The organism is Peptococcaceae bacterium (genome assembly GCA_024655825.1).
Taxonomy (GTDB): Bacteria; Bacillota; Peptococcia; order DRI-13; family PHAD01; genus JANLFJ01.
This window is the reverse complement of the sequence record JANLFJ010000017.1, coordinates 1-57,671: the sequence shown is the minus strand read 5'-3', so window position 1 is coordinate 57,671 and position 57,671 is coordinate 1. Positions and strand designations below refer to the sequence as shown.

Below are 57,671 nucleotides of genomic sequence, written 5' to 3'. Positions count from 1 at the left end.
TCATATAGCCGTTTGAACAAGGTGCTGAGTTCCGTGTCCCTCCGTCGCATTAATTCCAGTTCTCTTTGGAGCCTTTCAATCTCACGTCGGGTTTCGGCATTATTTTTTCGATTGATGTACTGGATGAATAACGCCTCCTGCTGCCGTGCGAAGTGGGTTACTCTCAGTAAATCATCGAGAACGATCGCCGCCAGATGGACTTCCCGAAGATAGTGTGCGCTACACTTTTCCTTGCCGCGTTTCCTATAGGTGGAACACATAAAATTGTTTTTCACAGCGGCCATGGTGTGCGCCCGATGGAGAATCATCTTTTCTCCGCAATCGATGCAGCGAACCAGCCCTGAGAACATATCCTGCTCAGCCATGTTTGCCCTGCGCCTTTTTCGCTTTCGGATATCCTGAACGATATCCCATGTTTCCTTCGTCACCAGCGGTTCGTGAGTGTTTTCAAACCGAAGCTGATCGGATTCGGGACGCTTGATCCGTTTCTTATTCTTGTAGGATACCGTGGTGTACTTTAGGCTGATAGTGTGCCCGAGATAGACTTCATCCTCTAAAATGTCGGCGACAGATCTGCTGTTCCAGTCATAAGGTCTGGTTACATCAACGTTGGTCAGAAGGACGCCGGTCTTGCTGTAGTAATAATAACCGGGTGTGAACACCTGCTCACTTTTTAGCTGCTTGGCAATCTGAGTAGGGCCCTTCCCTCCGACGCAGAGGCTGAATATCCTCTGAACAACCGGTGCGGCATCCTCATCGGGAACGATTCTACTTTTGGGATTGTTCTCATCCTTCTTGTAGCCATAGGGCGCTCTGGTCGCCACACGTTCGCCCCGTTCGGCCTGCGCTTTCTTGACCGCCCGGATTTTCCGGCTGGTGTCCTTGGCATAGAAATCGTTGAACAGGTTCACAAAAGGGGTGAAATCGTTATCGCCGCCGTAGAGACTGTCCACATTGTTGTTGACGGCGATGAAACGGACTCCGTAACTGGGGAATATCATCTCGGTGTACTGCCCGACCAGCAAATAATCTCTGCCGAGACGGGACATGTCCTTGACGATAATCGTCGCCACTTGATCATTTTCCACCATCTTCATCAGCTGTTTCCACGCAGGGCGGTTGAAGTTTGTGCCGCTGCAGCCATCGTCAGAAAGGAAGAGAATGTTTTCAAAGCCGTTATCGGCAGCGTATTTCTCCAGCATCAGCCTTTGATTCTGAATGCTGTTTGATTCTCCTTCCCGGTCGTCCTCCTGGCTGAGCCTGGCATATAAAATAGTGTATTTTTGGTTTGCCTGTTTCATAAATACCTCCTTTTCGTTTGGCAAACCGATACGGAATGTTGGGACTGCGGATTGCTCCGCAATCCCAAGCATACCGAAGAGTTTGCCGGAAGTCTACTGAATTTTGAGAAAGAATTTCGCTCATTTTTCCTGTTCCTTATCGATCAAGGAGAGGAGCTTTTCTGTGGGTAATGCTGCGGCTGCCCTGGGGAACACCGAGCGTACGGCGAACTTTTTCCCGCTAACAATCATGTTCCGTTCAAGGCAGATGCTGTCGGTCTGCTCCTTTAATTCCGTATCCTCGAACAGCGGAATCGGTTTCCCGTTGAAAATTTTGTCCCTGATTCCCGCCGTTTCATAGCTGCCCCAGATGCCGGTTTCGATGTAGTGCTGAAATTCCTTTTTGGTTTTTCTTCCCCATAACCGATGCTTCCGTATGCCCTTATTTTTAAACAGTTCCTCGATTTTTGGCCTGCTTGGATGTCCATCCGGGAGCAGAAAAATGTATTTCGGAAAGACGTAAGCGGTTATACAATTCTGCTGTGGCTTCATGACTTCATTATTCCTTTCTTGATAATATTTTGAATTTTCGTCTATAAATGTGTCGCATTCTCAACAGGCAATAACAGGAGAAAAACATACAACTCCGGCTGTGACCCCGCTTTGGACTTCCTTTTTCTGCGGTAAATGCGGCATTTTTTCGTTGCACGACTCCGAAGCCGACCCCAAGGGGCAATTTCTGACCCCGATGAAAAATGCCCTCCGACCCGCATTGCGGGGCGATGTTCGCCGGAGTGGGGGCGCTCTGCGACCCCGCTCCTTTAACCTGCTTCATTTTCGGCAGTATGGTTCACCTCCGAATCAGCGCTATAATACCTCTGTCTAAAAATCGGCTTCACCCTTTTTTTAGCCCCTTCACAAAGCCTCGACATGGGCGGTATCATGTCCGCAGGTGTTACGATGCCATACCCATCACCAAAATGCGACACAAGGGCACACAGGCGGCAGAAACGGGCGATTGCCGCTCGGTATCCCTTAGCTGATTTGCAGAATGGATTTTTGTTGTTTTTGCTCATACTTCCATGACTTTGCGGAAGTTGAGCCATCTTGGTTTAAGTCTCATTTATTCAAATTTTGAAAGCGCCAAAGGTGAGCCATGTTGGTGCAAGTTCCGCCTGCCGCAAACTGCGTGAAAGTTAGCCAACATGGTATACTTTCCGCCGATCCCTAACCCCGCCATGCCGCAAAGTTAGCCCACTTGGTTACACTTCGCTCCGCAAAGCTTCGGGAAGGTTGCAAGGATGCAAATCACTCTTCATGAACTAGGCAGACCCGATTAAAAAGACAGGCGTTGCATCGTTTGGCGCTTCCTGTCTTTTTAATCCGCTATTTTCAATTTTAGATTGACTCTTGTATATTTCTTTTATTTGCAATATGCAAATAAAAGTAGTATATTGATTGTATAATTACGGGATGAAGGAGATGGGCGTTATGCTTTATTTGACCGTGAAGGAGGCCGCGGAGAAATGGGGGCTGGGCACCCGGATTGTAACCCTGTATTGCGCAGAAAACAAAATCGAGGGCGCTGTCAAAAGGGGCAATCTGTGGCTGATACCGGAGTACGCCGGGCGGCCTGCCGACAAACGGCGCCGTGAGCAGCCGGCTCCCCGGCACTCGCTTTCGGACGAGCTTGCCCGCCTTCTGGAGGCCACCACCGTTCCGATGCCCAAACATAACCCTGACGCCATTTTGGACGCGGTGCGCGGGGAAAGGCTGTCGCTTCAATACGAGGCGGAGCTTTCTTATCTGCGGGGCGATTTTGCGCGGACGATGCGCTGTTATCAACGGACTGGCGGGGACGACGCGGCGCGGCTTCGCGCCTGCCCGGTAACGATTGCGGCGGCCATCAGCCTGGGGGATTACCGCGCATACACGGAGATCGACGCTTATCTTAAAAAATGCGCGGAAGTCCACAAGGGCAGCGGTGCGGCGGCTTTCGCGGAGCAGGCTCTTGCCACCGCCGCTGTGAGCATCATTGCACCGAACATGGCCCCAGACTGGCTGAAGGAAGGGGATTTCAGCGCCCTCGCTCCACAGGCGAAGCCGAATGCCCTCTATTTGCGCGCGAAGTATTTTCACTGTTTAAATAAGTATGACGCCATGCTGGCCGTGGCGCAGACCGCCCTGACCCTGTCCGCACAGCCGCAGGGATTCACGACAACCGATATTTATCTGCGGGTGACCTGCGCCGTCGCCTGCCATTGTCTCGGACGCGACGACGAGGCCCGGCGCTGGCTGCTGGAAGCCATGCGCCTCGCCCTGCCCCACGGCTTTATCACGCCCTTTGCGGAGGTCGTTACCGCGCTGGGAGGTCTGATCGAGCAGTGTCTGGAACGGGAGTTTCCCGCCTGCCGTGACGCGGTTCTTGGGCAATGGGAGCGCACCTGGAAAAACTGGATCGCTTTTCACAACCAATTCACGAAGGATAACATCACGCTTATGCTGACCCTGCGGGAATATCACCTCGCCCTGCTTGTGGCGCAGCGCGTCCCTTACGCCGAAATTGCCAGGCAGCACTGCATTTCCGTGGGCAGGCTCAAGAACATCATGCTGGAGATTTACGAAAAGCTATATTTATCCGGCCGGGAGGAGCTTGCAAAATGCATTATGTGAGTAAAAAAACGTGACTTTTTGAGGGTGAAAAGTCACTCCCTAAAAAATGGATTTTCCCCTATGATAGTAACGAAAAGCTGTCATAGGGGTTTTTTTTATATCCCCGTCCCGGAAAGGAGCGTGAAAGAATGCGCCCTGAGCAAAAGGAACCGTATAAGGTGTACCGGACGGGAGGCCGGGACTTTCCCGTTTACCTTGAGTACGACGAGCAGCTTGACGAGAGCTACCCGGCCTACCCCGACTTTGAGGAACACCCGGAGTATACCGGCGAGGGCCGCCCCTTTGCCACGGCGGAGCAGGAGAGCTGCTCCAATTGCAAGCCCGGCGTTCCAGGGGAACCGCCCCCCAGCGACTGCGGCGGCTGCGGCTGGTTTTACCGGGAGCAGACGCCCTGCGATCCTATCGGCGTCTGCATGTGCGACGCTCGGCGGCGCAAACCTAAATCAGGTGAGGAGCAAAGAGAATGATATGGAAACAAAGGATGATTGTTTTATCATAGTCCAATACAAGGTGGTCATGAGAATATGAAGACGGCGCAAAAACGTGTCTTTAGCCTGCTGCTGTGCGTTATGCTTGCAATCACCATGCTGCCGGTGAATGTGTTGGCGGGCAGCGGTTCAGCCGTACCCGCACAGCTTTCCGCTGCGACTGCAGGCGGTACTGCCGGCAATCCGGCCGGGCAGTCTTCCACCAATGCAAACGGCGGCACAATTGAGTTTGACAACCTGTTTGGGGACGTGAAGCCCGGCGACTGGTTCTTTGATGATGTGGGCTTCGTTTACACCAGCGGCCTGATGACCGGTACCGGAACGGAATCGCCGCTGTTCAGTCCCGATATGCCCATGTCCCGGGCTATGCTGGTCACGGTCCTGTATCGTCTGGCGGGAAGCCCGGATGCCTCCGGTCTGCCCAACGCTTTCACCGATGTGCCGGAAGACTCGTGGTACGGCAGAGCTGTAGCGTGGGCGGCGGCGAACGGTATAACCGGCGGCGTGGGCGGCAACCGTTTTGCGCCGGACGATAAAGTCACACGCGAACAGGCGGCGGTGTTTCTTCTTAGATATGCGCGGCTGATCGGAAAGGGACCCGCCGGCGAAGCAATAGGCGGCTCTGACTTTGCCGACAAGGACAAAATCCCGTATTGGGCTTTGGAAGGCGCCATGTGGTGCAGCATGACCGGCGTCATCACAGGCAAACCGGGGGATAACGGCATGCTCTTTGACCCGCAGGGAAACGCCACACGCGCGGAGCTTGCGGCGATGCTGCACAGGTTTTCGGATAATGTGGTCAACAGCCCTGCCGATGAACAGCCTGCCATGCCTGCCACCGGCTCTTCCTCCGGCTCGGGCTCAGGCTCAGGCTCGGATGATTCTCTGACAGTCTCCTTTGAAACCAACGGCGGCACCGCAATAGCTCCCGTTTCTGTGCCCCGGGGAGGCAAGCTTCCGGATGTGTCAATCCCCCTCAAGGACGACTACACCTTCACGGGCTGGTGTACCGACAGCAGTCTGACCCAACCCTTCTATTCCGATGCCCCCATCACGAAGAGCATGACTCTTTACGCATCTTATGCCGACAAGGACTATAACTATAAGGAATACGTCGATTCGGTCAAGTTTCTGCCGGACTGCGAAGATGATATAACATTCGAAATTTTGTCTCCGGAAACCATCGACAACGGCAATCTGGATAAGTACATAACAATTAAAGATAAGGTTAACGGAGATGAAATCCCTGACGTTACCGTAATGAGTCAGGGCGGAAACGTTTATGCCGTTTCACCCAAGGCGCCCTACACTTACACTCCCGGCGACACCTACGAGCTTTCCCTGAAAGACGAAAGCTTAAGCTTCAACAATGAAAAAGAAGAAGTCCGCACCATGGCCTTCAGCATTAAAAAGCCCGAAACCTATGACGTTCAATTCGTGGATGGCATAGTCTATCTTCTCTGGGACCAGGTCAACGTTATTGACGACGGCGTCTACAGTCTGCCGAAGGCTCTGGCCGACGACAAAGGGATCGCGGCCGGAACAACTATATGCTTAACTGACGAGCTTGATTCAAACGGCCAGGGAATTCTCAACGAAAACTCCAAGATCCGCAATGTGCTGAGCATTGTAAACACGGATTCAACAGACCCGCAGCGCGTCATGCTGTTTACCGAAGCCAGCAGCGTGGAGGACATTTATAAGCAGCTTGACGTTTATTTGCAGCAAAGCGTAGATCCGGAGAACATAGCCAGCTCCATTGATTTAAAGAAGCTTGAGCGGGACGTGAAAAACAGCGAGGGCACGCTGAGATTCACCAGGCTTCTGGCGCTTGCGCTCAATGACAGCCAGACGCTGGCGGCTATGCTTTCGTCGGCGGACGTGACCAGTTCGGCGGCGACACTCATGTCCGGTTCCTCCTCGCCATTTGCCGAGCCCACAGAAAACAATGATAAGCTTTCCATTACCGCCAATGCCCTGGTTTCCGGATTAACCGTCACCGCATCAATCGGCACGGCCAGAAATACCAATTTCCCCGGCGCGGTCGACAACAATTGGGTCGTGCTGACCATAAAATTCAACTACAATGCGACAATCAAGAAAGTCCAGGTGAAGGCCGACTTTACCTTCAAGGAGTTCATTACTCTTTCGACGGGAGCGAAGACCGGCCTGAATGCCAAACAGGGGATCTATTTTGATGCCTGGATCGACGCTTACTCGCAGACGGATGTGGAATTCAACGTCCTTGTCAAGACAGTGGACGTAGACGAGGAGTACTTAGATATCACCGCTGAAATCCAGAAGCTTATCGACGGCTTTACGAAGGACAATTCCGATGTCCCCGAAATCATCAGGGAGGTTTTGGGCTCGAAGGGCGACTACATAGACCTTGTGGAGGTCAATATTTTCGAGCAGTCGCAGGATGTCAAGATGCCGGCGCCCGTTTTGCAGTTTAAAGAGAAGGGCGACTTTGTCGTCCGGCTGAATCTTGCGGTTGGGCTGTCGGCCCAAAGCACCATCTTATCCGCCAGCCGCATAGGCATCAGAGGCGGCACGAGCCAGGACCTGGAAACGTACAGGTACGGGCTTGAAGGCGACGGCAGGCAAAGCTTCGACCTGTACTGCGCGGGCTATCTGGGAGTCAAGGCCGGCGTAAGGCTTACCGTAAGCGTCAATTTCTACGGCCTTGAATCCCTGGGCAGAGTCGGCTTTACGGGAGAAGTAGGCGCATATATGGACCTTTACGGCTTTTTGCAGCTTCACCTAGTCAAGGCCGGCGGCGCCCCCGACATCAACATGAACGGCGGCGTCTACATGGAAGTAGGCATCTACCTGGAGCTGAAAGTCTTTGCCGAGTCGGAGCTGTTCAGCGTAAAGGCGGAGCTTTCCGTGCTGGATGAAAAATTTCCTTTCTATACTCTGGGCAACCGGTATGTTCTGTACAGATTCAAGAACGCCGGCAAAACAGTGATTATCAACCAGAACGACTACTATATCAGCAACAGCGGCCTGCTGGACTGCGAAATGCTCGACCTCACCACCGGAGAGTTGGTCGAGGGCGACTATTCCAAGCTCAGTAAATTCTATTTCAAAATATCCAACCCGTGGATGATCGATTGGAATGATGAGAATCACCTCCAGGTCCAGCCGCAATATTTCGGGAAAACATATTACGGCGTGAGTGTTCCGAAAGGCACCCAGCGGCTGGACGCAAAGGTGCAGGTGTATTACGGCGGAGACAACCTCTGCTTCAGCAGCCGGGAAAAGGGCTACACCTATAATGAGATCAAGCTCATATGGATCGATCCCGGCATCGACCCCAAAACTGTCAACCTGAACCCCGTTACGGCAACCTATGTGGTCAATATGAACGGGGAGAAGGTTGGGGAGACGGAAAAGCTCGTGCTTGCGGGTACTGTCCCGGGCGCCATCGACCTGTCTGCCTGGTCCAACCCCATAGAAGGTCTGCTCGGATATCAGGAAGCTGAAGTAACCGGTTATGTAGGCGACTGGAATGAAGCCATCTGGAAGGATGCTACCTATGTGGTGAATATGACGAAGAAGCAGGTGCTGATATCCTATATATACCTCCACGACGGGCAGTGGCACTATGAGGTATATGCCGCCGAAAACGGCGATACGCCGCCTGTTCCCTCAAACTATCAGTCGCCGGGTCCGGGACGCACGTTTAAGGACTGGATGAGAAGGGATTACACGTACATTGATTACAGCTACCCAGCAACGAGCAACAAGCCGCTGACAAACTTAGATATCTATAGTGCCTGGGCATGTAACCTGACCTTTACAGGTTACGACAAAACGCAGCCGGTCTATACATTTACCGGCACACTGGATGAGTGCAACGAAAAATTTAATGAAAATCAGAAAACAAGGCCCGTCATGTTCCACAACGTGGCAGAGTATGACACTGTCCGGGAATACATTACGTTCAACTATCCCAGGATGCAGTACACGGCTTATGGGCAGAATTTCGATGTAATGTATGAAAGTGAATCCTTCTTATTCGATTACGGCAAGACTCCTCTGCCCCCGCGCCAAAAGAGCTATCCCGGGTGTACGATTTTAGGATGGAGCCACAGATACGTCGACGAGGCGGATTACGCTTATGACGGGCTGCCCCCGGCTACACAGGATACCTATTACAATCTTATTGTCGAATTCACGCAGCGCCGGATCATATTCAAAACGGATATGGGAACCTTTGCTGACGGCAGCGCCACAGCCGACTCCGGTATGATTCCATATCCGGATTATCTGAAGTATGTGGAGGACTTCCAGAACGCCAACAACGCCCTCACGATCCAACCGGTGCAAAAGGACGGCGTACTCTACAAATTCCATCACTGGGACGTGGACTACTCTCAAGACAAGCAGGGCATCCAGACCTGGAACGCGGTGTGGGTCGCCGCTTCCGGCCAGGAGTTCACCGCCACCTTCAACGCCGGAGAGGGAGCCGCGTTCCCCGGCGGAAGCACAAGCGTTTCCCTCCGGGTCACTTGTGGTACGCGCCTGAATTTGGCCTCGTACGCCCCTGTTAAGGCCGCGGATAACCAGTACACCTATACGCTGACAGGCTGGAAGGATCAGGACGGAAATACCTACGGCCTGACCGATACCGTCACCGTTCAAAAGGATATGACCTATACGGCGGTCTACACGCCGGCCGAGAGGATGTATACCGTAACGGTCAGCGCCGGAAACGGAAAGTTCTCCGACGGCACCAATACAAAAACCTTTACCGGCAAATACGGAGAGGATACGAATATTTCGGAAAGCATAAGCGACCCCATACCTCCATCGGGCAATTCCAACTATCATTATGAGTTCGACGGCTGGTCGGAAGCTTTCCCGAAGACATTCACACAGGACATGACCATTACCGCGAAGTACAGACAGGTCGAAAACGAGTACACCATCACCTTTGACGCCGGCAGCGGTTCCTTTGCGGGCGGCTCGACTACCATAACACAGACCTATCATTACGGCGATGTAATCGTTCCTCCCGATGATCCGACCAAAGCGGAGAACGAATACTTCCGGTATGAGTTTACAGGCTGGTTCCCGACGCTGACTGAGGGAGACACCGTTACCGGCAACCGCACATATACGGCAAACTACCGTTCCGTTCCAAAAGGTGCGACGCTGCCGGAGAGCGGAATTACCGTAACAAACGGCGAAGTAACCGAGGATATCAGCGTGGGCAGCATCTCCGGCTATACCTACGAAATGGTCGAAACGTTTGACGGAACTACCGTTCCCGTCCTTACGATTACGGGAGACGGGCTGACCTTCAGCGGAACAGGCAGCAACGTATACGTGAACATTGACGGCGCGACAAACTCCGTTACCTTCGATAATCTGAACATCTCGTTCAGCAAAAAATATTTTGACAGCATAAATATTGGGGAAAGCGGCAGTCCGTTGACCGTCAACATTGTGGGGAACTGCGCTTTCGAAATTACATTGTCGTCAGATGAAGCTCAGAATGTCATGCGCATTGAGCGTCCCACCCGATTTGCCGGTACGGACAAAACCGAAGACTCGCTGCGTATCGGCACTTCAGGAGGTAAGGCGATTTACGCCTCGAACAGCCTGACATTTGATACCCTGGATTTGGCAATAGACGCGGCAGGAGGCGAAGGCATCGATATGGGTTCAATATACGCGCTGAGCGCGGATGTGGGCGAAGGGGAGCAGTCCGTGTGCCGCTTCGTGTATTCCGATGTTGCCATTGCCTCAGACGGCGGCGGATTCATGTTGGGGTCGATTGGCATAGAAATCCAAAACAGCGTTTTGGGCATGAATTGTGACGGCCCGGCAGGAATTCTTGGCGGATTTGCGGTCGATGCTTCCAATGTGACCATTGCAGCCGGGCAAGGGCTTTGGATTGACGGAGACGCCGCATTCTCCGGAGCTTCGCAAATCAAGCTGACGGCAGACGGGGGCGCGGCCATAAGCGCCGCAAGCGGTATAACCGTGCCGGATGACTACGATTTGGGCGGCGCGTCAATCCGACTTTTGACAGACAGCTCAACAGGCGACTATTATACCTTTGCCATTGAAACAGAAGGCGTCTGGATTCCGGCGGCAAATGTGGAGATACACTCTCCTTGAGGCGCTGCGCAACCTGCTTGGGAAAACAGAGTTAAGAATTAAGCAAATATATTGGGATGCAAACGAGGCGCTTCGTATGAAACGCCTCGTTTGTTCACCTTCCGTATCGGTTTGGGGTATGGTTCAATAAGTTTCCCTATTGAACCGTGCCTTAGGCGGGTTCCTTTTTGTTTTTTTATTGAACCATGGGTAAAAGTAAATATGGTATCTATAATTATCTGCTCTGCATTTAATGTAAATATGCGCAAAAGAGCTTAGCTTCAAACGAGGCCAAGCCCTATTAATGATAAAAACCTTTTATCTGCGGTATTTTACTCCATTTCCATCTTCGAAAGCTGTTTTAGCTGTTCACGCTTGCCGTAAATAACGGCGGTAACCTGCACTTTACTATTTTCTTCGTCAATCCAGAAAAAAATAAGAAAGTTTTTCACAGGCATTTTGCGAACGCCGCAGGTGCGCCACGGTTCTTCCTCTGTCAACGCAACCCGCTGCGGAAACTGTGAAAGCGACGAAATCGAGCGTTCCATTTCATTGAGCAGACGCAAAGCGGCTTTCGGCGCTTTTAGCTCGGAAGCGACGTAATCTACGATTTCCTGCAGTTGTTCCTCCGCCTGTGTAGTGATTTTAACCGTATACGTATTGTCTGCCATAAGCTATAATCCTCGTCTTAAATCAGCGAACACCTCAGAAACTGGACGAGAATGGTCGGCTTTTGCTTCATCCAAACCATTCTGCATGATTGTATTGAACGTATCGGCATCCATTTCATCCCGTGCCATTGGAGCGGCGGGAAGCGACAGGGAAAACGGGATGCTTTTGGTCATAACAATTTGCTTGTAGAGCATATTGATAACAACGGAAGCCGGAATCCCCAGTTTTGACATGATCGCTTCCGCTTTTTCCTTTATTTCTGGCTCGACACGAGCAAGGACATTTGCTGTTTTAGCAGCCATAATAACACCACCTTTCCTTTTAAATATTATATTCTATTGTATAACGTTTAGCAATACATTATTCAAGTTTTTATTTCTGGCTCCGAATTTCAACGTTTCGAATCTTCTATCATTAAGTATTGAAACTTTAATTGATATGCATTAAGTAATAAATGGTTTAGAACTTCGCAAATAATAAACATTAATAAAGCCTTGACAATGGTATATACTTAAATATATACTATAAGTGAGGTGATTAGAAATGGAAACTGCAAAATTATTTGTCAATGGTCAGAGCCAGGCTGTTCGGTTGCCTAAAGAATACCGTTTTTCAGGTAACGAAGTATATATTCAAAAAGTGGGTAATACTGTTATGTTGTTTCCAAAAGAGCGTGCATGGGAAACCTTTCTTAACGGTCTTAACAGCTTTACCGATGATTTCTTGGCAGACGGACGTAATCAGGGTGTTCAAGCGCCGAGGGAGACGTTATGAAATACATGCTTGATACAAATATTTGTGTGTATCTCATAAAGAAAAAACCAGAAAATGTGCTCATGAATCTCCATTCGAACATGGGCGACGGCGTTGCCATTTCTGCAATTACTCTTGCAGAACTCATAAATGGCGTTGAAGCAAGCGCTTACCCGGGAAAAAATGCGCTTGCGCTAAATCAATTTCTGTCCATTGTGGACATCTTGCCATTTGATGATGAAGCGGCCGCAGAATACGGGAAAATTTGCGCAACGTTACGGCGGCAAGGAACTCCGATTGGAGTTATGGATATGCTGATTGCAGCGCACGCAAAGGCCAAAGGACTTATCATTGTCACTAATAATGGCCGTGAATTTGAGCGAATTGAGGGTCTTGGACTAGAAAATTGGGTTAGTGCATGAAAGCCCGTCGGCATTGCTTAGCTGATCAAGAGTGACTCAAGCGAGGCACTTCATTGTGAAGATAAACCCTATACATAAAAAGTGAAGGGCATAAAACCTATGGCGATGAAAAAGAATATCAAAATCACAATACGCTCCAATACAGCTGAATACCCGACATTTTTGTGGAAGCTCATCAGGAGGAATTATGACAGGTACAAATAAAGAAATTGTTGTTATAATACTGCATGACGGCTTCCGCCTTGACTGGCAGGAGACGCAGGAACCCTTGGAGGATGTACAGTACTCTATTCAAAATCAACTATTTGAACAATGGAGGGAGAATCCGTATAAGGCTCTTTTCAGCCTTGGTTTCAGGCAAATTCCGGCTCCGGTATCCGATTCGTTGCAATTTCTTAAAAACATATCCGATGCATTTATAAGATCCCTCTCAAGGCAGCCTGATATAGAATTTTTAAGGGAAAAGACCACCGTCGAACCCGAAGAAGAAAATCAAAATATTATAAATGCGGCACCATTTATGAACGGGCTGAAATACCTTGACAGTCAATGGATCGATAATATCTGGGAAAAGCTGCTTGAAGTGTTCAGAGAAGAGATACGCGATTACCGGGGGAGCGTGGCTGAGTATTTTGCTTCCCTGAATCCCATCGTGCATGTGATGGGGCGGGTATTTTTCCATCTCGTTGAGAACAAAAAGGACGATTACCCTTTTGCTTTTATGGCTACCTATTCATCTAAGGTTTCATCCGATGGAAGGTCAAAGCACCTGCCGCTAAAAAATGCCCTTATTGAATACAGGGATGACCATAAAAAATTACTGGAGCTTTTATCCACAGTAAGCAAAGCCGCTGCAAAAAGCACATTCGTCCGCGAGCTGCAAGACTCCGGAGATATATTTCATCCCATCGGACTTACCTCCGATGAAGCATATACATTTCTTAAGGAAATACCCTTGTATGAAGAGTCGGGTATACTTTGCAGGATTCCCAACTGGTGGAAGAACAAATCGAATTCCATAAAGCTGACCGTAAATATTGGCACAAAGCCTCCTTCCCTCCTAGGATTTGACGCCCTTTTGGATTTTGACGCACAGATTTCGGTCGGAGACGAGAAATTAACCATAGACGAGTTAAAAAAATTATTGGCAGAGACAGAAGGATTGGCTTTTATTAAAGGCAAATGGGTGGAAATAAATCACGAAAAACTCAAAGAAGCCCTTCTGGCCTATGAACAGGCCCGGAAGCTTATCGGCAGGAATGATATGACCTTGCTTGAAGCCATGAGACTACAACTGAATCCGGCTGAAATGCTAGGTCTTGAAAATAAAGCCCAGGCTGTTGAGGTTACAAATGGGCAATGGCTTAACACTGTTATTTCAAGGCTGACTCAGCCAGAAAACCTGGAAACCGTGACTTCGGGAGAGAATTTCAACGCCATTCTCAGGCCATATCAGGAAAAAGGGCTTGCATGGCTCCATTACATGAAAACGCTGGGCCTGGGAGCCTGTCTTGCGGACGACATGGGCCTTGGCAAGACCATTCAGGTAATCGCTCTTTTGAATTACATAAGGTCCCGGAAAAAAGAGAAAACGCTTCTTGTAATTCCTGCTTCACTGATTGGCAATTGGACTGATGAAATAAATAAATTTGCGCCATCGCTTAAATATTATATCCTGCATCCTTCTGAAAATGACGACCGAAGCGTTGATGAAATACAGTCAACCGATGAATATGAATTGTTCATTACAACATACGGTATGCTTTCAAGGTACGAGCGGCTAAAGAAAATAACCTGGGACACAGTGATACTTGATGAAGCTCAGGCCATAAAAAACCCCGGCACCAAACAGTCAAAAGCGGTAAAGCAATTGAAGGCAGTCTTTAAAATTGCAATGACAGGCACTCCGGTAGAAAACCGGCTTTCAGACCTCTGGTCAGTGTTTGATTTTCTTAACAGCGGATTGCTGGGCACCGCAAAGGAATTTACCGATTTCGCCAAGAAACTAAAAGAAGACCAGGTTGGTTATGCACGTCTCAGAAAGGTCGTCGGCCCGTTTATATTGAGAAGGTTGAAAACAGATAAAAGCATCATCTCAGACTTGCCCGACAAGATAGAGATGAAGACTTATTCATCGCTAACGAAGAAACAGGCCGCCCTTTATGATTCACTGGTAGAAGACATTAAAGTCAAATTAGAGGCCGCGGAGGAAGGAATTGAACGAAAAGGGCTCATACTTTCATCTATAATGAAATTCAAGCAAATTTGCAATCATCCTGACCAGTATCTTGGACAGGCTTTTTATTCCGAGGATGAAAGCGGTAAGTACGCAAGGCTTAGGGAGATTTGTGAGACAATTTATGAAAAGCGTGAAAGTGTGCTTGTATTCACACAATTCAAGGAAATCACCCGTCCGTTGAAGGATTTCCTGGAAACCGTATTCTTCCATGAAGGCCTTGTTTTGCACGGAGAGACGCCGGTTGCCAAAAGGCGGGAAATCGTTGAAAAATTCCAGAGCAGCGGTGAATATGTCCCTTTTCTTGTGCTTTCGATCAAAGCCGGGGGCGTAGGCTTGAACCTGACCAATGCAAATCATGTGATCCATTTTGACAGGTGGTGGAATCCGGCAGTGGAAAATCAGGCGACAGACAGGGCTTTCAGGATAGGACAAAAGAAAAATGTCATAGTGCATAAGTTTATAACAAAAGGTACAATTGAAGAGAAGATTGATATAATGATAGAGGATAAGGTAAAGCTTGCCAGAGATATAATTCCTGATGTTCAGGAAAACTGGATCACAGAAATGGATAACAGGCAGCTTATGGAACTGTTCAGGCTGGAAAGGTAGGTATTATGTCACGTTTTGGTCATTATGGCTTTTATGAGCGTGTCTCTGTAGATGAAGAAAAGGAACGGAACAAAAAAGCAGTTGAAAAGTTGATGAAGAAGAATCCCGGCATAGCGCCAATAGTTGTGAGCGGAAGGAAGCTTGCATCCACCTGGTGGGGAAAGTCCTGGAATGACAATCTTGAAAGCTACTCCGACTATTCAAACCGCATTGGCCGGGGACGCAGCTATGTTCTGCACGGAGCGGTACTCGACCTTCAGATTGCCCCGGGAAAGGTATCAGCGCTTGTACAGGGCAGCAGAAGAGCCCCTTATGAGGTTGTAATTGATATCAAGCCGCTGGATAAAGCCGCATGGGACAAGCTGGTAAAAGCTTGTGAAGGGAAAATTGAGTCGCTTCAGGAATTGCTGGAGGGAAGATTCCCAAAGGCTCTTGATGAGTTGTTCACTGCGAAAGGCAAAGGCTTATTTCCAACCCCGAAAGAAATAAGGTTTGATTGCAGCTGCCCCGATTATGCCACAATGTGCAAGCATGTTGCGGCAGCACTTTATGGGGTCGGTACAAGGCTTGACGAGAATCCTTCACTTTTTTTCGTCCTGCGCAATGTAAACGTGGATGAACTGGTATCGAAAGCCATAGTACAAAAGTCAGAGATGCTTCTGAGCAAGTCCGGGAGAAAGAGCGGCAGGATTATTGAAGGGAACGGTCTCTCTGCCATGTTCGGGATTGAGATGGATGAAATACAGGCATCAGAAAAGGAACAGAAATATCAGCCGGATATTGCAGCAGAGGAGCCTGCTGCAAAGGAGAAAAAAATTCCCGGGAAAGAAAAAGATAATAAGGTGCCCGGAAAAAGGGGACGAAAGCCGAAAAAACCAATTGTTTGAAATGGACTATGAAATTAACACAATGTGCAGTGAGAGGCGCTATCCCTTATATGGGATAACACCTCTCTCCTGTTTTTCCGTATCGGTTTGGGGTATGGTTCAACAAGTTTCCCTATTAAACCGTGCCTTTGGAACCGCGCCTGTTTTCATGTGCCTAGCAGTGTCTTATATTATGTATATGTACGTGGCTTATACATTGGCGGCCATAGATTGCAAGCATTCCTTGCACACGAGTTTACCGCGAAAATGCTGGACTTGATCTGCGCTGCCACAGAAAACGCAGGCCGGCTCATATTTTTTGAGAATGATCTTCTCCTGATCGACGTAAATTTCCAGTGCATCTTTCTCATCGATGCCCAGAGTTCTTCGCAGCTCGATCGGGATGACCACACGACCCAGTTCGTCCACCTTTCTGACAATTCCCGTGGATTTCATACATACATCTCCTTTCTTCAGCAAAATTCGACAAAATATTTACGACTAAATGATAACAATAATTCCAGTTTAAGTCAATACAGAACCTGCATATTCTTCATAATTTTTGTATTTTATTTTGCACCCCGGACAAGCGCGGGTTGGCCTTGACAATACCGTATTATCTTTTTTATACTTTATAGAAAGCTGTGATACCAGAAGAACGAAATGACGGAATGAGTAAGCCAAAATTTTCCTCAAGAGAGCGGATTATGGTGGAAACCCGCGGAAATATTGGCTGAAGATGGTTCCTGATCGGTATTCGGACGGCGCCCGTTAAAACGCCGAAAAGTCGTGCAGACTTGCCGAGGGCTGGCAACAGCTGAAGCAGGGTGGTACCACGGTGGGCTTTCGCCTCTCGTCCCTGATGTGGATGAGGGTTTTTTTATTATTAAAATTATTAAAGCCTGATGGAGGTTTTGAACATGGAGAAAAAGACTTTCTACATCACCACGCCTATCTATTACCCCAGCGCAAAACTGCATATCGGCCACGCGCTTACCACGGTGATGGCCGATGCGATGACCCGCTACAAAAGAATGCGGGGATACGACACGTATTTCCTAACCGGCACCGATGAGCACGGCCAAAAAATTGAAAGAGCGGCCAAGGCGGCCGGAGTAGAACCCCAGGAGTATGTCGATGAAATAGTTAAAGGGATAAAACACCTCTGGAAGGCCCTGCTGATCACGAATGACGATTTTATCAGGACCACGGAATCCAGGCACCGGCGAGTTGTACAGGCGATTTTCAAAAAAATCTACGAACAAGGCGATATTTACCGTTCGGAATATGAGGGCTGGTACTGCACGCCTTGCGAGGCGTTTTTCACCGAGCGCCAGGTCGGGGAAGAAAGACTGTGCCCGGACTGCCAGAGGCCGGTTGAACTGCTCAAGGAAGAGAGTTACTTCTTCCGCATGTCCAGGTACCAGGACCGTCTTTTGCAGCACATTGAAGAACACCCGGACTTTATACAGCCCGTATCTCGCCGCAATGAAATGATAAACTTTATTAAAAGCGGGCTTGAGGACCTGTGCGTTTCTCGAACCACTTTTAACTGGGGCATACCTGTGCCCATTAATGAAAAACACGTCATTTACGTTTGGTTCGACGCGTTGACAAACTATATTTCAGCCCTGGGCTATGGAACAGGGGATGACCGGCTGTACCGGAAATACTGGCCGGCAGACATTCACCTGGTGGGAAAGGATATTGTCAGGTTCCATACCGTTATCTGGCCCGCCATATTGATGGCAGCAGGCCTTCCCTTGCCGAAGCAGGTATACGGGCATGGCTGGCTTCTTTTGGAATCCGGAAAGATGTCCAAATCCAAGGGAAATGTGGTTGATCCGCTTGTTTTAATTGAAAAATACGGAGTTGACGCTTGCCGTTATTTCCTGTTGAGAGAGCTGCCTGCGGGCGCGGACGGTTACTACTCGGAAGAAGCACTCGTGCAGAGGATTAATACCGACTTGGCCAATGATTACGGAAACCTGGTTTCGCGTACGGTAGCAATGGTTGAGAAGTTTTTCGGCGGGACAATCCCTCGTCCCGGCGAAAAAGGAGAATTTGACCGGGAACTGCTGGCGATGGCTGAGGCTGTACCCTGCGAGGCAGCCGGTTATATGGACGGGCTCGATTTTTCCAGCGCCCTTGGCTCCGTCTGGCGCCTGGTTAACAGGGCCAACAAGTATATTGACGAAACAATGCCCTGGGCCCTGGCCAAAGACCCTGAAAAAAAAGACCGGCTGGCAGCAGTTCTCTATAACCTGGTGGAGGTTATTCGTATCGTCACGGTAATGATAACCCCTGTTATGCCGACTCTCCCGGAAAAAGTCTGGCCGCAAATCGGCGTGGATCCTGAAGATAACAGAAACTGGAAAGCTGTCGGCTGGGGAAGGACAAAGCCGGGACAAAAAGTCAGCAAGGCGGATTCGCTGTTTCCCCGGATAGAAATTGACAAGGCAGGGCCTGCCGTCAAGGCAAACCAAATCTCCGGGGAGCAATCCCCGCCTTTATTAAAAGAGCAAATCACAATCGATGATTTTGCCAGGATTGACTTAAGAGTTGCCGAGGTCCTTTCCTGTGAAAGGGTGGAAAAAGCCGACAAACTTGTCAGGCTTGAAGTGAGGGTCGGTGAGGAGACCCGTACCGTTGTGGCTGGGGTGGCTATGCACTACCAGCCGGAAGAGCTGGTGAGCAAAAAAGTTATTCTGGCTGCCAACCTGAAACCGGTCAAGATCAGGGGAATCACTTCCCAGGGCATGATCCTGGCGGCTTCTGACGGTAAAGACCTGGAAGTATTAACTGTAAGCAAAGACCTGCCTTCCGGAAGCAAAGTAAAATAAGGCGCGATGTAATGGGGGAATCTGCATGTTCTTTGATACTCATGCCCACCTGGACATAACAGATTTTTCGACTGACCGGGAGGCCGTTATAAACAGGGCCAGGAAAGCCGGGGTTGATTTGATTGTTAATGTGGGCTTCAACCTTCAAACGGCCAGGAGTACGGTTGAGCTGGCTAAAAGATATGATTTCATTTACGGTGCGGTGGGCATGCACCCGCATGACGCCAAGGATATGGATGAAAAGGCCTACGAAGAGCTTAAAAAGCTCTCCGGGCAATCCAAAATAGTCGCTGTGGGGGAAATAGGGCTTGATTATTACCGTGATCACTCGCCCCGCGATGTTCAAAAGTCGGTGTTCCGGCGAATGATTGCTCTGGCCAAAGAAATAAAAAAACCAGTTATCATTCACGACCGGGACGCCCACCAGGACGTATTCGACATAGTAAAAGAAGAAGGCGCCCGGGAGGTTGGCGGCGTATTTCACTGCTATTCGGGAAGCTGGCCGCTGGCCAGGGAGGCCCTTAAACTAGGATTCTACATTTCTCTGGCCGGCCCGCTCACCTTCCACAACGCCGGCAAACTGCAGGAAGTGGCTCAAATGGTCCCGCTCGATTACCTCTTAATTGAAACCGACTGCCCGTACTTGGCCCCAGCGCCTTACCGCGGCAAACGAAATGAGCCGGCCCATGTGGTGAAGGTGGCGGAAAGGCTGGCCCAGATTAAGAAACTGCCGGTGGAAGAAGTGGCGATGAGAACAAGAAAAAATGGGATAAAGGTGTTTAAGATCCCGGAGGATGCCTGAGGTGCAGAACAAGAAACCGCTTTCATGCCGTGAGGCGTGGGAGCGGTTTCTTTGCGCCTTAAAACCGGGCAAGAAAACACACCTTACAGCCAATTCCGAATAAAATAATAATAACTTTGGACATAATAATAGTGGTTTATTCACAAATTACTAAAAAGAGTGGAGGATAAAATGTATTCCAGGATTAAACAAATCCGGGAGACGGCTGTTTTATTACTTTTCCTGCTTTTGTTGCATGCTTTTGGCTGCTGCCTGCGGTATGAGGGGACCGGCACCAATAAATGCATTTCCCGTGGAATATCCGCGGTTGAAAACATATCAGAAACCGGGCGGTATTCCGGGGATAATGGCGGTATTAATGAAGAGTTTAAAACGACGGAACCGGCAGCGGGAACAGAAAAAACCGCCCCGGTTAAGGCAGCGGGAACGGCGGCGGGGAAGACCAGAGAGACGATAGTTCTGGCGGCCCGCGGCCTGGATAAACCTAAAAAGGAGATGCGCTTACAGGCGACCGCTTACACACATACGGGCAATCCAACTTTTACCGGGGTCTACCCGCAGGTGGGGACAATAGCTGTTGACCCCCAAGTGATTCCCCTGGGAACGAGGATGTGGGTGGAAGGCTACGGTTACGGAATTGCCCAGGATACGGGAGGACTTATCAAAGGAAACATCATCGATTTATTCATGGACACCGAAGCGGAATGCTGGCAGTGGGGCAGGCGTTTCGTAAAGGTGTATCTTTTCGAATGAGAAACTGGAGCGAGCTTGCCAGTAAAGAACGGTCATAGTATATTAAAGTAACGGAAGAAGCGGTTGGCAGTCTTTTTTGCAGGGAGTGAGTTTATTGACTGGTCCCGTGGATGTTAAAACCATGGATCTCCTGAAAAAACACGGCTTTCGTTTTAAAAAGAAATGGGGCCAAAATTTTTTGCTTGATAAAAATTTACTCAAAAAAATTGTTCAAACAGCCCAGATAACACCGGGCGACAGGGTGGTGGACATTGGCGCCGGGGCCGGCACTCTCACCAGGACGCTGGTTGAAGCAGGCGCCAGGGTTCTGGCCGTGGAAATCGATCCCTCCCTTATCCCGGTGCTCAGGGAATCGCTTGAGGGAACGGCCGTCCAAATAATCCAGGGAGACATACTGAAGATGGACCTGGACGAGCTGACTCGCCGGCACGGCCTAGCCTGGCCGTATAAGGTTGTGGCCAACCTGCCTTATTACATAACCACGCCGATTTTAATGAATCTTTTGGAAAACGAATATCACCTGGAGTTATTGGTTATCATGGTACAGTGGGAAGTTGCCGAAAGGCTCGCCGCCGAACCGGGAACAAAAGCTTACGGCGCGGTAACGCTGGCGATCCAGTATTATTGCGAGACAAAGGCCGTCTTTAAAGTTCCCCGCCGTCTTTTCACTCCCCCGCCTGAGGTGGATTCGGCAGTTATATGCTTAAAGCGGAGAACTCGCCGCCCCCTTGATGTCCTGGACGAAAAACTGATGTTTAAAATAATTAAAGCGGCTTTCGGGCAACGAAGAAAAACCCTTTCCAATTCACTGCTGAATGTCGAGCCGGGATTTGACAGGAAAAGGCTGCAGGAAATACTTGACGACAGCGGGATCAACCCGCAGCGGCGGGGAGAAACGCTGTCACTGCGCGAATTCGCCGTGCTGGCCAACTGCTGGCGGGAAAAAGGGGGCTGGCAACAAAATAAATAATAAACATGGGTGAAGATGGTTTTATTGGCAGTCTTTTAAACTATCAATCGACTTTGCTTTCGGTTATAATAAAACGGAACCGACAACTTATAACATGCATGATATTGCAGGTTGTGAGAAAGAAAGGGTGGTAACAATGAAAAAACCGGCTATCAAAACGGCGGCTGTTTTGATAATCTTCCTGTTTTCCTTTGCTGCTCCAGCCATAGCAGCTGCCAGGCATACGGTTAAGCCGGGGGAGTCCCTCTATATCATCAGCAAAAAATACAGAACCTCAATAACGGCTCTCAAGAATGAAAACGGCCTGACCGGCAGCACAATTTACCCGGGGCAGGTACTGCGGATACCCGCTTCAACTCCTTCCCGCAGCGCTGCTGTTGGAGTCAGCAAATCCGATATTGACTGGCTGGCCAGGGCCGTTTACGGAGAAGCAAGAGGAGAACCGTATACCGGCCAGGTAGCTGTTGCCGCCGTTATTCTAAATCGCGTGGAGAGCAGCCAGTTTCCCGATACTATCAAGGGGGTTATTTTTGAGCCGCTGGCTTTCACTGCCGTGGCTGACGGCCAGATTTACCTGACGCCGGATGCAAGCGCATACAGCGCGGCAAAAGCCGCCTTAAACGGCATGGACCCGAGCGGCGGCGCGCTGTACTACTGGAACCCCGCCAAGGCCACCAACAAATGGATCTGGTCAAGACCCATCATAAAAAGAATCGGGAACCATGTTTTCGCCAGGTAAAGCCAGGGCAAAAAAGTCCCGTACCGTGACGGTACGGGACTTTGCGCTTTACTGCGCATCGAGTTGTTGGAGGCCCTTCAAAAACAGGTCTAAAAGGTCGAAACGCCGCGCCGGCCTGTAACCTCCGCCCATATTTTTACCTGCCAGCACCTTTTCCAGGCTTTCTCCGTTTGCGTAGGAAAGGGCCTGCCGGCAGTCCTCGATGATGGTTTCGGCAATAAGCAAGGCATGCTCATCGTTTCGGATGAGAGAGCCTAAAAGCTGGTGGGGTATGGAAGTGGCTACCCCCACGGAGTACCTGTTGATGGCGGCAAAAGCCAAAGCCAGCGGAGGTACGGCGATGACTTCCGGAGGCAAAGCGTTAAGAAGGGGGGGCGAGAGGGCTTGGGGTCCGTGGCTGGGAGAGGCCAGGCCAAGCTCATAGAATAAACCCAGCCTGCGGTTCAAGCGTTCTCTTTCCTTTAGAACGGATCGTGCCAGGCAGGACTGCCGGCCGGCATGGGGATAACAGTTTGTAAGAGCCATATCCAGCCCGTCTTCAATCCCTCGCTTCAATTCGACCAGAACACGGGCGATGTCTCCTTTCATATCGCCGTCTACAAATAACGTGCCGCAGCTGGGCAGCCTTTTTACAAAAGCGGCTCCAACGGCCCGGGGAACATCAACACCCAGCGCATGGGGAAAATTGATCATTGTGACGGTCATTTTACCGGCTGGAATCATGGCCAGTTCGCATGTTCTGTCGGTACAGCCGTTCGCTACCACGACTGCATGGTCGATTCTGGCTTTAAGAAGGTTTTCCATCACCTGAGATATTGCCTCTTCTTCGTTGCTGGCGGGAACAACAGCTGTCCACATATTACCGTCTTCAACTCCTTATTGCCTACCAGGATAATTGATAGTTCATGATATGAGAGCACTAAGCGAACTGAACCATCAATTCAAAATGAACATAGAATAATTATTAACAAGATGCGAGGCGAGGGGATATGAAATGAGCAATAAAATAGAAGTGGGGGACATCGTGGGTCGCGTTTCCCACGGCGGAGATATACTGTTCAAAGTAAGGTCTATTGAAGAAGAGGGAGGAGAGAAAAAAGCCCTCTTGCGAGGGTTGGACGTGCGGCTTTTCGCCGATGCGCCGCTTGACGACCTGGTAAAGAAAACCCCTGCGGAGATCAGCAAGATGCGGCAGGAATATATAAAAAAAAACAGCGAGGCCATGCGGAGAATCTTTGAAAGAAGAGTGGAAGACAAGTGCCGGGTTTTTTTGAGAAGCGAAACGACGACGGCCGGTCTGATGCGTTCTGAAGAGCGTGAACACTTTGAGCTGCCCGGAACCGTTTTACACCTTGATGGCGATAAAGAATACCTTGACCTGTGTAAAGCAACCTATTCTCAATTGAATATTACGGTCTACGGCTTCAATGTGGAAGAGGAAAAGCAGCCCCAGGTGGTAGTGGAATACCTGAAGGAATATAGACCGGATATACTTGTCCTGACTGGACATGATGGGCTTTTAAAAAACAGGCCGGATTTCAGCAGCATTGACAGCTACAGGAATTCGCGTTATTTTGTGGAGGCGGTGCGCAAAGCAAGGGAATACGAACCAGGCCGCGACGATTTGATTATTTTTGCAGGTGCCTGCCAATCCCATTACGAAGCGCTGATTGCGGCTGGAGCGAATTTTGCAAGTTCCCCGCAGCGGGTCTTGATCCATGCTTTTGATCCCATATTTATTGTTGAAAAACTGGCCTACAGTTCAATTTACGATACCTTAACCGTTCAGGACATTATAAGCAACACCATTACGGGACTTGACGGGCTGGGTGGAATCGAAACCAGGGGCTGTTTGCGCCTGGGATACCCCAGGTCGCCTTACTAAAATTATTCATAATTCTCATTTATTATTGTTGACAGCGAGCGTTTGTCTCCTGTATAATTATAAATTTGCGTTTGACAACCTGGACAAACAATGATATAATAGGCTCGTTAGTGTTGAAAGAAGGTGATTAATTGTCCGGTAAACAGGTATTGAATGATATCAAGCGTGACCTCGAGCCATTCGTAGGAAATAAAATCCGGCTGCGCGCCAACCGCGGGCGTAAAAAGGTCATCGAAAAAGTTGGAGTCCTGGAAAGTACCTATCCCAACATTTTTGTGGTTCGCCTTGATGAAAAACAGGTTGAACGTCGGGTTTCCTTCAGTTATGCCGATATTTTGACCGATTCCGTTCAATTAACTGTTTTTTGTGGAGACGAAAATATAAAAATAAGGGCACGGGGCTGCTGATTAAACAGCAGCTTGATTTATTATTTTAGAGGTCCATGAAGGCCGGGCGTAACCGCCCGTCTTTTTTTTGGAAACAACAATTCAGGTCGTTCGTTTTCCTTGCTGCTACTCCTTTAAAATAGCGGCGGCAAGCATATTTTAGGCACATATTTAAAAAAAGCGCATATACTTAAGTGAATTAATATATGTACGAAGGGAGGATATGTAGATAATGTCGGGTATTAATGTTACCACCAGAAGATTGAAGGTGGAAAACGTTATCGGGGAAGCCATAAAACAGGTCAATGTGCAAAGAGAAATAACGCTGCCGGAAGGGATCCTGGCCAAGAAAATAGAGAGCGTGGATACCAAGATCAACAACATCGAGTTCACCGTCATCGAGAACAAAATAATTGTCGAAGCGACCCTGCGCAAGCAAATCTACTATGTGGAATGCGTGACCGGCGATGTCCAGGAATTTACGGCCCCTGACGAAAGGATCTCCGAATTTGTCCACCTGGAAGGAGCCAGCCCGGGGATGGATGCCAAGGTGGACGTGGAAATCGAATACTGTGACGTGGAAGCGGTGAAAACCGGCGCCCAGAATGAATGCTACCGCGTCTTCCAACAAACCTGCATCCTAAAAATAGAAGCAAAGGTCATAGAAGTCCTGGAAATCGACGTTGTTACCAGCGTATCGGGAGAAGGGCTCACCCCGACTTACCAGACCGTTGAAATCGACACCGTAATTGGTTACGGCTGTGAGCAGTTTAACATCAGCGATGAATTCATTCGCGTTCCTGCGGAAACAAGAAAAATTAAAAGTATTGATGCCGAGATAAAGGATGTAGAAAGAAAAATTCTACCCAACAAGGTCGTTATCAAAGGGAAACTGCACAAACAAATCTACTATGTCCTGGAGAACAGCGGCGAAGTCAGGGAACTGAGCGCCGATACTCCTTTCAGCGTTTTTGTTCCCGTGGAAGGCGCGGAAGAAGGATTAACAGTGACTTCCGATGTTCGTATTGAGTACCTGGACAGCGAGCTGGTAACCAGGAACAACGAGAAGTATGTAAAAGAAACAGCCGTACTGGAAGTATGCGCAAAGGTGCTTGACCATATCACTCTGAGCATCGTGACCGCAGTGGCCGGCGCCGAGGTTGAGACAAGAACCTTAAATATTGAAAGCATTGTCGGCGAAGGATTACGCCAGGTAAATGTCATGGCCAATGTCGTGACTCCCGAACTTGCCCGGAAGGTGGCTAAAGTTGATGCCAGGCTTGAGGACTTGGAGGGTGAGGCCATCCCCGACAAAGTTATCATCAAGGGCAGGCTGCACAAACAGATTTACTATGTTGTAGCGGAGAATGACCTGCTGCGGGAGATCACTCTTGATGAACCGTTTACCGAGTTCGTGCACGTGGAAGGAGTCCAGAAAGGCGATATTGTCGATGTTACCGGCAGGATAGAATATGTCAATGTGGAAGCTGCCGCCGCGACGCCGACGACCAGGTGGCGTCAGACCGCCGTGCTGGAAGTAAGGGCGGTGGTGACCGAAGCGCAGGAAATTACGGTCGTAACGGCCGTAAAAGGCGTCGCCATCGTTCCCTGCCTGCCGGGAACCACTTTCGATTACGTAATCCAAAAGGGAGACACGCTTTCCACCATTGCTCAGAAATTCAATGTGACGGTTCAAGCGATCCTGGCGGTTAACCCGCAGATCACCAATCCCAACATCATCTTTGCCGGGCGCACCATCAAAATTCCCTGCCCTCCGGGGATGGGTTAAAGACAAAAACACCATAAAGGACCGCCCCATACGGTGAGCGTGCGGGGCGGTCCTTTATGCGGTGCGCCCGGCATGGGCGCGCTTGGATGGGCTGCTGCAGAGAGGTCGCTACGCGGGACGGTTTTGAATTGCCTGATGATTAAAACCGCCTCATCCTGTCAATACTGGTAATGAAACACTCCAGGGAGGCTTACGGTAATTATGAACAAAAAGTACGCCTGTTTTCTTTTCCTCGTGATTCTTTTCTTGTCTCTCCTGGCGGCTGACGGCGCCGCGGGCGATACGCCCCCCCTGATACGGCTGCATATCCTGGCCAACAGCGACAGCGAACATGACCAGTACCTGAAATACAAGGTGAGAGACCGCATAGTACTGACAATGGCTGAAAAACTCAGCCAGTCCACGGGTCTTGACGAATCAAGAAACATCCTCAGGGCCAGTTTAAACAGCATGGAGGAAGAAGCCAGCAGTACACTGCGGGAACTGGGCAGCCGGGATAAGGTCAAGGCATACTATGGTTGTTTTGAATTTCCCACAAAATATTACGGAGCCCTCACTCTTCCCGCAGGCCGTTATGAGGCGGTAAAGCTGGTCATCGGGGAAGGCAAGGGAGCTAACTGGTGGTGTGTTCTTTTTCCGCCGCTTTGTTTTGTGAAAGTTAATTCTGGCGAAGGGCTTCCCGTTTCGTTACCCGGCAAGAAAACGGTTGAAATTAAACCGGTCCTGGCAGTAACAAAGATCTGGGCAGCGGTTATTGAAAAAATCACAAAAAAAAGATGAGCCAGATAGACGGAATACTGTGCGCTTCTCTTGTTTTACGGGTCGTTTATCTTTACAATAAAAATGAGTATGAAAAACAAACCCAGGGAGGAGAGCAGGTTTTGGATAGGGATGAAAAACGGCTTTTGCGGCAGCTTCCGGCCGTTCACGCCGTTGTTGATTCTGAGGACGGGAAAGCTTTAGTAGAAGAATACGGGCATGAACTGGTGGTGGAAGCCGCCAACCTGGTTTTAGACGTGTGGAGAAATAAGCTGCGGCAAACAGCGGGTGTTCAACCCCTGCCGGACCTGCACAAGATTCAAAGCGACATCAGGGAATATCTATCGGTCCTGAACCGGCCGCGCCTGAGAAGGGTGGTAAATGCCACCGGGATTATCCTTCATACCAATCTCGGCCGGGCCGTGTTGAGCCAAAGGGCGCAAGAAGCCTTAAGCGAAGCCGCAGCCCGTTATACTAATCTTGAATACAACCTGGAAAACGGAAAAAGGGGTTCCCGTTATGACCATGTGGAGGAACTGCTGGTGCGCCTCACAGGGGCGGAAAGTGCCATGGTCGTCAACAACAACGCCGGGGCGGTTTTACTGGCGGTGAATACGCTTGCCGCAGGGAAGGAAGTAATCGTATCCCGCGGTGAGCTGGTGGAAATAGGAGGTTCGTTTAGGATCCCGGAAGTTTTGAAATTGGGCGGTGTCACCTTAAGAGAGGTTGGCACCACCAACAGGACCCACTTTTCCGACTACCAAAAGGCTTTAAACCCTCAAACCGGACTTATTCTCAAAGTACATACAAGCAACTTCAGGATTACCGGGTTCACCAGGTCCGTAGAAAGGCGGGAACTGCTTGAGCTGGCCGTCGGGAACGGCATCCCCCTGGTTGAAGACCTGGGGAGCGGGAGCCTGCTGGACTTGAGCCCGTACGGCCTTAAAGACGAAACTCCTGTTCCCCGGGTTATTGCCGAGGGCGTGGACCTGGTGACCTTCAGCGGAGACAAACTGCTGGGAGGACCGCAGGCGGGGATTGCCGCCGGCAAAAGAAAATATATTGACCAAATGAAAGCGAACCAGCTGGCCAGGGCCCTGCGTGTAGACAAGTTCACCCTGGCAGCCCTGGAAGCGACGCTGCGCGAGTACCTGCAGCCGGCCAAAGTTTGGCGGAACATCCCCATTTACCGGATGCTGGCTGCCTCCCAGGATGAGTTAATGCGCAAAGCGGAAGAAATAATCGAAGAAACAATTAAAGGTCGGGATTTAACTGCTGGTGCTTTCGCCCTGCAGGGAATACCGACAAAATCCCAGATGGGAGGAGGAAGCCTTCCCGGGCAGGACATTGTTTCTTTTGGACTGGCCTTGAGTTCGGCAGAGAAAAGCCCGGCGGAAATTGAAAGATTCTTTCGAAGCTATACAGTTCCCATAATCGGTTACCTTGAACAGGATCGTTTCATTCTCGACATGCGTACCCTGCTGCCTGGTGACGAAGAAATAATCAAGCAGGCCATAAAGGAACTGGTTAAAACCACTAAAAGCGAAGGAGGGTCGACATGAAGGAAAAAAGCGTGACGGAAGTGTACCTGACGGCATACTCCACCAAGGCCGGCTGAGCGGCAAAGATTGGTCCGGGAGACCTCGCGAAAGCTTTATGCAGCCTGCCTGCTCAAACAGACCCTAACCTCCTGGTCGGCGTGGAGACCTCTGATGATGCCGGTGTATACAGGCTCAACGAGGAGACGGCCCTGATCCAGACCGTCGACTTCTTTACCCCGATTGTTGACGACCCGTATTTATTCGGGGCGATTGCTGCGGCCAATTCTTTCAGCGACATCTATGCCATGGGAGGGACCCCCCTGACGGCCCTCAACATAATTGCTTTTCCCATGGGCGTGCTGCCGCTGGAAGTATTAGCCGAAATCCTGCGCGGCGGGAGCAGCAAGATAAAAGAAGCGGGCGCCGTTCTTTTGGGTGGGCACAGCATCCAGGACAATGAGCCCAAGTACGGCCTGGCGGTTACCGGGACAGCGCGGCCCGGCGATATATGGACCAATGCCGGGGCAAAAGACGGCAACCTGCTTATCCTGACCAAACCTTTAGGGATAGGGATCATTACCTCTGCGCTTCGCAAGCGAAAGGACAGGGAAGGCAATGTGGAAATCGATCCTTCTCGCCTCCCCCCAGGTGTTGAGAAAAAGGCCGTGGATACCATGATGGAATTAAATGCGGCTGCTGCCGCCGCGGGAAGAGAGGTCGGCCTGACGGCCTGCACCGATATTACCGGCTTTGGCCTTCTGGGCCATGCCTGGGAGATGGCCAGGGGGAGCGGGGTTGAAATCGAGATCAGCCTGCGTGAAGTACCGGTTATCGAAGGAACACGCGAACTGGCAGTCAGCGGATATATCGCCGGGGGCAACTGGAAAAACCTCGATTACATGGAGGACAAGGCGGAATACTTTAAGGGGATGGAGGAAGCGGATAAGCACATCCTCGTTGACCCGATTACTTCCGGTGGGCTTTTGATGGCTGTCGAGAAAAAGAACGGGGAAAAACTCCTGGAGCTGCTCCAGAAAAAAGGAGCAGGCGAGTCCAGGATTATTGGCCGGATAAAGTCCGGCCGGCCGAAAATAAAAGTTGTGCCTTGAGGCTGTTGACCTGAATCGACAGCCTTCTTTTTGTGCATTTCAGGCCGGAATTTCACTGCCGTCGTCATGAAACATACAGGACCTGTCCGGGATAAATAAGGTCGGGGTTAATACCCGGGTTCAAAGAAACAAGTCTCTCCACGTTTGTCATGCAGCGCTTGGCTATACTCCATAACGTTTCGCCTTTCTTGACGACATGGATGCGTTTGCCGTAGTTGCCTGCGTTTTCGGGGTCCCCTTTCTGCTGGTAGGGTGGAAGGGAAAACCCGCTGCCTCTTGCGCCCGGTGTGATTTCCACCGGGGTGCCGATTGGAATCAAAGGAAAAATGCTTTCAATATCTTGGTTGTACATTCTTATGCAGCCCAGGGATACAGCCTTGCCGATCAAGCTGGGATTGTTATTACCGTGAATGCCGTAATTGTCGATGCTTAGTCCCATCCACCTTGTTCCAAAGACAGTGCCTCCGGAAAGCACGGACTTGTTGACAATTGTCCAGCTGCCGACAGGCGAGGGGGTGCTTGGCTTGCCGATGGCAACGCGATAAGCGCCGTGCAGCTGCTCGCCCCGGTACAGGTAGAGATTTCTTTCCGTGAGACTTATCCGGATATAATAACTGCCTCCGCTTAACATTTTTTCACCTCACATTGAAATGTTGATTCAAAACAGGGCTTTCCTGGAATATCTTATGATCCCGTACCTGCTGGGGGTGAGTTGACCCGTTCAATAAATCCGCTTGAATGTTAACCCAATGTTAAATTTAAGTTAAGAGATGACAAGCAGGCTGTAAAATCTTAATGAAAAATAGTAAGATACTGTCGATGACAGAAAGAAGGGGTAGAAGGATGAACATCAACTATCAAGAGGTCTTTTTTAATTCGCTGGGCGGAATGGCTTTTTTCCTGTTTGCCATCAAATACATGTCTGACGGTCTGCAGTCGATAGCGGGCAACCGGCTCCGGCAGTGGCTGGAAAAGGGGACCAAGACCCCTGTGCGTGGAGTTTTTTCGGGAATGCTGGTCACGGCGCTGATCCAGAGCAGTTCTGCCACTACCGTTCTGACAGTAGGGCTGGTCAATTCCGGCTTGATGACTTTAAGACAGGCTATCGGCATTATTATGGGAGCGAACATAGGCACGACCATAACCGCCTACCTGATCGGGTTCAGACTTGAGAACTACGCCCTTCCTTTTGCTATTGCCGGAATAATCCTGCTGTTCTTTTCCAAGAATAAACGGCTTAACACATTTGGCCAGGTCCTTTTCGGGTTTGGCATGCTGTTCTACGGGATGGAAGTAATGGGGAAAGGGCTCAAGCCGCTCCGCGATTTGCCGGTGTTCATTAATGCCATGATTAATATTGAGAACCATTCCCTGATGGGAGTCATAATCGGGACTGTTTTTACCGGTATTGTTCAGAGCAGCAGCGCGACCATCGGGGTATTACAAGAACTGGCCTACCAGGGAGCAATTACCTACAAACAGGCTGTACCCATTTTATTCGGCGACAATATCGGGACAACTGTCACGGCGCTGCTGGCATCTATTGGAACTTCCGTGGCCGCGCGGAGGGCGGCCCTGACTCACTGCATGTTCAATGTTATCGGCACCGCCATTTTTCTGCCGCTTTTTCTACTGGGTATTTTCCCGGAAATAGTGCGTTTGTTTACAAACTACATTTACATCTTTATACCGGGATTTGAAGGGACATGGGAGACCCTGAACATAAAAATGCAGATTGCGCAGACCCACGGTGTATTTAACGTGAGCAACACACTGCTTCAGATACCTTTTGTTTCGCTTCTGGCCGCTCTGGTCTCAAAAATCATTCCAGGAGAAGAGGTCACCTTTGCTATTGAGCCCAAGTACCTTGAGCCCAGGCTGCTGGCCAACCCCCCCGTTGCCCTGGGGCAGGCGGGGCGGGAGGTCCTCCGGATGGCCAACATCGCCAAAGAATCTTTTGAACACGCCGTGACCTACTTCTTCACCGGGCTGGAGAACGAGGCCAAAATGGTGGACAGCCTGGAAAACATCATTGATAACCTGCAGAAAAGAATTACCGACTACATTGTAAAAATTTCAGAAAAAAAGCTGTCTCTGGAACAATCAAACTATGCGTACATTTACATTCAGGCGGTTAATGATATTGAAAGGGTCGGAGACCACACAACCAATATTGTGGAATTAACACAGGCTAAAAATGAGCAGGGTATCAGGTTTTCCCTTGAGGCGCTTGCCGATATGCGTAAAATGATTGATAAGACAGCCGAGACTTATGAACTGGCTTTAAAAAGCATGGAAGAGAATGACCACGAGCTGGCCCGGAAAGTTGTGGAGAATGACGACATAATCGACCAGATGGAAAAAGACTTCCGCCGGGCGCATATCAACAGGCTCAACGAAGGCATTTGCAGCGGTGATGCCGGCGCTATCTACATTGACATATTAAGCAACCTGGAGCGCATCGGCGACCATTCCGTTAATATCGCCCAATATGTGCTGGGCGAAAGATAGAGGTTGGATTAGCTGCTACCCCCAGAAAAAAGAATGCACCTCACGAATTATCTGATTGAAAAACAAATGGGAGGTGAATTTCCGGGGGTAGATTATACTTGTACGGGCACTGCTCCCGGGAGAAATGATGAAAAAGATAATAACAATTCTAGTCATCGCGCTTTCCGGCCTGATTTTTGTATGCGGCAGCGCTTCCGCCAAGGGACAACCGTCCTGGACAGGTGGTTTGGGTCTTCAAGAAGGAAAAATCGAAGGAACGGCAAACCAGGCCCAAAATCACGGCCAGGCCAAAAAATTGGAAGAACGCATCCGGGTCAGGGGTATGAGTCTCAAGTTTGATGCGCCCCCCGTCATTAAAGAAGGGCGGACGCTAGTTCCCGTTAGGGCTATCATGAACGGGTTGGGAGCCGAGGTTAAATGGGATCCCGAAACTAAAACCGTCACCATTACCAGGGATGACAAAACTATTGTCTTGAATCTGGTTACCGGGGAAGTTACCGTAAACGAAGAGAGTGTGACGATCGAGGTCCCGGCGCAGCTTATCTCCAACCGGACCTTTGTTCCCCTGAGATTCATTGCCCAAACTCTCGGCGAAAAAGTAGAATATGACGAACAGACGGGCGAGATAGATATTGGCGAAGAAACTGCAGCCGACAGCGCCGGCGGTGAAGCAGAAGACAGCGATGACCAGTAAACCCGGCCACATAAGGAGACCATAACCTAAAAATGCAAAAAAGCCTGGATTAATCAATCCAGGCTTTTTTGCGGTCTCGCAGTGCTCTTGTTCTACCTCTCCTGTTCCTTGCTGCATACTACGAAAAAAAAGAAGGAAAGAGATAAAAAAACAGGAAGGAAAAAGAGGGCCGCAAGCATAATAATAGATTAACGATGTTATCAGCGGGAGGATTATATGAAAAAGCCTAAAACAATCCTGTGCCTGCTAGTTTTAGCACTAGCGCTGGCAGGCTGCGGTAAAGAAAAACCGCAGGCACCCGGGTCTCCTACGGAGACCCCAAAAACGGAACTGGATAACAGAAATCTTGAAAAAAATCCAGCAAGTTCTGAGCCCGAACTTCCGGGCGCGCTGCTGGTGATGGTGGATAATTATTACGCGGCCCGTCCGCAGAGCGGGCTTGATAAAGCCGATACAGTCTATGAGATGATGGCGGAAGGGGGCATAACCAGATTTTTAGCGGTGTTCTACCGCCGGCATGCCGAAAAAATAGGGCCTGTCCGCAGCGCCCGCTACTATTTCGTCCAGCTGGCTAAAGGTTATGATGCGCCGTTAGCTCATGCCGGCGGGAGTCAGGATTCCTTGAACATGATCGCCAGCCTCGGCGTGAAAGACCTGGACGAAATCTACAACGCCGGTGGTTGCTTCTGGCGGGACGCGAACAGGAAAATGCCGCATAACCTTTATACGAGTACCAGCCGTTTGCTGGAAGGGGCCAGGGCCAGGGGATACGACCTTAAGCCCCCGCCGGCCCTGCCCGCGGCAAATTACTGGGTGGGTTCGCCCCAGCTCAAACTGGCCGTCGATTACACGACCGGGGATTACAAATACCGCGTCTTCTGGGAATTCAACGGCAGTGTTTACGAAAGAAAAATCAATGATCAACCTCATGTTACGGAAAACAACGCCCCACTTACGGCGGATAACGTTATTGTTATAACCGCCAAGACTAAAAATATAGTGAAAGATAAAACAGTTCTTTCGGAAATCAAGATAACCGGCGGCGGGGAAGCGCGCTACTTCATCGATGGAAAGATGATGAAAGGTTCCTGGGTTAAAAAGTCCGCGGGAGCGCCTGTCGACTACCTGGATGAAACCGGAGCGCCGATGAAATTCAAATCCGGCAGCGTATGGGTCCAGGTGATCCCCGGCTGGAATAACCTTGACTTGAACCAGCAGCATTCTCCGGGGGAGAGGAGATAATAATGGCGCAAAACAAACCCTGCGTGGAAATTTATACAGATGGAGCTTGCAGCGGCAACCCGGGCCCAGGCGGTTGGGCGGTCATCCTTGTTTACGGAAAACACGAGAAAGAACTTTCAGGCGGCGAACCGCATACAACCAACAACAGGATGGAGTTGAAGGCGGCCGTCCAGGGTCTGAGAGCATTGAACACTCCCTGCCGGGTAAAACTGTTCAGCGACAGCACCTACCTGGTCAGCGCCTTTAACCGCGGCTGGCTCAAGAAGTGGCAAAAGAACGGCTGGAAAACATCAAAAAAGGACCCGGTGGAAAACCAGGACCTCTGGAAAGAACTTCTCGATTTATCTTCAAAGCACGAAATAGAATGGGTCTGGATTAAAGGTCATGCGGAGGACACGTATAACCAACGCTGCGACAGGCTGGCGGTGGAAGCCGCAAAGGCATCCGGATTCGTTTAAGCCGGTTGCGATTTTACCCTTGACCTGCCTTCAGGCGGGCAGCCCTTTAATATCCACGTGTTCTTTTGGTTTAGCCTCCTGGCAGGAGGGACATTTACACTGGCTCTTGTAGTTTTCGGGCTCGGCGTAAACGAATACTTTACCCTCATAATTGCGCAGCACCACCTGGCGATCCGATTGCGAGATCAGGTACTGTGGAATAACGGGTATTTTGCCTCCTCCTCCTGGCGCGTCAATTACAAAATGGGGGACAGCCAGCCCGGAAGTATGCCCGCGCAGGTTTTCTATGATCTCGATCCCTTTGCTTACGGGTGTTCTGAAATGCCCGGTGCCGCGGGACAGATCGCACTGGTATATATAGTACGGGCGAACCCTGATTCTTAAAAGGGCGCGCATCAGTTCCTTCATCACCTGGGGGCAGTCATTGACGCCTCTTAATAAAACGGTCTGGTTACCGACGGGAATACCGTGGTTGGCCAGCATTTCGCAAGCCCTGGCGGATTCGGGAGTGATCTCTTTGGGGTGGTTGAAATGGGTGTTGACCCAAACCGGGTGATATTTCTGAATTACCTGGCACAGCTGCGGCGTTATTCGCTGCGGCATTACCACCGGCGTTCTCGTCCCGATGCGGATGATTTCCACGTGGGGTATACTGCGGAGCTCTTTTAAGAGGTATTCAATCCTGGAGTCGCTGAGTGTTAAGGGGTCTCCCCCGGAAATGATGACATCACGGATGGCCGGCGTTTTCCTGATATATTCCAGCGCCATTTCCACCTGTTCCGGCGGCAGGGGAGTATCCTTTTGACCGGCCAGCCGGCGCCTGGTGCAGTGACGGCAGTACATGGAACAGCGGTCGGTAACCAAAAGCAGCGCCCTGTCCGGGTAACGGTGTGTTAGGCCGGGAACCGGTGAATCCCTGTCTTCACTGAGCGGGTCGTCCAGATCGCATTTGTATGATATTAACTCATGCGCCGAGGGGACTGCCTGCCTGCGAACAGGGCAGTGAGGGTCATGAGGGTCCATGAGCGACGCGTAATAAGGAGTGACGGCCATGCGGAACTTTTGCAAACAGGCGTTGATTCCCCTGATTTCATCTTGGGTGAGATTAATATAATCTTTCAGCTGTTCTGCCGTTTTGATGCGGTTTTTCATTTGCCAACGCCAATCGTCCCAACTGTTGCTTAAAGAGCTGTTTATCATAGCCATTTCCTGATTGTGTACAAGCATATGCGTCCCTCCCATCAAAAACTTACAACTTATTATAACATATATAAGTTGTCGAAAGCAAGCGCTTTTTCGAAAGCCCTGATTCTGCTGGTTAAAATGCTGTTATCATGTTTACCTTTTGCCGTGAAATATAGTATATTATAATTGAATATACAGTAAACTAAACCCGGAGAAGGTTTAGATAAAAACAGCGGGAAAGAAGATGAGATATTATTCCATGAGAGTTATTAAGAGAGGGCTTCTTGTTCTAATTTTTCTGATAATTTCAGGTGCCGTATACCTCGGCTCAGCCTTATACACGGCGTCCTGGTACCCGGGGCTGGATATGAATACGCCGTATTCATATGATTACTACGGCCAAAAAATAAATAACATTATCCGGGAATTTACCGAGAAACCGCTTGAAGTCGTCACCTTCAACATGTCTGAAAAAGAATGTGAAGGGCTTCTGAAATCGGTCCTCAGGATGAACCCGGAAATTGCTGCGTATGTCCAGGGAGTAAGCCTGTCGATAAACCGTGAGTCCCTGGTCCTGAAAACAAACCTCCGGCTTGGCTCGTGGAACAAAGGAATGGAATTGGAACTCAAACCGGTGAGCGACGAAAAAAAGAAAGAACTGGCTGTTGGAATAGAGCGAATCAGATTGGGAGCATACCCGCTGCCGGTTTCTCCGGTCCTCTATTTCCTGGAAAAGGCGGGAATAGCCCAGGGGCTGGCAATAATAAAAGATAACCAGATAAGGATCAGTATTAACAACATACCGGTTGCGCTTAAATACGTGCGGTTGGAATCAAAACAGCTCGTGGCGGGCATCTCGACCTCAACAGGAGAATTGTCCAAGATGGCGGCAGGAGAAAAACCGCTTTTAAGCGAAGCTTTATCCCAGAGCGAGGTGCTTAAAAAAGGTTTAAAATCAAGCCAGGCCATAGACTTTATTGAATCCCTGAAGCAAAAAAAGGAACTTTCCCTGGAAGATATAGATAAAGCTAAAGCGATATACAACAGTTTGTCTCCGGAGGATAAAGCCGTTCTCAGGAAAAACATAAGTGAATTTTTGGAAAACCCCGCCGTGAAAGAGGTATTTGGCCAAATCGGTTTTTAACTGCCTGAAATACGCGCAGCAAACCGCGGATACAAAAAGAGGCCGCGGTTTTTTTGTTTCCAGGGACAACAAGACCCTGGCAGGCATATAATGAAGTAGTATAGGAAAAAGACGAGGAGGTATAACCTGTTGAAAAACTTTACCTTTAAGATAGTTCCCGGTCCCCCCGGGTCCTTTAACCATCTTCCCCCTAAACCGTCTCCTCCGGGAGCGCCTCCGCCCAGCCGGCCCGCGAAAAGCGAGCAGCCGGAGGATTGCAGGGAAATGCCGGGACCCTGTCCTCAACCGTATTACGGGCATATGCCTGCGCCGCCGGCAGCCCCCGGCCCGGTGCCGCCGGGCGGTTACCAGCTTCCCGACCATCCCCCGTGCCCGTATTATCAACCCCAGTACCCGCCGGCACCGCCGGCCGCGCCGGTACAACCGGCACCGACGGCACCACCGGGGCCTTTTGCTGCGGCTAAAATAGCCCATGCCTATGTCCCCTGGCAGTACTACCGTGTGGTATACCCTCCGTCCGAAGCCCTTGATAAGGGAACCCTCTTTCCCGAACTCTATCAACCGCAGGGCGTTTACGGCCCTTGTGAAGGACCGGAGCCGTGCAGGGTATATGGCCCGTGGGGAGGTGCTCCTTATGGCGGCAATTGACCAACGAATGAACTTGCTCAGGAGCATCCAGGAGCTGGAGTTTACCGCCCTGGAGCTTAACCTCTACTTGGATACCCACCCCGATGATACCCAGGCCCTGGAGTATTTTAACAGGACCTCCGAAGAACTGGCGAACCTGAAGATGCAGTACGAAAAGCAATACGGACCGCTTCTCAGCTACGGATATGGGAAAAATGCCGGCAGGACCTGGAGCTGGGCGGAAAGCCCCTGGCCCTGGGAAATGTAGAGAGGGGTGAATAAACATGTGGATTTACGAAAAAAAACTGGAATACCCTGTACGCGTTTCTGGATCAAACCCCCGGCTGGCCGGGTTGATCATTACCCAATACGGCGGGCCGGACGGGGAACTGGCGGCCTCGTTGCGTTACCTGAGCCAGCGCTACTCCATGCCCACCGAGAGGGCCAGGGCGGCCTTAAACGACATAGGCACGGAAGAACTGGCCCACTTCGAGATCGTCGGTACCCTGGTATATAAACTTACCAAAGACGCCACCGTTGAAGAAATAAAAGCTGCAGGTCTGGGCAGCTATTACGCCGACCACGACAGGGCGGTTTACCCTGTAAGCGCCGGCGGCATTCCCTTTACAGCCGCTTGCATTCAGGCCAAAGGGGATCCCATAGCCGACCTGGTGGAGGATATGGCCGCGGAGGAAAAAGCAAGGGCGACGTACAACTGGTTGATTAACCTTTCCGACGACCCCTGTGTCACGGATGTCCTGCGCTTCCTGCGGGAGCGGGAAGTGGTGCACTTCCAGCGCTTCGGCGAGGCCCTCAACCACCTCCAGGAATTCATGAACGAAAAGAAATGCTATTAGGCATTAAAAGAGGGAGCAGAGATGCCCCCCTCTTTATTTTTTAACAGGATACTTGATATTTGCGTTGAAAACGGCAAAAAAGGGCAGTTTTATCTCACAAGCTCGCAGCAGTTCAAGATGATGAATAATGTTAGTGAAAGCCTTGCCGGCAGGATCGGAATCATTAATTTGCTGGGTCTTTCTCTTCGTGAAATCAAAAACGATGCATTCAATGAGAGTTTTGTGCCGACAGAAGAATACTTGGCGAAAAGAAAAATGTCCGCCAAACAAGCGGACTATAAAGAAATTTGGGAGATTATCCATAAAGGCTCAATGCCTGCCATGCATGCCGATGATCTTGATTGGCAGATGTTTTATGCTGCCTACACCAAAACATACATCGAGCGGGATGTTAGAAGCCTTGCCCAGGTAGGCGATGAACTTAAATTCATTAAATTCATGACCGCTATGGCCGCCAGGACCTCCCAAATGCTTAATTTATCATCTGTGGCCAACGAGGTAGGGATAAGCGCGCCGACCGCCGACAGGTGGCTTTCAATTTTGCTTTCGTCAAACATCGTGTATTTACTGCAGCCGTATTATAACAACATCACGAAGAGAGCCGTGAAAACGCCGAAGCTATATTTTCTTGACACTGGGCTGGCAGCCTATCTTACAAAATGGACTACACCGGAGGTCCTTGAAGCAGGCGCTATGGCGGGAGCGTTTTTTGAAACCTTTGTAATAGCTGAGGTGCTTAAAAGCTATTACAATGCGGGTGTTTTGGAACCATCGCTTTATTATTACCGTGATAAAGATGCAAAAGAGGTTGATCTGCTGATAGAGCAAAATGGTGTGCTCTATCCTGTTGAAATTAAGAAAACCGCCAATCCAGGCAAGGAGCATATCGAAAACTTTTCGGCGCTCGAAAAAATTAAGGGTGTAACCGTGGGCACGGGGGGCGTTATTTGCCTGTATGACCAGAGCGTTCGTATTAACGATAAAAACGTAACAATCCCGGTAACCTGGCTGTAGGATTTTATGGCATTGGACAAAGACATTGACATGGCAGGCGGTGGGGCGCATTTTTGGCGCTTCGGCGCGAGGCGCTGAAGCACCTGCGGCAATTCATGAACCAAAAGAAGTGGTGTTAAAGCATTTTATGCCGGATAGCGAAATCTTTTTGATATGAAAAAGATTTTACATGCGGAATAAATGTATAAATTTGGATTTAATTATCGGGTTTTTTGGGTTATAATACCTTGGGAGGGGTGTTATCTATGAATACTGCTTATGTGAAGGAAATACAAACTTTTCTCAAGCAGCATGTCTCGGCAGAAGATCTTATTATGGCTCTCTTTTCAAAGCTTGAAAATGATCATATACCTAAAAATCATTCTGTTATTCATAAAGCTATTTATGAACTAAAGAAAAATCCTGAATATGAACCGTTTTTTAAAGAATTTTCTTTTGATGTATCCGGATTAATCCCTTATTCAAGGCTTTTGGAAGAGATACTAAATGAACTTGAGACTTTTTGCCTTCTAGGAACTATAAATCCCAAATACGATACTTATTTTCTTAATAAAAAGCATTTATCGAAAGGATATGAAGTTTTTCCAAAAACAAAAAAGAAAATAATAGATAAGATGTGCAAGGAATTTGAAGCAATAATATGTTGATTATTGTTGATTATACAGAGGTGAAATAATGGGTCTATTAAAAGATGCTGTTGAGGAATATGTATCAACTCAACTAAAGTATTATAAACCTCAGCATGTTAGAGCTCCAAAAGTAATTCATGACAGCATTTGGGGTTCTAATTTATTTATGCCGCACGAAATTGCCATACTAGACCTTCCTATTGTGCAAAGACTGCGCCGTATAAGTCAAGTGGCGGTTGCGTCATTAGTTTATCCGTCTGGAAATCATAATAGATTTGAACATAGTCTTGGGGTGGCTGTAATTGGTGAACAGCTTGTCAATGGCCTGTACAGAAAAATAAAAGAGGGTAAACAAAAAGGTATGGAACCGTACAGAAGCATTGAAATCGACAAGCAGGATGTATTGAGGCATGTGAAAAAATGACAGGCAATTAATAATTCAAGGCAAAGAGGGAGCCGTCCGGCTCCCTCCAGCGTTTAAACCGGCCGTTTTCCTCAGCAGCGGGTATACTCAGTTCCCAAGTACTCGCTGACCAGCTTATAGGCGCAAAACTTCCCGCACATTGTGCAGTATTCCTGGTCATCCTCGTTTTTATCTTTGCGCATCCTTGCGGCCTTTTCCGGGTCGATGGCCAGTTCGATTTGTTTTTTCCAGTCCAGTTTTTTACGCGCTTTGGCCATTTCCAGGTCCCATTCCCTGGCCCCTTTTACGCCTTTGACGATATCCGCGGCATGGGCGGCAATCCTGGCGGCAATAACGCCCTCCTTCACGTCCTCCGCCGAAGGCAGGCCCAGGTGTTCCGACGGCGTCACGTAGCAGATAAAATCGGCGCCCGAAGAAGCCGCAATAGCTCCGCCTATGGCCGAGACAATGTGGTCATAACCCGGGGCGACATCGGTCACCAGGGGTCCCAGGACATAAAAAGGCGCGTTGTGGCAGAGCGTTTTTTCAAGTTTCATGTTGGCCTCAATCTGGTCCAGGGGCACATGACCGGGGCCTTCCACCATCGCCTGCACGCCTGCTTCCCTAGACCGTTTCACCAGTCCACCCAGGATGATCAGTTCTTTGATTTGCGGGGAATCGGTGGCATCCGCCAGGCAGCCGGGTCTCAACCCGTCCCCTAGGCTCAAAGTGACGTCATACTTGCGGGCTATGTCCAGCAGCCGGTCGAATTGTTCAAACAGCGGGTTTTGTTTTTTATGGTGCAGCATCCAGGCCGTGATAAACGAACCGCCCCGGGAGACGATGTCCATAACCCGGCCCCGGTTTTTCAGCTCCTCGATGACCTCCAGGGTTACCCCGCAGTGCACGGTGATAAAATCGGCCCCGTCCGCGCAGTGCTTCTCGATCCCCTCGAAGATCTCTTCCGCGGTCATTTCAACCATCCCGTAACCTTTTCTTTGCTTTTCGACAAGCACCTGGTAAATGGGGACGGTCCCGATCATAACCGGGCTGGCCTCGATTATCTTCTTTCTGACCAGGTCAATGTTTCCCCCCGTGCTCAGGTCCATTACCGAATGAGCGCCGGCTTTCACCGCTGCGGCCAGTTTTTCCAGTTCCTTCTCTACCTGCGGGAAGGCGTCCGAAGTGCCGATGTTCGCATTTACCTTGGTGGACAAACCCTTGCCCACAGCCATGGGGCGAATGTGGCGGTGGTTGATGTTGCAGGGCAGGACTGCTTCCCCGGCGGCAATTTTTTCCCGCAAGGACTCCGGGTCCGTCTTATCGAACAGGGCGGCCTTTTCCATTTCTTTAGTAACTATCCCTTTTCTTGCCGCTTCCAGCTGGGTCATTCTTTTCATCACTTCCTTGTCTGTTTGTTATGCCCGGTTAACCCAGGCCCGTTTTTTTATACAGCTCGTAAAAATGGTTTACAGGACCGGGACCGCTGCCGATGGAGAGGGCATGTTCAATGGCCGTGGTGATGTATTCCTTGGCCTTCGACACCGCTTCTTCCAGCGAAAGTCCCCTGGCGATATTGGCCGCTATGGCCGAAGAAAGGGTGCAGCCGGTCCCGTGGGTGTTTTTCGTATAAATTCGCGGCCCGGTAAAATATTTGAAATCGCAGCCGTCAAAGAGGACATCGACCGCCTCCTCCTGGAGGTGCCCGCCTTTGATCAGGACATTTTTAGGCCCCATTTTATGAATCATCACCGCCGTCTCTTTCATGTCTTCGAGGGTTTTGACGGCGGTTCCCGTGATTGCTTCCGCTTCGAACAAATTGGGTGTCACGATTAAGGCCAGCGGCAGCAGGTTTTTGATCAAGGCCGTTTTTGCTTTCGGCTTCAACAGGTCATAACCGCTTTTGGAGATCATCACCGGGTCCACGACGATATTTTGGGCCCGGTATTGTTTCAGCTTCCCGGCAATAGCGGCAATGGAGCGGCTCAGTGAGACCATGCCGATTTTTACGGCGCTCACCTCGATGTCCGTAAAAACGGCCTCGATTTGCCGGGCTATGACTTCGGCGTCAATATCCTGCACTGCCAGAACGCCCTGGGTGTTTTGCGCGGTCACCGCAGTGATCACGCTCATTCCGTATACCCCGTGGGCGGCAAATGTTTTCAGGTCCGCCTGGATTCCCGCTCCGCCGCAGCTGTCGGAACCGGCGATCGTTAAAACGTTTTTCACTTTTTCTCACCCGTGGCCAGTTTTTGCGAGGCTTCCCTGAGCGGCAGGCATTTTAGAATGAAATAACCGATGATGCTTCCCCCCGTAGTGCTTGCCAGAAACGGCACGACGAAGAAAAGGGCTGCGGTGCTTTTGCCCAGAACAAATTTTGCCACCGGGTAGGCGGCCAGCGCACCCAGTATTCCCGTACCGGTGATTTCGCCCAGGACGGCGGGCAGAAGCCGGCCTGTTTTCCGGTAAGCGACAGCGGCCAAAAACGCCCCGATCATGCTGCCGGGGAAGGCCAGCAGGGACCCGGTTCCCAAGATGTTGCGCAGCAGCGAGACGGTAAAGGCGTTGAACACGGCGTACCAGGGTCCCAGCAGCACGGCTGACAGCACGTTGATGGTGTGCTGGACGGGATAGCATTTGGCCACGCCGACCGGTATATAAATGAGATGGCTGGTGATGACGCCGACTGCAATCAGCAGGGCGGAAAAAGTAAGCCTGTAAATGTTCATTTTAATTCCATCCTTTCATCGATTACTGATGGTTTGATTCAAATTTTAAAATGACGCCGCAAGCGAAAAAGAGAGGGCGCAAGTTCCAACACGGGAAACTTGCGCCTCGTCATCCCAGAGAAAATTCTGACATGGGCACACCTCACTTCCCTACGCTGGTATTATCCAGATCAGGTTAAAGGGTTAAAGAACTTAGCGGTTCTTAATCTCAGCCGGCCTTTCCAGCTCCCCTAGCAGCAGATGTCGTATTCAATTTTATTGCTGTTGATACAATCATTTTAACCCGTATCGGTGGAAAAATCAAGTAAAACCTGACAATTTGCCCTGTATAAAAAGCCTTCATTAACGAAAAATAGGCTTAGCGGCAACCAAAACGAAAGGGGAGGTGTTTGTCGCGTGCGGCATGATGTGCGTATACACTACGACAACGGTTATGGATTTCTGGAACCGGTCATGTGGGTATGGGTCAGCGACGGGGCGACGCTGGAAAGAGAAGTGGAGTCCGCCGGCCGGGATGATTTCGGCCCATATTTCGACCTGTCTTACAACCGCTCCAGTTTCAACTTCTTGTTTAAGGACGGTAAAGGGAAAGAAGTACGCTGGGAAGAGGGGCGGCACAACAGGACCTTTCACCGGCACATGGGGAAAGAAATATGGTCCATGGCCGGCAGGCACAATGTTTACCAGGTTCTGCCGGCCAGCCCGGTGGGGAACGTCAAAGATTACCACCGGATGATCAAGCACCTGGTACCCGGGGATAATTTCTATTTCCCCGATACCGATGTCTCAGGGCTTGGTATTCCTTCCATGCTGGGCGCCAGTCTTTTAAACGACGGGTCCGTCTTGTTCGGCTTCTTTCACCCGCGGGCGGCCAGGGTTTACCTGGTCGGCAACTTCAATGACTGGCAGTGCCCGGGCCACCCTGCCGCCCGGGAGGAACAGTTCATAGAAATGCAGCTTTACCGGGGCTTTTATTACCAGCCCAACATCTGGCTGGCCAGGATCAGGCCGGACAGGAGCTGGCGGGAAATAGAATACAAGTTTTACCTTCAGGGCGGCAGCGCAGAAACGGAACGTTATGTACCCGATCCCTACACCAGGCTGTACAGCGATGATTATAAAAACCGCAACTCGGTCGTTGTTGACCCGACAAAATTCAAGTGGACCGACCAGGAATGGAAAACACCGGAGGTAAAGGATTTAATACTTTACGAACTTAACGTATACGGTTTTACTGACAATGACTCCGAAATACCGGAAGAAATCCAGGGAACGTTCAAAGGAGTCACCAGGCGCATAAAGAGCGGCTATTTTGAGAGACTGGGGATAACGGCGCTGGCCCTGATGCCCACCTCCGAGGTCCCGGTAAAGCGCGGTCTGGGCTACGAGCCCTGCACTTTTATGGCCGTGGAAAAAGACTTTGGGACGCCGGATGACTTCCGGGAGATGATCAACGAGGCTCACCGGCATGGACTTGCCGTAATAATCGACCAGGTTTTCAACCACACCTCGAATGATTTCAATCCCCTGTGGAACCTGATCGACGACGGTTCCGGCCGGGGCGGGTTTTATTTTGCCGGGGAGACGATGTGGGGCAACAGGGTGGCCACGGGAAAAGAGGAAGTGGACAACATGCTTATCGACTCCTGCAAGCTGTTTATCAAGGAATACCATGTCGACGGTTTTCGTTTTGACGCCACCCACAGCTATTTTCTCGATCACCGGCTGCTGCACCGCCTGGCCCACGAAATCAAGGACACCGGTTTCAAACCGGATGCCATACTTATTGCCGAAAACCTGCCCAACGAGCAGGACTTGAACATTGAAGGATACAACGGTTACGCCCAGTGGTCGAACATTTTTCATGACAAGGTCAAGGCGCTGCTTCGCGAGGGAGTATTCGAGAATGTTCCCAACAGCCCGGAGAACATAGGGACAATGATCTATTTCAGCAAAGACAGCTTCGCCGCCCACACCAACAACGTGATCAACTATTGTGAAAGCCATGACGAGAACAGCGTGCAGTTTGAAGTGGCGACAGGCGGCCCGCGTCTCAACGACCCGCTTATCAAAGACCGCAAGGCCCGCCTGGGATTGATGACCACCATGGTATCCCTGGGCCAGCCAATGATTTATATGGGACAGGAGTTCGGCATAGAAAGGGAAAGAAACAGGATTAAGGTGGCATGGGATAACGACTCCGAAGCGAGCAGGAAGTTTTATCAATGGACTTGCGGGCTGATAAACCTGCGGAAAAAACACGAGGCCCTGAGGCTTTGCGGGTATAATCCCGCAGACGAGGGTAAGTTTACCTGGGTAATAGCACCCTGGCTGCCGGAAAAAAGAGGAGGGGGAAAAAGGGTTGCCGGCTGGATAGCCGACGGCGGGCGCGATTCATCCGGCAAACTGCTGGTTATGCTTAACTTCGAAGGCGTTGATGTTCCGGTGGAGATCGATGTCCGCGCACCGGGCCGCTGGGCGAAGCTGGCGGATCTCAACAGCATAAGAGGCGACAGCCCAAGCGAAGCGGCAGCGGAAGGAAGCGAGTTCATCGAAACATCCACAGGCATGGTCAGCGAATTCCTGCTGCCTCCTTACAGCGGTTTTATCTACAATTACAGGGGTGATGCTAACTGAAAAACGTTTATGTTATTTTGGCCTTTCACGCGCATGAACTTCTCTGGGACCTCCCGGAAAAACTTCTAGCCGGCCTGCCCGGGGATAACCCGATGAAGGAAAGCTTTAAGGATGAAAACTACTTAAAAAAAAGAAAGAAAGAAGGACGCGACATCTATTCACAGTGCAGCAGGCTGGGGGATATACTGGACGCTCCCATGTGCGTCGACTATACAAACGAGCTGCTTGTTCAAGTAAAGGATGTTATGCCGGAGACATTCGAAAACCTGAGGAAAGACTACCGGCGGAAAAGGCTTTACCCGTTGTATATCCAGGCTCACCACACGCATGTCTCTCTTCTTCGCGCGGAAGAAATGACCCAGGAGATCGTCTGGAACATGCAGTACCTCCATCAAGTGCTTGGAGTTCCTTACCCCAGGTACAAAGGGCTTTTCCCGACGGAAGGCTCCTTGAGTTACGCCAGGCTGGAAGCTGTGGAAGCGGCCAATATAGATTACGTCGTTTTCCCTCACCTGAATGAGAAAAAAGTGTCTTTTAGTATAGAGGGAGAGGGAGATTATATTTACAGGCCTTTCTGGCTTAAAGGCCGCCGGCGCAGTATCCTGGCCCTTCCCCGCAATTTCCCCATTTCCCAGGAAATTTGGCGTCCCATTACCAGGATGAAGAGAGATGAGGTGAAGTCGCAGGGATACATTTTGGGTGAATACCCGGTTTTTGACAGCGAGTACCTGACCAGTATACCGGAAAGTTACCCGATCAGCGGCGAGGAAGGAACAAAAATTTATAAGGAAGTGCTGTGCCGGGAGCTGGAAAAGGTCCCGGAAGGAGGACTCCTTTTATACATTCAGGATTTAGAGCTTATGGATTTCGGGGATATTGCCCTGGAGATTATAGAAAAGGCCTGGAAAGAAATCCTTGAGACAAGCAAGAATAAATACAGGATTCATTTTGTCACGCCGGATGCCTATATTGACGGGGTTTTGAGTAACTATGGATTGGAAAAACTGCCTGTGCTCCATTTTGATAAAATCAGCTGGGCTCCGGAAATCAGGGTGGTCCTGAGGGCGGATGGGCATTATCCTCCCCTGGGAGTAAGCGGGGTTGGCCCTTACGATGTAAAAAGAACGGGAATATACGAGCGGCCTCACATTTTTTGGGAAAACGGCAAATACTACTGCGGGGTTTTTGACAACCTGCTTGACATGTTCGGCATAACCGTAAACGTTCCCGCGGACGTGGGCAGGCTTGGCGAAACGGAGTACGAACTGAACAGCGAAAGTCCCGATACACGGGCCGTCTTGTACCACAGGCTTATGAAAAGGGCCTGCAACTGGGGCTGGCGTCCCACGGAAGGGAGACAGAAAAGGCCTTGCCTGCTGGGGTACCTGCTTTGCTCCTTGCTCCTGCAAAAACTGGAAGAGCACCCTCTGGCCATGGTTTTGATGCGCAGAACGGGAAAAATGGACCATCGTCTTTTTGTGGGGCTTTGTGAGACCCTGGAAGTGTTTATCGAAAACCGTGTCAATTACCTCAAGTACGGTATTGAGGAATACAAAAGAGAAAAAGGTCTTGATTTATCCGGTGTGAAAACCGTCTTCGACAGCGTGGAGGAATGGAAGAATAAAGCGAAAGACAGGGCAAAAGCGCTCTTTGAGCTGAATCAAAGCGGCCTGCCCGATATATCCCGTTTTCTCATTCTTATGCAGGAATACTCCCAGGCTGTCTACATGGCCACGGATCACATCCAGCGCATCTGGTCAATGGTGCCGGATGGCGAATACCTGGTAAACAGGATGTACCATTACCTGTATAAGCTTTATCCACCGCTTTTTCCGGCGATGCTGGAAAGGATAGACGGCATGAATGAGAGCGAAGCGGAAAACTATTTCCGGGGGGTGACGGTCAAGGCGTTGATTCGATAACAACCACCTGTCCTTTTAACAAAACACCGCCTGCCTCCGCCGCCTTTCCGCCGTAGATGCCCCATTCCGAATTAAAAATCAGTTTTCCCTCTGTGACTGCGAACTCTGTATCTTCCGGACCCAGGTTGAACAAGGCGGTCAGAACGGTGCCGTCATTCCATCGTTTTATACTGACAACCCGCTTGGCGGGGAAGACTTCCACGCAGAGCCTTTTTTTATCAAGCGATTTCAGGACGGGGTGAGATGTTCTGAGCCTGATCAGGTCCCGGTAATAATTGAAAAGATACCTGTTTTGCTCGTTCCAGCAGTCCCTGCCGGTCAGTTTTGACCGGTAAAAGGATTCGGGGTCCTGGGGGTCGGGAACGTCCGTCCAATCGAAATGCCTGAATTCTTCTCGTCGGCCCCGGGACACGGCCTTTTTCAACTGCGGGTCCTGGTAGTCGGTAAAGAACAAGAAAGGCCTGGTTTCACCATACTCTTCACCCATAAAAAGAAGCGGCAGGTAGGCGGAAAAAAACAGCATTCCGGCCGCCGCTTTCAGGTATGGAAAATCAACCAGTGTTGACAGGCGGTCGCCGCACACCCTGTTACCCACCTGGTCGTGGTTCTGGATGGCGGCCACAAACTGCTTGCCGGGACGGTCCGAAGCATCGGTTCCGCGGTTTTTTTGCCAGTAACGGGAGTACTCGCCTGTATACAGGTAATTTTTGAAAACCTTTTGGAAATCTGTAAACCTGCCGTAATCCATGTAATAACCCTTCTTTTCCCCCGTCAGCGCAGTATGGACTACATGGTGAAAATCATCAAGCCATTGAGCGTCCAGGCCGCAGCCGCCAGCTTCAAGCGGGGTGATCAGCCTGACATTGTTTTCATCGCTTTCACCGATAACAAATAAATTTTTTTTAAGCCTGGCGGCCAGTTTATGCACGGCGGCACTGATTTCCTGGAGGATATGCACGCGGCTGTTATCCACAATGGCGTGAACGGCATCGAGGCGCAGCCCGTCGAAATGATATGTTTCCAGCCAGAAACGCACGTTTTCCAGCACCATTTTTCGCGTAAACTCACTGTAATCGTCGTCGAAATTCACAGCCGCACCCCAGGGAGTCTGGTGCTTGTTTGTAAAATACGGGCCGAACGCGTAAAGGTAATTTCCCTCGGGTCCGAAGTGATTGTAAACCACGTCCAGGATTACGGAAAGATGATGCGCATGGCAGGTGTCAATAAAATATTTGAGGTCATCCGGCCGGCCGTAGTTGTGATTTACGGAAAAGAGGTTTACACCGTCATAACCCCAGTTCCACCTGCCCGGGGTCTGGGTTACCGGCATGATTTCCACGGCCGTTATGCCAAGTTCAACAAGATATTCGATTTTCTCCGCCGCCTCCCGGAAAGTACCGCCTGGCGTGAAGGTTCCCGTATGGATTTCCATGATAATTAATTCTTCCAGTTTTCGGCCTTTCCAGTCCGCGTCGTGCCAGCGGTAGGAACTGTGGTCGACGAGCTGTGACCAGCCGTGTACCCCAAAGGGCTGGTATTGTGAATAGGGGTCGGGGTATGTCTTCTCCCCGTCAAGACGGAATTTGTAAAGAGAATCCGGGGCCAGACCCGTGATTTCCCGGCTGTAGACATTGAGGCTTTCCTGAAAGAGAGGGAATTCCTTTTCCAGGCGGCCGGACCTGACAATAACGCTAACCCCCTTTTTAGCCAAGGCGAACACCCTGAACCTCACTTTCCTTTTTTCAAGATCGACAATTTCCGCCCCCATTTCCGGCATGGCCAATCATTCCCCGATGTTAAAAAAGTCCGGTTTATAACCAGTTTATAAATAGTATTGTTTTCATGGTGAATTATTAATCAATTAAATTAATGCGGAAGGGGTTTGCCGAATGGAACTTGTGCAAACAGGAACCAAAAAATACCTGGATTACCTCCCGTTCCTGGACAGGGACAGCGAAATAGAACTGACTTATTACCTTGACAGGTTTAAAGATAAAAAGGTATGCATGGTCAACTCAACGGCTTTCGGAGGGGGTGTGGCCGAAATACTCCACTCTTTTGTACCCCTGGCCAGGGATATGGGCCTTCATGTCGACTGGTGGGTGCTTAAAGGAACCCAGGAGTTTTATGCCGTAACCAAGGACTTTCACAACTGCCTTCAGGGAAAAGAGGGGGAACTGCCTTCCTGGGCCAGGGACATTTATTATAAATATAATGAGCTTAATGCCGCAGCAATGGCTAAGTGGGATTACGATTTCATCGTAGTGCATGACCCCCAGCCTGCACCGCTTATCAATTTTCGCACCGCCAATGACCGGGCCAGGTGGATATGGCGCTGTCACATTGATACTTCCGCTCCCAACCATGAGTACTGGGATTTTTTATACCAGTTTGTAAGCCGCTATGATGCCTGTGTTTTTACAATGCCTGATTTTGCCAAGGAAGGAGCGCAGCTCAATAACCTGACCTTTATCACCCCGTCCATTGATCCCCTCAGCCCCAAAAATATACCGCTGGAAGAAGAGGAAGCCAGCGGCATCATCAGCAGTTTCGGTGTGGATGCTAACAGGCCTTTGATTGTCCAGGTATCCCGGTTTGACCCCTGGAAGGACCCCCTGGGCGTAATAGATGTCTACAAAATAGTGAAAAAAGAATACCCCAGCGTCCAGCTGGCGCTGGTAGGCTCCATGGCCTCGGATGATCCGGAGGGATGGGAGTATCTCTACCGCACGCTTCGCAGGGCTGGAGAAGACTATGACATAGATATCGTTACCAACTTTAACGGCGTCTCTAACCGGGAGGTTAACGCCTTTCAGACGGCCGCGAAAATCATCGTGCAGAAATCAATTCGCGAAGGCTTCGGGCTTACAGTAGCCGAGGGGATGTGGAAAAAAAAGCCGGTTATCGGCGGGAATGCGGGAGGTATTAAGCTCCAGATTGACGACGGCGAGAACGGCTACCTGGTTGAAACGGTGGAAGAGTGCGCCGAGAGGGTTCTTACCCTGCTCAGGAACCCGAACCTGGCCGAAAAGATGGGAGAGGAAGGGCGCGAGAAGGTTCGCAAGAACTTCCTCATAACAACGAACATCCTCAACTACCTGAAACTGTTTGACCGGCTTAACGATTCCTGATTAATCCACAAAGAGAGGTATTTATTCTGCTGGAAGTGGACTTTTTCGTTGCCTTCATGCCTCCTTGCGCGCAGCCGGCCTGGGATGGACATGGGTAAACGGCACGATTTTTTCCTGGTCGAAAACGGGTTTGTGGTAAACCAGCGTGGTGTGAATAACACCGGCGTATTCCTCATAACGAATGCCGGCCAGCTCATATTTTTGCTTTATCCGGAAATTCAGGGAAGCGAAATTGGGGACCGGCGCGATAATGGTTTCCGCAAAAATGTTTTTCACGCCGTCCGCGACCAGATCCTGTATAAGGTTTTCGTAGAGCATGCTTCCGATGCCGTGCCCGGTAAGTTCGGGGTACATGGCTGTCTGGTTGATCAGGACGAAATTGTCCAGGAAAGAGCTGTTGAATCCCGGTCTCCAGATAATTTCATCTATCCAACCGGGTACTTCATTTAGCCATTCACTCTTTTTGTAAGCCATCAAAAATGCTTTCACCTTTTGGTTTTCTTCATAGACATAGGCATACGCAAGTTTCTTGAGATCACAGGCATACTTTTGCCTGTGCTTTTTTTCGTGCAGCGTGTAGTCTCCCATTAAAAATCCCTGCTCAGGGTCCTTGTACCTGTTTCCTACGCTTTTCATGATGGATAGGATGCCGTCAAGGTCCCTGACGGTAGCTTTACGGATCATATTAATCCCTCCTTATCGCCGGGCTGAGGGGTACAGAACACCTTTACGCATTAATTATATACGATAATTTCATTATAAACAACTTAAAATTTTATATAAGGTTGTAACTTTTTTTATATCCCGACCGCCCCGTTTTTCCACAAAATATTTATATGTATAAAGATTAGATATACTTTTTCATTTTTTGCTTTTCCTCGACAAAATTCTAAAGGAAAATAGGGCTTTTTAGCGAAAAATAAAGACATAGTATAAACGTGGAATGAAGGGCTGAGATAATACATGCAAAGGCCACAGTCAGTTATTAACTACGATTTTTCTAATTTTTTTTCGTCCTGCCCGGAAATGATCTGTGTGCTTGATTATAACGGTTACCTCCTTGAGGCTAACCAGGCCGTCGAAAAGGTGCTGGGTTATTCGCTTTCCGAGTTGAAGGAAAAGCCGGTTTTTGAGCTTCTTCATCCCGACGACAGGAAGGTTTTCTCCAGGAGGAACATGCTGCAGCCTGGGAATTACGAGCACCGCTACTTTTGCGGCAACAACTCCTACAGGTGGCTGTCCTGGACAGTTGTTCCCGTCCTGGGAGAAGAATTGATCTATGCGCTTGTGCGCGATATTACAAAGCAAAAAGAGACCGAGAAAAAAATCCTTGGACTGGCGAAACAAGCGTATGAAACACTAGACGGTGTCCCCGAGGCGTTTTTTGTTCTGGACAGCGAAGGAAGCATCACCTATTTGAACCAGAAGGCCCAGGAACTTGCCGCCAGGGACGAAAAAGACGCCAAAGGCAAAAAAATATGGGACATTATCCCCCAGACCATCAATTCGGTGCTGTATAAAGAATTTCGCACGATAGTAAAAGAAAAAGCCCCGCGGGATTTTGAGACCTTTCATCCCACCCGCAACCGCTGGTTTGAGGTAAAAGTGCGCCCTTCCGGCGAGGGGGTAATCCTTTATTATCACGACATTACGTCGTGGAAGGTTTCAGAAGCGGCCTTGAAATTAAAAGAGCGGTCCTTCAGGGCCAGCCCTTTTTTAACCGCCCTAATATCGTTACCTGAAATGACGGTTATCGACATTAACGAAAAATTTATCAATACGCTCGGGCTGGACAAAGACCGGGTCATAGACAGGCCGCTGCCGGAAATTGGCATCTTCAGGCAGGCGGAGCAGTCACACGCCCTTTTCAGGGCCATAAAAGAAAAAGGGCTGCTCAGGAACCAGGAAATAACCTATTACACAAAAACCGGGGAGAAACGTTCTGGACTGGTTTCCGGGGAAGCCGTCAGCGTGGAGGGCAAGTACTACTTCCTGGTCGTCGTAAATGACATAACCGAACAAAAAAAAGCGGAAAAAGAAGCAGCCCGGAGAGATCGGCTCAAGCTGACAGCCGAGATGGCCGCTGGTATAGCCCATGAGATCAGGAATCCCATGACCACAATATCCGGTCTCCTTCAGGTGATCGCCAAAAAGACCGAACTGGGCCGTAATAAGGAGTATGTTGACATCATCCTGGCTGAATTCAACCGCATCAAATACATCCTGGAAGACTTCCTGACGTTTGGCCGGACCACCGCCAGCAATATAAAAAACCAGAACCTCGGCACCATCATCAAGGACATTTATCCCTTGATACAAGCTTATGCCGCGGAAACAAACAAAAAGGTAACGCTGCAGATCGATGCTGTTCCCGACCTGCTTATGGACAGCGGCGAAATTCGCACCCTTGTTCTTCACCTCTGCCGCAACGGGCTGGAAGCCATGACCGAGGGAGGGACATTAACCCTAAAAACCTATGTGCAAGGAGAAGATGTTGTCCTGGCGGTTCAGGACGAGGGCCCGGCGATTCCCGACGAGGTGCTGGAGAGGATGGGCACCCCCTTTTTTACAACAAAAGAAAAGGGTTCAGGGCTGGGCCTGGCCAAATGCTACAGCATCGCCGGAAGGCACAGGGCGAGCATCAGGGTTGAGACCGGAAACGAAGGGACCACTTTTTACGTAATCTTCAGCCCGGGGCTGCCCGTACTGGAAGAGATACGCGAGGCCAAGACTCCTGAATAACTGTAGGCTTCATTTGGCCAGCGACTGCCTGTCATAAGCCTTATTTACGTATTGCCGCTGCTGAGCTATAATTATACAGCATACAACACACGGCGGGCTGTTTTTTGGCGCCATTGGAAACGGGCTGACGTCAAATGAGAAAGCAGGAATTGGGAACCATAGTATCTTTTATTTCGGGGGTTGCTTTTGCGACCCTGGCAATCTTAGCCAAATTTGCCTATGCGGGCGGCGCGAATGTTCCATCCGTTCTTTTTTTGCGTTTTAGCGGCGCCGCCCTGCTTTTTTGGCTTTATAACCTGATCAAGGGAAAAAGCGATTGCTATGACCGGGTTACCGTTCTTAAACTGCTGCTCTTGGGCGGGGCGGGTTACGGGAGCATGTCGGCCTTTTTCCTGCTGGCGGTTTCCCGCATACCAGCCTCGCTTGCCGGCATGCTCCTGTATTTGTACCCCTCTTTAGTGTCGGCGGTCACTGTATTGCTCAAAATGGAAAAAATGAATGCGCAAAAGGGGCTTGCCCTGCTAACCACTTTTACCGGCATGGTTTTTGTGCTGGGAGCATCTTTTCAAAAGGCTGACCTGATTGGCGTTTTATGCGCCGTAGGAGCGGCCTGCGTGTACACGGTTTATATTGTCGCCGGGAGCCGTGTTATTGAGCCGCTGGAACCGGTGAAGGCCACCACGTACGTCATGGCGGGAGGCGCTCTTGTTTACGGCCTGACAGGTCTTTTAACCGGAGCCCTATCGTTCGATTTTGCGGCGCTGGCCTGGTATTCCATCGGCGGCATGATCATCTTCTCCACGGTACTGGCTGTAGGCTGCTTCTGGCTGGGCATAAAATGGATCGGACCTTCAAAGACCAGCATCATCAGCACGGTCGAGCCGCTGGCTACCGTAGTGATGGCCAGGGTCGTTTTTGAAGAAGTCCTCACGATGCTCCAGCTGCTGGGGGGCGTTTTAATCCTGCTGGGGATCGTCATTCTCCAGCCCGCCCCGGCAAAGGAGGGCCCGGCAGGCTGATTTCATTTTTAAATACAGCATTCTGCTGTTTGCTATTTATTATCTTATTTTTTAGGTTTATAATAAAACCAATTTTAAGATAAAAACATTTCACTGGTTAACATTACACAACCGGGGAGGAAATAAAAGAATATGCGCGTGATCATTATCGGGGCCGGCAAAATAGGTTTTAACATAGCGAAACTTCTGGCCCAGCAGGAGCATGACGTGGTGATCATCGAAAAGGATGAAGAAAGGGCCAGGGTTTTGCAGGATAACCTGGACATCCAGGTTATAACCGGCAATGGCGCCAGCGCGGCGACCCTGCAGGAGGCGGGCGTCAAAGAGGCGGACTTGCTGGCGGCGGTTACGGAAGTTGACGAAGTGAACATGGTTGCCTGCATGCTGGCCAAGAACTTTGGCGTGGGCAAGACCGTCGCCCGCGTGCGCAACCCGGAGTACCTCCAGGACAGCAACGGCATGAAAAAAGGGGTTTTTACGGGCATCGACCTGGTTATCAACCCGGAGCTGGTAACCGCCAAGGAAATCGCCAAACTGATTGATGTGCCGGAGGCCCTCGATGTCGTCTATTTCAGCGACGGCAACATCCAGCTGCTGGAACTGAAAATCACCCCGGAGGCCCAGGTGGCCGGCATGTACCTGAAGGATTTGGAAATACCTTACCCGTTTATCATCGTGGCCGTTTTCCGGAAAGGCGAGATGCTGATCCCGCGAGGCAACGACCAGATTCTTCCCCACGATATCATCTTCATCCTGGCCAGGACCAAAGATATGATGAGGATTGAAAGGATGCTCGGAAGCGAACGCAAAAGGGCCGAACGCGTGATGATCCTTGGAGGCGGGTTCACCGGCTACCACCTTGCCAGGATCCTGGAAGAAAGAAAATACCACGTCAAAATAATCGAGAAAGAGTATAAACGCTGCCTGGATCTCTCCAACGCGCTTAACAGCACCCTGGTGTTGCACGGCGACGCCACCGATATTGACCTGCTCAAAGCGGAGGGAGCGGGAGACGCCGATGTCTTTGTCTGCCTGACCGATGACGACAAGCTGAACCTGCTGGTCAGCCTTATCGTCAAACACCTGGGAGCCAAGAAAACGGTTGCCCAGGTTCGCCGTTCCGATTACATCGGACTCATGGAAAGCGTGGGGATTGATGTGGGCATAAGCCCGCGCACCCTCACCGCCAATGCCATCCTGCGTTTTATCAACAGGGGGAGCAACGTCGTTTCCGTAACGCTGTTAAGCAATGAAAGCGCTGAAATGATGGAGTTTATCGTGGCGCCGGAATCAAAAGTGGCCAATAAAAAACTGAAGGACCTGAATTTCCCGGCCGGGTCCATCGTCGGCTCCATTTACCGCAGCAGCCAGGTAATAATCCCGAAGGGCGACGACTCCCTCTTGCCCGGAGACGTGGTCACCGTGTTCGCTTTGCCGAAATCTACGTCCCAGGTGATGGATTACTTTGTGGCATAAATTTGTGGCATAAAGGGGAAAAATTATGAACTACGGGATGATAATTGCAGCTTTGGGCGCGATTTTGATGCTCATAGGCGGTTCGATGTTCTTGCCGCTTTGTTGGTCTCTTTACTACGGCGACCATGACTGGCCCGCCTTTTTGCTGCCGGGTGCGGTTACCTTTCTTACCGGGCTTATCGCTTTCCGGGCGACCGGCTTTAAGGGGAGTTTTCAAAACAGGGAAGCCTTTGCCGTTGTTTCACTCAGCTGGCTTACGGCCTCGCTTTTCGGCGCTGTCCCCTATCTTCTTTCCGGCACGTTCACTTCCTTTGGCGACGCCTTTTTTGAGACGATGTCCGGGTTCACCACCACCGGGGCAAGCGTGATAACCGATATCGAGGCCCTGCCGCACGGCGTGCTGTTTTGGCGGAGCCTGACCCACTGGCTGGGCGGGATGGGGATCATCGTCTTGTTTTTAGCCCTCCTTTCGTCGCTGGGCGTGGGCGGCTTGCAAATGTTCAAGGCCGAATCGCCGGGACCCGTGGCCGAGAAAATAAAACCCCGGATCAGCGAGACGGCCAAAGTTCTCTGGTATACCTACCTGGTTTTTACCGCGGCGGAAACAGTACTTCTCAAGCTGCTGGGCATGCCTCTTTTTGACGCTCTGTGCCATACCTTCGGGACACTGGCCACCGGCGGGTTTTCCACCAAGAACGCCAGCATCGGGTACTATACCAACCCCCTTGTTCACTGGGTCATCATCCTGTTCATGTTTTTGGCCGGCGCCAACTTCGCCTTGCATTTCCACGCCTTCCAGAAAAGGAGCCTCAGAAGTTTTTGGAAAAACAGCGAGTTCAAACTGTACGCCTTGCTGGTTCTCGTTTCGGTAATCGCGGTCACCGGCCACCTTACAGCCGCTTTTGACCAGCCTGTTGAGGCATCGCTCCGCCAGGCCGCTTTCCAGGTCGTTTCCATCATGACAACCACGGGATACGCGACTGCGGATTTTGGCAGCTGGCCGCCTTTCGGCAAGGCTTTGCTCGTGATCTTAATGTTTATAGGCGGGTGCTCCGGTTCGACGGGGGGTTCGATCAAGGTCGGCCGCATTCTTTTCTTGCTTAAGCAGTGCCGCCTCGAACTGCAGAAGGCCATGCATCCCCGCGCGATACTCACCGCCAAAATCGACGGGAAGTCGATCCACAACGAAGTGCTGATCAATGTGCTGCAGTTTTTCTTTATATATATGGCGATTACCGGGATAAGCACGGTACTGATGGCTGCCCTGGGGCTGGATCTGGTCAGCGCCTTTACTTCCGTCGCGGCCACCCTGGGCAATGTGGGCCCGGGTTTGGGCAGCGTGGGACCGGCCTGCAACTACAGCTTTGTTCCCCTCCCCGGCAAATTTTATCTCGCTTTTCTCATGCTGTTGGGAAGGTTGGAACTCTACACCGTCCTGGTGATATTTTTGCCCTCTTTTTGGAAAAAATAGGATAGAAAGGGCCGGAACGGCCAATACTATAATACGAGCTAATTGCTATGTTCAGGGGGCCAAACAGCACAAGCGTTGAAAGGAACGC

At 50.2% G+C, this 57,671-nt stretch carries 48 protein-coding genes, 1 pseudogene and 1 riboswitch (1 of these 50 running past the window's edge); of the genes and pseudogenes, 36 read left to right on the top strand and 13 right to left on the bottom strand.

All coding sequences use genetic code 11. From position 1 onward, the window contains the following. Together NUV48_08210 and NUV48_08205 are read right to left on the bottom strand one after the other, a co-directional pair. Positions 1-1,301, bottom strand: the 5' portion of a protein-coding gene (locus NUV48_08210) for a recombinase family protein (protein ID MCR4442123.1). Its footprint begins 367 nt before the window's first position; the window shows 1,301 of its 1,668 coding nt (coding positions 1-1,301); the start codon lies at positions 1,299-1,301; the stop codon falls past the left edge of the window. A gap of 120 nt (positions 1,302-1,421) precedes the next feature. Beyond that, complete coding sequence (locus NUV48_08205; GenBank protein MCR4442122.1) at positions 1,422-1,832, bottom strand: hypothetical protein; 411 nt, start codon at positions 1,830-1,832, stop codon at positions 1,422-1,424. 939 nt (positions 1,833-2,771) lie between these two features. On the opposite strand from NUV48_08205, the gene NUV48_08200 reads away from it, so the two are divergent. From NUV48_08200 to NUV48_08190, 3 genes are all read left to right on the top strand, one after another. Beyond that, positions 2,772-3,953 carry a hypothetical protein gene (locus NUV48_08200; protein MCR4442121.1) on the top strand — a complete coding sequence of 394 codons (1,182 nt, stop codon included), beginning with the start codon at positions 2,772-2,774 and terminating at the stop codon, positions 3,951-3,953. Between the two features lie 128 nt (positions 3,954-4,081). Continuing rightward, complete coding sequence (locus NUV48_08195; GenBank protein ID MCR4442120.1) at positions 4,082-4,420, top strand: hypothetical protein; 339 nt, start codon at positions 4,082-4,084, stop codon at positions 4,418-4,420. 57 nt (positions 4,421-4,477) lie between these two features. After that, positions 4,478-10,576 carry an S-layer homology domain-containing protein gene (locus NUV48_08190; protein ID MCR4442119.1) on the top strand — a complete coding sequence of 2,033 codons (6,099 nt, stop codon included), beginning with the start codon at positions 4,478-4,480 and terminating at the stop codon, positions 10,574-10,576. A gap of 311 nt (positions 10,577-10,887) precedes the next feature. On the opposite strand, the gene NUV48_08185 is transcribed toward NUV48_08190, so the two are convergent. After that, positions 10,888-11,226, bottom strand: a complete 339-nt coding sequence (locus tag NUV48_08185) for a type II toxin-antitoxin system RelE/ParE family toxin (GenBank protein ID MCR4442118.1) — start codon at positions 11,224-11,226, stop codon at positions 10,888-10,890. A gap of 3 nt (positions 11,227-11,229) precedes the next feature. After that, positions 11,230-11,529: a type II toxin-antitoxin system RelB/DinJ family antitoxin gene (locus NUV48_08180; protein ID MCR4442117.1), complete on the bottom strand. Its 300-nt coding sequence runs from the start codon at positions 11,527-11,529 to the stop codon at positions 11,230-11,232. A gap of 241 nt (positions 11,530-11,770) precedes the next feature. Between NUV48_08180 and vapB the strand changes: the two genes are divergently transcribed. From vapB to NUV48_08160, 4 genes are all read left to right on the top strand, one after another. After that, positions 11,771-12,001: a type II toxin-antitoxin system VapB family antitoxin gene (gene vapB / locus NUV48_08175; GenBank protein MCR4442116.1), complete on the top strand. Its 231-nt coding sequence runs from the start codon at positions 11,771-11,773 to the stop codon at positions 11,999-12,001. Continuing rightward, the gene (locus NUV48_08170; GenBank protein MCR4442115.1) at positions 11,998-12,402 is read left to right on the top strand and encodes a type II toxin-antitoxin system VapC family toxin; all 405 of its coding nucleotides are present in this window, start codon (positions 11,998-12,000) and stop codon (positions 12,400-12,402) included. The genes vapB and NUV48_08170 overlap by 4 nt, the downstream gene beginning before the upstream one ends. A 520-nt stretch (positions 12,403-12,922) precedes the next feature. Continuing rightward, positions 12,923-15,250, top strand: a complete 2,328-nt coding sequence (locus NUV48_08165) for a DEAD/DEAH box helicase (GenBank protein MCR4442114.1) — start codon at positions 12,923-12,925, stop codon at positions 15,248-15,250. 5 nt (positions 15,251-15,255) lie between these two features. After that, entirely contained in the window at positions 15,256-16,137 is an 882-nt protein-coding gene (locus tag NUV48_08160; GenBank protein MCR4442113.1) for a hypothetical protein, read from the top strand. Between the two features lie 189 nt (positions 16,138-16,326). Here the strand turns inward: NUV48_08160 and NUV48_08155 are convergent, their stop codons facing one another. After that, positions 16,327-16,572: an AbrB/MazE/SpoVT family DNA-binding domain-containing protein gene (locus NUV48_08155; protein ID MCR4442112.1), complete on the bottom strand. Its 246-nt coding sequence runs from the start codon at positions 16,570-16,572 to the stop codon at positions 16,327-16,329. Between the two features lie 464 nt (positions 16,573-17,036). Here NUV48_08155 and metG point away from each other — a divergent pair, with 464 nt between their 5' ends. The 5 genes and pseudogenes from metG to NUV48_08130 all read left to right on the top strand — a co-directional run bounded on the left by metG (position 17,037) and on the right by NUV48_08130 (position 22,223). After that, positions 17,037-18,959, top strand: coding sequence for a methionine--tRNA ligase (gene metG / locus NUV48_08150; protein ID MCR4442111.1), 1,923 nt, complete (start codon positions 17,037-17,039; stop codon positions 18,957-18,959). A 25-nt stretch (positions 18,960-18,984) separates the two neighbouring features. Continuing rightward, positions 18,985-19,761 (top strand): TatD family hydrolase, encoded by a 777-nt coding sequence (locus tag NUV48_08145; protein ID MCR4442110.1) that lies wholly within the window; start codon positions 18,985-18,987, stop codon positions 19,759-19,761. A gap of 570 nt (positions 19,762-20,331) precedes the next feature. Beyond that, a pseudogene (locus NUV48_08140) lies at positions 20,332-20,514 on the top strand (3D domain-containing protein). Positions 20,515-20,599: 85 nt separating this feature from the next. Continuing rightward, on the top strand, positions 20,600-21,484 hold the full coding sequence (rsmA, locus tag NUV48_08135; protein ID MCR4442109.1) for a 16S rRNA (adenine(1518)-N(6)/adenine(1519)-N(6))-dimethyltransferase RsmA: 885 nt from the start codon (positions 20,600-20,602) through the stop codon (positions 21,482-21,484). 136 nt (positions 21,485-21,620) lie between these two features. After that, complete coding sequence (locus tag NUV48_08130; GenBank protein ID MCR4442108.1) at positions 21,621-22,223, top strand: cell wall hydrolase; 603 nt, start codon at positions 21,621-21,623, stop codon at positions 22,221-22,223. A gap of 48 nt (positions 22,224-22,271) precedes the next feature. Here the strand turns inward: NUV48_08130 and NUV48_08125 are convergent, their stop codons facing one another. Beyond that, positions 22,272-23,081: a glycosyltransferase family 2 protein gene (locus NUV48_08125; protein MCR4442107.1), complete on the bottom strand. Its 810-nt coding sequence runs from the start codon at positions 23,079-23,081 to the stop codon at positions 22,272-22,274. Positions 23,082-23,217: 136 nt separating this feature from the next. Between NUV48_08125 and yabG the strand changes: the two genes are divergently transcribed. From yabG to selD, 6 genes are all read left to right on the top strand, one after another. Next, positions 23,218-24,108, top strand: a complete 891-nt coding sequence (gene yabG, locus NUV48_08120; GenBank protein ID MCR4442106.1) for a sporulation peptidase YabG — start codon at positions 23,218-23,220, stop codon at positions 24,106-24,108. A gap of 131 nt (positions 24,109-24,239) precedes the next feature. Then, positions 24,240-24,515, top strand: coding sequence for a Veg family protein (locus NUV48_08115; protein MCR4442105.1), 276 nt, complete (start codon positions 24,240-24,242; stop codon positions 24,513-24,515). Between the two features lie 211 nt (positions 24,516-24,726). Then, complete coding sequence (locus NUV48_08110) at positions 24,727-26,283, top strand: DUF3794 domain-containing protein (protein MCR4442104.1); 1,557 nt, start codon at positions 24,727-24,729, stop codon at positions 26,281-26,283. 201 nt (positions 26,284-26,484) lie between these two features. Next, positions 26,485-27,063 (top strand): stage II sporulation protein R, encoded by a 579-nt coding sequence (spoIIR, locus tag NUV48_08105; protein ID MCR4442103.1) that lies wholly within the window; start codon positions 26,485-26,487, stop codon positions 27,061-27,063. A 101-nt stretch (positions 27,064-27,164) separates the two neighbouring features. Next, positions 27,165-28,604 (top strand): L-seryl-tRNA(Sec) selenium transferase, encoded by a 1,440-nt coding sequence (selA, locus tag NUV48_08100; GenBank protein ID MCR4442102.1) that lies wholly within the window; start codon positions 27,165-27,167, stop codon positions 28,602-28,604. Beyond that, positions 28,601-29,692: a selenide, water dikinase SelD gene (gene selD / locus NUV48_08095; protein ID MCR4442101.1), complete on the top strand. Its 1,092-nt coding sequence runs from the start codon at positions 28,601-28,603 to the stop codon at positions 29,690-29,692. Before selA ends, selD begins: the two co-directional genes overlap by 4 nt. Positions 29,693-29,756: 64 nt before the next feature. On the opposite strand, the gene NUV48_08090 is transcribed toward selD, so the two are convergent. Beyond that, a complete protein-coding gene (locus NUV48_08090; GenBank protein ID MCR4442100.1) occupies positions 29,757-30,323 on the bottom strand; it encodes a L,D-transpeptidase family protein in 567 nt (188 codons plus the stop codon). Between the two features lie 164 nt (positions 30,324-30,487). On the opposite strand from NUV48_08090, the gene NUV48_08085 reads away from it, so the two are divergent. From NUV48_08085 to rnhA, 4 genes are all read left to right on the top strand, one after another. Next, entirely contained in the window at positions 30,488-32,203 is a 1,716-nt protein-coding gene (locus NUV48_08085) for a Na/Pi cotransporter family protein (GenBank protein ID MCR4442099.1), read from the top strand. A 124-nt stretch (positions 32,204-32,327) separates the two neighbouring features. Further along, positions 32,328-32,897, top strand: coding sequence for a copper amine oxidase N-terminal domain-containing protein (locus tag NUV48_08080; protein ID MCR4442098.1), 570 nt, complete (start codon positions 32,328-32,330; stop codon positions 32,895-32,897). Positions 32,898-33,113: 216 nt separating this feature from the next. Then, entirely contained in the window at positions 33,114-34,139 is a 1,026-nt protein-coding gene (locus tag NUV48_08075; GenBank protein MCR4442097.1) for a DUF3048 domain-containing protein, read from the top strand. Between the two features lie 2 nt (positions 34,140-34,141). Then, positions 34,142-34,597 carry a ribonuclease HI gene (gene rnhA, locus NUV48_08070; protein ID MCR4442096.1) on the top strand — a complete coding sequence of 152 codons (456 nt, stop codon included), beginning with the start codon at positions 34,142-34,144 and terminating at the stop codon, positions 34,595-34,597. 30 nt (positions 34,598-34,627) lie between these two features. Here rnhA and ablA read toward each other — a convergent pair whose 3' ends face one another. Then, the gene (ablA, locus tag NUV48_08065) at positions 34,628-35,824 is read right to left on the bottom strand and encodes a lysine 2,3-aminomutase (protein MCR4442095.1); all 1,197 of its coding nucleotides are present in this window, start codon (positions 35,822-35,824) and stop codon (positions 34,628-34,630) included. 217 nt (positions 35,825-36,041) lie between these two features. On the opposite strand from ablA, the gene NUV48_08060 reads away from it, so the two are divergent. The 7 genes from NUV48_08060 to NUV48_08030 all read left to right on the top strand — a co-directional run bounded on the left by NUV48_08060 (position 36,042) and on the right by NUV48_08030 (position 40,477). After that, positions 36,042-36,926, top strand: a complete 885-nt coding sequence (locus NUV48_08060; protein ID MCR4442094.1) for a hypothetical protein — start codon at positions 36,042-36,044, stop codon at positions 36,924-36,926. Between the two features lie 129 nt (positions 36,927-37,055). After that, positions 37,056-37,574, top strand: a complete 519-nt coding sequence (locus NUV48_08055; GenBank protein MCR4442093.1) for a spore coat associated protein CotJA — start codon at positions 37,056-37,058, stop codon at positions 37,572-37,574. Next, a complete protein-coding gene (locus NUV48_08050) occupies positions 37,570-37,821 on the top strand; it encodes a spore coat protein CotJB (protein ID MCR4442092.1) in 252 nt (83 codons plus the stop codon). The genes NUV48_08055 and NUV48_08050 overlap by 5 nt, the downstream gene beginning before the upstream one ends. Positions 37,822-37,837: 16 nt before the next feature. Beyond that, positions 37,838-38,410 carry a manganese catalase family protein gene (locus NUV48_08045; GenBank protein MCR4442091.1) on the top strand — a complete coding sequence of 191 codons (573 nt, stop codon included), beginning with the start codon at positions 37,838-37,840 and terminating at the stop codon, positions 38,408-38,410. A gap of 21 nt (positions 38,411-38,431) precedes the next feature. Then, the gene (locus NUV48_08040; GenBank protein ID MCR4442090.1) at positions 38,432-39,424 is read left to right on the top strand and encodes a DUF4143 domain-containing protein; all 993 of its coding nucleotides are present in this window, start codon (positions 38,432-38,434) and stop codon (positions 39,422-39,424) included. A gap of 245 nt (positions 39,425-39,669) precedes the next feature. Beyond that, positions 39,670-40,071, top strand: a complete 402-nt coding sequence (locus tag NUV48_08035) for a hypothetical protein (GenBank protein ID MCR4442089.1) — start codon at positions 39,670-39,672, stop codon at positions 40,069-40,071. Positions 40,072-40,099: 28 nt separating this feature from the next. After that, positions 40,100-40,477 (top strand): hypothetical protein, encoded by a 378-nt coding sequence (locus NUV48_08030; protein ID MCR4442088.1) that lies wholly within the window; start codon positions 40,100-40,102, stop codon positions 40,475-40,477. Positions 40,478-40,548: 71 nt separating this feature from the next. Here the strand turns inward: NUV48_08030 and thiC are convergent, their stop codons facing one another. The 3 genes from thiC to thiW are packed head-to-tail and all read right to left on the bottom strand — an operon-like array spanning position 40,549 to position 43,185. Next, on the bottom strand, positions 40,549-41,847 hold the full coding sequence (gene thiC, locus NUV48_08025) for a phosphomethylpyrimidine synthase ThiC (GenBank protein MCR4442087.1): 1,299 nt from the start codon (positions 41,845-41,847) through the stop codon (positions 40,549-40,551). A gap of 37 nt (positions 41,848-41,884) precedes the next feature. After that, a complete protein-coding gene (thiD, locus tag NUV48_08020; GenBank protein ID MCR4442086.1) occupies positions 41,885-42,685 on the bottom strand; it encodes a bifunctional hydroxymethylpyrimidine kinase/phosphomethylpyrimidine kinase in 801 nt (266 codons plus the stop codon). Further along, positions 42,682-43,185: an energy coupling factor transporter S component ThiW gene (gene thiW, locus NUV48_08015; protein ID MCR4442085.1), complete on the bottom strand. Its 504-nt coding sequence runs from the start codon at positions 43,183-43,185 to the stop codon at positions 42,682-42,684. The genes thiD and thiW overlap by 4 nt, the downstream gene beginning before the upstream one ends. 130 nt (positions 43,186-43,315) lie before the next feature. Next, positions 43,316-43,427, bottom strand: a riboswitch (TPP riboswitch). A gap of 154 nt (positions 43,428-43,581) precedes the next feature. On the opposite strand from thiW, the gene NUV48_08010 reads away from it, so the two are divergent. Together NUV48_08010 and NUV48_08005 are read left to right on the top strand one after the other, a co-directional pair. Beyond that, entirely contained in the window at positions 43,582-45,822 is a 2,241-nt protein-coding gene (locus NUV48_08010; GenBank protein ID MCR4442084.1) for an alpha-amylase family glycosyl hydrolase, read from the top strand. A gap of 92 nt (positions 45,823-45,914) precedes the next feature. Beyond that, positions 45,915-47,744, top strand: coding sequence for a glycoside hydrolase (locus tag NUV48_08005; GenBank protein ID MCR4442083.1), 1,830 nt, complete (start codon positions 45,915-45,917; stop codon positions 47,742-47,744). Here NUV48_08005 and treZ read toward each other — a convergent pair. Continuing rightward, positions 47,725-49,521 carry a malto-oligosyltrehalose trehalohydrolase gene (gene treZ, locus NUV48_08000; protein MCR4442082.1) on the bottom strand — a complete coding sequence of 599 codons (1,797 nt, stop codon included), beginning with the start codon at positions 49,519-49,521 and terminating at the stop codon, positions 47,725-47,727. The two genes, NUV48_08005 and treZ, sit on opposite strands and share 20 nt — an antisense overlap. 112 nt (positions 49,522-49,633) lie before the next feature. Between treZ and NUV48_07995 the strand changes: the two genes are divergently transcribed. Then, on the top strand, positions 49,634-50,875 hold the full coding sequence (locus NUV48_07995) for a glycosyltransferase (protein ID MCR4442081.1): 1,242 nt from the start codon (positions 49,634-49,636) through the stop codon (positions 50,873-50,875). Positions 50,876-50,929: 54 nt separating this feature from the next. Here NUV48_07995 and NUV48_07990 read toward each other — a convergent pair whose 3' ends face one another. Further along, positions 50,930-51,559, bottom strand: a complete 630-nt coding sequence (locus NUV48_07990) for a GNAT family N-acetyltransferase (GenBank protein ID MCR4442080.1) — start codon at positions 51,557-51,559, stop codon at positions 50,930-50,932. Positions 51,560-51,838: 279 nt separating this feature from the next. Between NUV48_07990 and NUV48_07985 the strand changes: the two genes are divergently transcribed. From NUV48_07985 to NUV48_07970, 4 genes are all read left to right on the top strand, one after another. Continuing rightward, entirely contained in the window at positions 51,839-53,617 is a 1,779-nt protein-coding gene (locus tag NUV48_07985; protein MCR4442079.1) for a PAS domain S-box protein, read from the top strand. A gap of 134 nt (positions 53,618-53,751) precedes the next feature. Beyond that, positions 53,752-54,636, top strand: a complete 885-nt coding sequence (locus NUV48_07980) for a DMT family transporter (protein MCR4442078.1) — start codon at positions 53,752-53,754, stop codon at positions 54,634-54,636. Between the two features lie 132 nt (positions 54,637-54,768). After that, positions 54,769-56,112 carry a Trk system potassium transporter TrkA gene (gene trkA, locus NUV48_07975; protein MCR4442077.1) on the top strand — a complete coding sequence of 448 codons (1,344 nt, stop codon included), beginning with the start codon at positions 54,769-54,771 and terminating at the stop codon, positions 56,110-56,112. A 25-nt stretch (positions 56,113-56,137) separates the two neighbouring features. Next, positions 56,138-57,583, top strand: coding sequence for a TrkH family potassium uptake protein (locus NUV48_07970; GenBank protein MCR4442076.1), 1,446 nt, complete (start codon positions 56,138-56,140; stop codon positions 57,581-57,583). Positions 57,584-57,671 lie beyond the last annotated feature (88 nt).

Coding starts and splice junctions, on each gene's coding strand:
- NUV48_08075 (MCR4442097.1), top strand. CDS start 33,114: ATGAAAAAGCCTAAAACAATCCTGTGCCTGCTAGTTTTAGCACTAGCG.
- NUV48_08195 (MCR4442120.1), top strand. CDS start 4,082: ATGCGCCCTGAGCAAAAGGAACCGTATAAGGTGTACCGGACGGGAGGC.
- NUV48_08035 (MCR4442089.1), top strand. CDS start 39,670: ATGAATACTGCTTATGTGAAGGAAATACAAACTTTTCTCAAGCAGCAT.
- vapB (MCR4442116.1), top strand. CDS start 11,771: ATGGAAACTGCAAAATTATTTGTCAATGGTCAGAGCCAGGCTGTTCGG.
- NUV48_08110 (MCR4442104.1), top strand. CDS start 24,727: ATGTCGGGTATTAATGTTACCACCAGAAGATTGAAGGTGGAAAACGTT.
- metG (MCR4442111.1), top strand. CDS start 17,037: ATGGAGAAAAAGACTTTCTACATCACCACGCCTATCTATTACCCCAGC.
- NUV48_08005 (MCR4442083.1), top strand. CDS start 45,915: ATGAAGGAAAGCTTTAAGGATGAAAACTACTTAAAAAAAAGAAAGAAA.
- NUV48_08090 (MCR4442100.1), bottom strand. CDS start 30,323: ATGTTAAGCGGAGGCAGTTATTATATCCGGATAAGTCTCACGGAAAGA.
- NUV48_07990 (MCR4442080.1), bottom strand. CDS start 51,559: ATGATCCGTAAAGCTACCGTCAGGGACCTTGACGGCATCCTATCCATC.
- NUV48_08170 (MCR4442115.1), top strand. CDS start 11,998: ATGAAATACATGCTTGATACAAATATTTGTGTGTATCTCATAAAGAAA.
- yabG (MCR4442106.1), top strand. CDS start 23,218: ATGAGCAATAAAATAGAAGTGGGGGACATCGTGGGTCGCGTTTCCCAC.
- thiW (MCR4442085.1), bottom strand. CDS start 43,185: ATGAACATTTACAGGCTTACTTTTTCCGCCCTGCTGATTGCAGTCGGC.
- NUV48_07980 (MCR4442078.1), top strand. CDS start 53,752: ATGAGAAAGCAGGAATTGGGAACCATAGTATCTTTTATTTCGGGGGTT.
- NUV48_08165 (MCR4442114.1), top strand. CDS start 12,923: ATGAACGGGCTGAAATACCTTGACAGTCAATGGATCGATAATATCTGG.
- NUV48_08030 (MCR4442088.1), top strand. CDS start 40,100: ATGGGTCTATTAAAAGATGCTGTTGAGGAATATGTATCAACTCAACTA.
- NUV48_08205 (MCR4442122.1), bottom strand. CDS start 1,832: ATGAAGCCACAGCAGAATTGTATAACCGCTTACGTCTTTCCGAAATAC.
- NUV48_08060 (MCR4442094.1), top strand. CDS start 36,042: ATGAGAGTTATTAAGAGAGGGCTTCTTGTTCTAATTTTTCTGATAATT.
- NUV48_07995 (MCR4442081.1), top strand. CDS start 49,634: ATGGAACTTGTGCAAACAGGAACCAAAAAATACCTGGATTACCTCCCG.
- NUV48_08155 (MCR4442112.1), bottom strand. CDS start 16,572: ATGAAATCCACGGGAATTGTCAGAAAGGTGGACGAACTGGGTCGTGTG.
- NUV48_08180 (MCR4442117.1), bottom strand. CDS start 11,529: ATGGCTGCTAAAACAGCAAATGTCCTTGCTCGTGTCGAGCCAGAAATA.
- NUV48_08160 (MCR4442113.1), top strand. CDS start 15,256: ATGTCACGTTTTGGTCATTATGGCTTTTATGAGCGTGTCTCTGTAGAT.
- trkA (MCR4442077.1), top strand. CDS start 54,769: ATGCGCGTGATCATTATCGGGGCCGGCAAAATAGGTTTTAACATAGCG.
- thiC (MCR4442087.1), bottom strand. CDS start 41,847: ATGACCCAGCTGGAAGCGGCAAGAAAAGGGATAGTTACTAAAGAAATG.
- NUV48_08190 (MCR4442119.1), top strand. CDS start 4,478: ATGAAGACGGCGCAAAAACGTGTCTTTAGCCTGCTGCTGTGCGTTATG.
- NUV48_08080 (MCR4442098.1), top strand. CDS start 32,328: ATGATGAAAAAGATAATAACAATTCTAGTCATCGCGCTTTCCGGCCTG.
- spoIIR (MCR4442103.1), top strand. CDS start 26,485: ATGAACAAAAAGTACGCCTGTTTTCTTTTCCTCGTGATTCTTTTCTTG.
- NUV48_07985 (MCR4442079.1), top strand. CDS start 51,839: ATGCAAAGGCCACAGTCAGTTATTAACTACGATTTTTCTAATTTTTTT.
- NUV48_08045 (MCR4442091.1), top strand. CDS start 37,838: ATGTGGATTTACGAAAAAAAACTGGAATACCCTGTACGCGTTTCTGGA.
- NUV48_08200 (MCR4442121.1), top strand. CDS start 2,772: ATGCTTTATTTGACCGTGAAGGAGGCCGCGGAGAAATGGGGGCTGGGC.
- NUV48_08185 (MCR4442118.1), bottom strand. CDS start 11,226: ATGGCAGACAATACGTATACGGTTAAAATCACTACACAGGCGGAGGAA.
- NUV48_07970 (MCR4442076.1), top strand. CDS start 56,138: ATGAACTACGGGATGATAATTGCAGCTTTGGGCGCGATTTTGATGCTC.
- NUV48_08085 (MCR4442099.1), top strand. CDS start 30,488: ATGAAAAATAGTAAGATACTGTCGATGACAGAAAGAAGGGGTAGAAGG.
- NUV48_08145 (MCR4442110.1), top strand. CDS start 18,985: ATGTTCTTTGATACTCATGCCCACCTGGACATAACAGATTTTTCGACT.
- NUV48_08125 (MCR4442107.1), bottom strand. CDS start 23,081: ATGTGGACAGCTGTTGTTCCCGCCAGCAACGAAGAAGAGGCAATATCT.
- NUV48_08130 (MCR4442108.1), top strand. CDS start 21,621: ATGAAAAAACCGGCTATCAAAACGGCGGCTGTTTTGATAATCTTCCTG.
- NUV48_08040 (MCR4442090.1), top strand. CDS start 38,432: ATGCCCCCCTCTTTATTTTTTAACAGGATACTTGATATTTGCGTTGAA.
- treZ (MCR4442082.1), bottom strand. CDS start 49,521: ATGCCGGAAATGGGGGCGGAAATTGTCGATCTTGAAAAAAGGAAAGTG.
- rnhA (MCR4442096.1), top strand. CDS start 34,142: ATGGCGCAAAACAAACCCTGCGTGGAAATTTATACAGATGGAGCTTGC.
- ablA (MCR4442095.1), bottom strand. CDS start 35,824: ATGCTTGTACACAATCAGGAAATGGCTATGATAAACAGCTCTTTAAGC.